Genomic DNA, 57,671 nt, shown 5'->3' on the forward strand with positions numbered 1-57,671 from the left:
AGCGCCTGCCTTGCACGCAGGAGGTCAGCAGTTCGATCCTGCTTAGCTCCACCACTTTCCTACCTCTCTTTAGGCAATCTGCCAAATTTTTAATAAAAACCAATAAATTCTAAATTAAAGCGACTTTATTAGTCTTTCTACCGTCTTCGTTTTATTTTAAACACAAAAAAACCGAGCAAAGCCCGGCTTTTTAAGCAATTACTTTTTAGTGATTATTCACGAATTTGGCCTTCGCCATTCACTAAGTATTTTTCAGTTGTAAGTGACTCTAGACCCATTGGACCATAAGCATGTAGCTTAGTTGTCGCAATACCAATCTCAGCACCTAAACCTAACTGTGAACCATCAGAAAAACGCGATGACGCATTAACCATTACCACAGATGCATCCACACTGCGTTGGAATAACTGCGCTGCAGCTTGGTCTTTAGTACAAATCACTTCAGTGTGGTTTGAACCAAATTTAGCAATATGATCAATGGCACCAGCAAAGTCAGGCACAACCTTAATTGCGATTTCTAAATCTAAGTACTCTTCACCAAACTCGTCGTCAGCAAGTACTGTTGCATTATCAAAGTACTCGGCAGCTTTCGCATCTGCATTTACTTTTACGCCTTCTTGACGAAGAACAACTGCACACAGGTTTAAAAACTCATCAGCGATATCTTGGTGAACCACTAAGCCTTCTAGGGCATTACACACACCAGTTCGCTGAGTTTTACCATTTAATAGTAAATTGATTGCAACGTTTAAATCAGCGTCTTTATCTACATAAAGGTGGCATACACCTTTAAAGTGCTGAATCACTGGAATAGTGCTGTTTTCTGTTACAAAATTAATTAAACCTTCACCACCACGCGGAATGATTAAATCAATTGTTTCACGCTGTTGCATCAGCTCCATGAGTAGACCACGGTCTGGATCTGGGATCACTGAAATCAACGCAGCAGGTAAACCATGCTTTTCAAGTACTTTATGCATTACACTTGCGATTGCTTGCGAGCTACGTAGTGCTTCTTTACCACCACGTAAAATAACACCATTACCCGATTTAAAGCATAACGCACCGGCATCAGCCGTCACATTTGGACGTGCTTCATAAATCATACACACAACACCCAATGGTACGCGCATCTTGCTGATCTTAATACCATTTGGACGCTCTGAAATTTCACGTAATTGACCTACAGGATCATCAAGGCTAACAATTACTTCGATACCTTCGGCCATTGCTTCAATACGCTCATCGTTAAGCGTTAAACGGTCAATCATCGATGCTGCAAGGTTGTTATCACGTGCTGCCGCTAAATCGCTTTCGTTCTCTTTGATGATAAAGGCTTTGCTTTCGCGTAGCGCCTCTGCCATCTCAGTTAACACTTGATTCTTAGTAGCAGTATCAAGTAAAGCTAACTGGGTTGCAGCTTTTGCAGCTTGACTCGAAATATCCGTAATTAAACTCATGACTTCTCCAATAATGCGATATCTTTCTCTGAAACAACTGGGCCGATTGAATCTTGCATTTTTTCGCTAAATTCACTTTGCTCGTTGTCAGCAATAAAATTCAATAAACAGCTACTATAATTCGCTGTTGCTTTTGCCAGGCGCGTACCATCATCACTACGAACTAAAATGGTATCGCCTACGCCAAATTCTCCGTGTACTGCAACGATTTCATCGCTACGAATACAACCGTCTTCATCTTTTAATGATTCATCAAATGAACCTTCAACGACAACCTCACCTTGCTCATTTGCTGTGTGAGTCATCCAATGCACTGCTTCTTGCATTGGTTTTTCATATGGTGTGAAGATAGTACCTGGGTTGTCACCCGCAAGCAGTCGGTTAAATGTCTCTTCTTTAAAACCATTTAAAATAAAGGTTGTAATACCATGTGAAGTGGCTTTTTCAGCCGCTTCAATTTTCGTTTTCATACCACCTGTACCAACGGCACTGGTTGCACAACCGGCCATGGCGTAAATTGATTCATCGATGCTATCAATTTCAGGTAATAGAACTGCATCTTCATGCAAATTCGGGTTTTTGTCATATAGACCATCAACATCCGAAAAAATCATCAATGCATCGGCATCCGCAGCTGCGGCTACCATTGCCGACAAGTTATCATTGTCACCAACTTTTAAATCGTCGGTTGTTACCGTGTCATTCTCATTGATGATAGGTAACACACCATGCTCAAGTAAGGTGAAAACAGTTTCACGAATACTTGTGTAACGCTCACGGTCACGTAGGTCACCATGAGTTAATAAAATCTGTGCTGATGGGAAATCAAAGAAGCGATCCCACATCGCCATCATTTCTGTCTGACCGGCAGCAGCCATTGCTTTTTTCATCGTCACTGAACGCTTTTCTTGTTCAGGGAATAAATGCGAACCAGCAGCTACCGAACCCGATGATACTAAAATAACTTCGATACCTTGCGCTCGACAGCGAACGATGAACTGTGCAATGGTCAGTAAATAACGTGAGCGACACCCGTCTTGTTCGGGTGCGATTAATGCGCTACCTACTTTTAGTACTATACGTCGCCAATTTAACTTTTGCATAACTGTTCAACTTTCCATTTTACTATCTGTTCAGTGCCAATTTGCCACTGATTAAAAGACTCGCGCTTAGCTTTACTAAACGCACTGACTATTATCACTTTGCCAAACCACTTATCTATGCACACGACTACGCCACGCAAGTACTGCGATTAGATATAGCACAACTTTTATTCAGTCAGTAGACCAAACGGTTATAAACCATAAGTTGATAAAAAAAGATAAGTGTTGTTTATGTATCGCTGTAAAAAGCTGTGTGCGGCTTTTATTAATAACAACATACATAGAGCCTATACAATCTGGTACACCAACAGATAGGGTGTAGATTGTATGACCGAGATTTAGCTGCCACGATGGGAGCTAAACATTGACCAGATAATGAACTTATATTCTATTCAACACGTAATAAATATGTACTGAACAACTTAGAGCTCATTTCTATTTAATTAGAAAACAAAGTGTATAAAACACTAATAATGTCGCAAACAAGTATCTTTTCAGAAAGCTAAGCTATAAAGAGTGTCTCTAAAGCTAATAACTATTTAGATATCAAATTGTTTGAACACGAACTATAATACGGGAAATCAGGGGCAAAGATCAAGTGCAAAAAGTAGTCATAACTTTTATACTTACCATAAACATAGAAAATATACATTTATTAACAGTACCTTAGGCGCGCAATTTTATTGTGTAATAATTTTTAACGAGCCTAGCAGGGTTTAATTTCATAAACACACCCAAAAAGTATTAATAACGACTAAAATCGTATTTGAAGCAACGAGTTTGCTTGTATCCATGACGGTGAGTAGGCTTTAATAGGCAAGCATTATTTTAATAATGTCAGCAACTAATGACGCGATTATCTAAGGCGTTGGCATTTTAAATTGTAGTAACTAAAGGATAATTCATTCTATGTCAGCAATTTTTATAGCAGGGATCGCCTTGTGCTCAGTATTAGCACAATGGGTAGCTTGGGCGTTTCGTGTACCGGCTATTTTATTTTTACTACTAACAGGTTTAATTCTCGGGCCTTTTAGTGGCGTACTAGAACCAGATGCATTGTTGGGAGATTTATTATTCCCAGTGGTTTCTTTAAGTGTGGCAGTGATTTTATTCGAAGGTTCACTCACTCTGCACTTTCGAGAACTTAAAGGGATTGGCAAGGTAGTTCGTAACCTTTGTTCAATCGGAATGATCACAACTTGTTTGGTGATAAGTTTAAGTGCCTATTGGATTCTAGAACTTAATTGGCGTGTAGCCGCTGTACTTGGTGCGGTACTTGTTGTAACAGGCCCTACGGTTATTGCACCGTTATTAAACTCTATGAGACCAAACCAAGACATAGACCGCATTTTACGCTGGGAAGGCATAGTAATAGACCCTATTGGTGCCTTGTTTGCTGTATTGGTTTTTGAAGCTGTCATGCTGGTAGGTCAAGGCGAAGTACTAAGTCATACCATTATCGCGTTATTTAAAACTCTCGGTGTAGGTTTAACCATTGGTGTGGTTGCAGGCTGGCTTACAACGCTGCTTATTCGTAGAGAATGGCTGCCGTTTGAGTTACACAAGTTTGGTATTCTTGCCTTAGTACTCATCAGTTTTACGGTTTCAAACCATCTAAGCCATGAATCTGGTCTACTCGCTGTTACCGTGTTTGGTATTTGGCTTGCCAACCAAGACGAACTTGAAATTGACTCTGTACTTGAGTTTAAAGAAGACCTTTCGATGATCTTGATTTCATCGTTATTCATCTTACTTGCAGCCCGCCTACAGCTATCAGATTTAATGATGTTACATAGCGATGTGTTTATTTTCTTAGCCATCGTGCTTTTTGTGGCTCGCCCAGCGTGTATTGCAATATCGACTTTTAAAACCGACTTGCCTATCAAGTCTCGTTTAGTGCTGGCTTGGATTGCTCCGCGAGGTATTGTTGCAGCTGCGGTAGGCTCTGTATTCGCGTTAAGTATGGTGGAAGCTGGCATTGCCGATGCTGAAAAAATGGTACCACTCATATTCACAGTGATCATTGTCACTGTAGTACTACAAAGCTTAACGGCAACACCATTGGCAAAGCTGTTAAAAGTGCGCCAACCTGCACCAAATACAATTTTGATTATTGGTGCCAACCATGTAGCAAGAGCCATCGCACGCGGCTTAAAAGATCAAAACATTCCGGTGCACTTGTCTGATCCTGCATGGGAGAACTGCAAAATGGCACGCATGGATGGCTTACCTTGTTACTATGGTAATCCGCAGTCAGAGCATGCTGAGCGTTATTTACCGTTAACGACGATTCGTAGCGTACTCGCGCTTTCGCCTAACCGTCACCACAACGCATTAGGCGTGCAGTATTTCTCGCATTTACTTGACGAAAAAGATGTATTTTCACTGCGTTCTTCAACCAACCACGCTAAAGCAAATAAAGACAGTGCGACCTTCTTATCGCGACAAATTCTGTTTGGCGACAATGGCGCTTATGCGCGCTTAAGTAGCTTAATTGCCAAAGGCGGCAAGGTCAGTGCAACACGTATTTCTGAAGAGTTTAGTTGGGAGCAATACAAAGACGTTAATAGCGAAGCTATCCCGCTGTTTATTTTAAATGGTGAGAAAACTGATGATGACGATTCACCTATTAAAATTCGCCCGTTCACTACAAATATGGAAAAAACACCGCAAGTAGGTGAGCGTATTGTGGCACTACAGCCACCTAAGTTGTCGGTACTAAAAGACCCGAACAACGGCAAACCAAAAGAAACTAAAGAAGAGAAATAAAAAAAGGCCAGCATTAGCTGGCCTTTTTATTTGCATGTATTTTTATTTGCTTACATAGGTAAACGGGCGCGTGCAACGACGCTGTCTGGCATTTTTTCGGCAAGCTTAGCGAGTAAATTTTCGACTTTCTTGTGAGTTGCTTTATCGGCAACCATTGAATGAAATAACCAACGGTAGGCATCTTCATAATCGCGCGGGCTGCCATAACCTTGATTAAACAGGTTAACCAGTCGCATTTGTGCCTTTAAGTTGCCTTGGGCTGATGCTTCTCGTAAATAGGTTACCGCCATCGCTTTATCTTGCTGCACTAACTGGCCTACATCGTAGTAGCGACCAAGTTGCTCTAATGCCGCGCCTAGCCCTTGTTGAGCAGCCTGACGCATGTAATAGACCCCTAACTCTACATTACGGTCTACACACACAGCATAAGCTAGCATATCGCCATACAAGAACTGATACGATGGCAGTGCCATTTTATTGGCTCGCGCTTCGATATCTTGCACTAACTGGCAATCATCTGCCTTTACACGTGCTAGGTGTGCATTTTTATTGATCAAGCCAATTAACTCGCTCTCTGTGTACAGAGGCACAGCTGTTATAGGCTCTTCAGCCATGCTTAGGCTTGAGAAGAGTAATGTTAAAGGCAATAAAACACGCATCAAAATCACTTAAATAAAGTCAGTCTTAGCAAATAATATACAATTATCATTCCAGAGTGAATTTCGGGCACAAAAAAAGCTGCCGAGGCAGCTTCTTTTTTCAGTCACTATGACGATTATGCAAACGGGCTGCGTAATACCATAGTTTCTACACGGTCTGGGCCAGTAGAGATGATATCAACTGGAACGCCAGTGATTTCTTCAATACGTTTGATGTAATCAAGTGCCGCTTGCGGTAATTGATCAACTGACGTAGCACCTACTGTGTTTTCTGACCAGCCTGGCATCTCTTCGTATACTGGTGTTACTTTCTCATAACCTTCAGCTGCTAATGGTGTAACGTTCGTTACTGTGCCATCTTCTAACTGGTAACCAGTACAGATTTTTAATGTTTCTAAACCGTCTAAAACGTCTAGTTTAGTTAAACAGAAACCTGAGATGCTGTTGATTTGCACTGCGCGGCGCATTGCCACTGCATCTAACCAACCTGTACGGCGTAAACGACCTGTCGTTGCACCGAACTCATGACCTTTGTCACCTAAGTGCTTACCAACTGGATCTTGTTTATCAAGACCGTCGTAAAGCTCTGTAGGGAATGGACCAGAACCTACACGTGTAGTGTAAGCTTTAATAATACCTAGCACGTAATCAAGGTGTAATGGACCAAAACCAGCACCTGTTGCTACACCACCAGCTGTTGTGTTTGATGATGTTACGTACGGGTAAGTACCGTGGTCGATATCAAGTAATGTACCTTGCGCACCTTCAAATAAGATGTTGTCGCCCGCTAAACGCGTTTGATCAAGAAGCTCAGTAACATCAACAACCATTGCTTTTAAGATATCTGCGATAGCCATTGCATCGTCAAATGTCTTTTGGAAGTCAACTGGTTCAGCTTTGTAGTAATGCTCTAATGTGAAGTTATGGTATTCCAATACTTCTTTAAGCTTGCTAGCAAACTGTTCAGGGTTGAATAAGTCACCTACACGTAAACCACGACGTGCTACTTTATCTTCATAAGCTGGACCGATACCACGACCTGTAGTACCAATTGGCTTATCGCCACGTGCTTTTTCACGGGCTAAATCTAATGCAATGTGGAAAGGTAAAATTAATGGACATGCTTCGCTGATTAATAAGCGCTCACGTACTGGTACGCCACGCTCTTCTAGCATGCCGATTTCTTTCATTAATGCTTCTGGTGATAAAACAACACCGTTACCGATCACACACTTAACATTGTCACGTAATACACCCGATGGAATAAGGTGTAAAACCGTCTTTTCACCGTTGATTACCAGAGTATGGCCTGCGTTATGACCACCTTGATAACGAACTACTAAAGATGCTTTGTCTGTAAGGAGGTCAACTACCTTACCCTTACCTTCGTCACCCCATTGGGTGCCTAGTACAACAACGTTTTTACCCATTGCAAATTCACTTAGAAAAAATTAGGACGAGATTTTATCAGAAAACGAGGTGAAAGATCACCCCGTTTAGCTTATTTTTTCTGCGCATGAATTTTTACCTTCTTAATTACTTAAACAACTACATGCAGAACAGGGGTTTATAAAATAGTTAAGGATAAAAATTAATCACACGCAAAAACAAAAAAGCCCTACATAAAGCAGGGCTTTTTATCACACAAATATTAATTACTGTGCTTTTGTACCTTTCATATAATTAAAGAAGTCGCTATCAGGTGAAATCACCATCACGTCTTGCTTATTTTTAAAGGTGTTTTTGTAAGCTTCTAGGCTACGCACAAAACCGAAGAACTCAGCGTCTTTGTTATAAGCGTTAGCATAGATAGCGGCTGCATCGGCATCACCTTGACCACGAACAGTACGCGCATTACGCTCAGCGTCTGCAAGCATTACTGTTACACGGCGGTCGACTTCTGCACGAATTGTTTCAGCTTTCTCTTGACCTTCAGAACGGTGCTCTTTTGCAACCGCAGTACGCTCAGCACGCATACGTTGGAAGATTGAACTACTCACTTCTTGTGGTAAGTTAATTTGCTTAACGCGTACATCAAGTACTTCAATACCTAGCTCTTGTGCACTTTCAGAGGCTTGAACTAATGCTTCTTCCATCAACTCACTACGCTCACCAGAAACGATCTCTCTGATAGTACGAGAACCGAAATTAGTACGTAGACCGTTGTTCACCTTTTGCTTAAGTAGTGTTTCAGCGTATTGCTTATCACCACGGGCACGCAGGTAGAATGCACTAAAGTCATTAATTCGCCACTTAACGTAAGAATCAACGATTAAGTCTTTTTTCTCACTTGTTACGAAACGGTCAGGTGCACCATCTAGCGTTTGAATACGTGCATCTAAACGACGTACTTGGCTAAAGAAAGGCACTTTTAAGTGTAAGCCTGGACCATACACTACAGCCTTATCATCACTGTCTTTTTCAACTTTGCTGAATAACAGTACGATTGCCTTCTCGCCTTCTTGCACAACAAAAATCGCTGAGAAAGACAGCACAACTGCAAGGGCAAGTATTACTAAACTAAAATTTTTCATCTTGCTTATCTCCCCTCATTAAAACGGTCAGTTGCGAAACGGTCATTGCTTGAATTTACCGTGCTGTTACGCGACGTGTTTATTTTATTGCGAAGGTCTTTGATATCACTTGAGCTTGGTAATGCAACACGTGTTGCTGTACCTTGCTTTTCCATGATTTTATCAAGCGGTAAATACATCATGTTATTACCACCTTCAACATCAACTAACACTTTAGAGCTGTTACCTAGCACTTCTTCCATCGCATCGATGTAAAGACGCTTACGAGTTACCTCTTTAGCAGCTTGGTACTCAGGTAATAGCTTTTCAAAACGCGCTACCTCACCTTGTGCTTCTAATGTAATACGTTCACGGTACGCTTCTGCTTCTTGCGTCATACGAGTAACTTGACCACGGGCACGAGGTTCAATTTCACGAGCATAGGCTTCTGCTTCACGGATGAAACGCTCTTCATCTTCTTGTGCAGCAATAGCGTCATCAAACGCGTCTTTTACTTCACCCGGCGGACGTGAATCTTTAAAGTTCACATCGCTTACAATAATACCTAGATTGTATGGCTCGATGATTTTGTTAAGTTCATCCCACGTTTGTTGACGCACTAACTCACGGCCTGTCGTTAGTACTTGGTCCATTTTTACGTGGCCAATTACATAACGTAATGCACTATCAAGTGCTTGTTGTAAGCTGTGGTCGGCATCAGTAACACTGAACTTGTAAAGATGTGGGTCGATAACACGGTACTGTACTTCAAACTCTACATTTACCACGTTTTCGTCTTCGGTAAGCATAAAACCTTTAGCAGATAACGAGCGTACCGCTTCGATATCAACAGGGATCACGCGTTCAATGAAGGTCATTTTCCAACGTAAGCCAGGTTCAGCAATGCGATCGTATTGCCCAAATTGTAAAACAATACCGCGCTCAGCTTCTTTTACCGTGTAAATACCACTTAATGCCCATACAATGATGGCAATAATAAGGATGAAAGAAATGCCTGCGCCACCAAGTCCACCGCCGTTTTTACCTGGCTTATTACCACCAAATAAACCGCCAAACTTGTTGCCGAACTTACGCATTACCTCGTCTAAATCAGGTGGGCCTTGATCTTTTCCGCCTTTATTATTCCACGGATCTTTATCATTGCCATTATTACCCGGTTCATTCCAGGCCATAGCTATACTCCATTGTTATCTAAATGAATTAGGTTAAATCTATCAAATCTACAGCATTTCTCATACTAAAAAAGACAAATGCTGGTGATTTTTAATCAGTCACTACGAAAGAGTCTAGGTCTTGTCCCATCTCTTTTTTCAAGCGATTCCATTCTGCCATTGGCAAGCGTACCGATAATAACCAGTTTCCTTGCTCATCAAAACACTCTTGATGAACTGCATTTAAGTTGAATAATGCTGCGCGAATACGACCATGTTGTGGTGGTAATTTTAGCTCATCAGCAAACATCTTTTTGGCAAGTAACTCATTAATTGCCTCACTTAGCAGTTCACAACCAACGCCTGTGCGCGCCGACAACCAGACTCGTACTGGCTGACCTTCGTCGTTTCTATCTATACGTGGCGCAACGTCATCTAGCGCATCAATTTTGTTATAAACCAATAATTGCGGCACTTCATCTGCTTCGATTTCTTTTAAAACAGACTGTACTTGCTCAATATTTTCTTTTCGACGAGGGTCTGCCACATCGATAACATGTAGCTGTAAATCAGCTTCACGGGTTTCTGTTAAGGTTGCTTTAAATGCTGCAACAAGGTCGTGTGGTAAGTGACGAATAAAACCTACCGTATCAGCTAAAATAATTGGACCTATATCGCCGATATCCAACTTACGTAAGGTTGGATCTAGGGTTGCGAATAACTGATCAGCAGCATACACATCTGAGTCTGTAATACGGTTAAATAACGTTGATTTACCCGCATTGGTGTAACCTACCAGTGACACAGTTGGGATTTCATTTCGCGTACGCGCACGTCGTCCCTGCTCACGTTGAACAGCCACTTTATCTAAACGGGCACGAATGTTTTTAATTCTTGCGCGCAGTAATCGTCTATCGGTTTCGAGCTGGGTTTCACCTGGGCCACGTAAACCTATCCCGCCTTTTTGTCTTTCAAGGTGGGTCCAACCACGGATCAAGCGAGTAGAAATGTGGCGTAACTGAGCTAACTCAACCTGAAGCTTACCTTCGTGAGTACGCGCTCGCTGCGCAAAAATATCTAAGATCAAACTCGTACGATCAAGAACGCGGCACTGGCAAACGCTTTCTAAATTACGTTCCTGTGACGGGCTAAGTTGATGGTTGAAAATGATGACATCTGCATTGTGGATTTTGACAGTTTCAGCGATTTCTTCTGCTTTTCCGGTCCCGACGAAAAGTTTCGGATGTGGTGCTTGACGACTGCCTTGCACAATCGCCAAACTACTAACACCAGCAGAAGATACCAACAACTCTAATTCGTGAAGATCTTCGCGATCCCCCTCTTTAGGTAAGTCGATATGAACTAAAACTGCCTGTTCGCCGGCTTCATAACGGTCAAACAAGCATTACGCTCCTAAGTTTAAAAATTTCCAGATTCTTGCTCTTCTGAATCATCACTTCCTTGAACGCCTTGGAAGTTAACAGAACGCGCTGGAACAACAGTTGAAATAGCGTGTTTATACACCATTTGATTTACGGTGTTTTCAAGTAAAATAACAAATTGGTCAAATGACTGGATTTTACCCTGCAATTTAATGCCATTAACCAAAAAGATTGATACTGGAATGCGCTCACGACGTAACGCATTTAAAAATGGGTCTTGTAACGACTGGCCTTTTGCCATGTTATTTTCCTTCGTTCTAGGTGTTATTATAATTAAGTAGCTGAACTAATTTAACAAAGCTAAAAAACTTCCAGCTACTACTAGCTTAGCGAACTTACTACACGTTGCAAGTTTTCTTCATCACCCGTGGTCAACCAAGTTACTTCAGGCCAACCTCTTAACCAAGTGAGTTGTCGCTTGGCTAACTGCCGTGTGGCTGCAATACCACGAAAGACCATTTCATCATAGTCAATTTCGCCAGCAATGTAATCCCACATTTGTCTATAACCCACACAACGAATCGAAGGCAGGTCTGGGTGTAAATCCTTACGTTTATATAGGGATGAAACTTCATTTTCAAACCCCTGATCGAGCATTATTTTAAACCTTTTCTCAATTCGCTGATGTAATTCACTGCGATCATCAGGTGCAATGGCAAATTGATGGAAAGTATAAGGAAGCTCAGGCTGCTTTTGTTTTTGCAGCTCAGTCATTGTTTTACCTGTTATACGATACACTTCTAATGCACGATTAATTCTTTGCGAATCATTTTCGCTCATTTTTTTTGCTGCATCAGGATCGATTTTCACAAGTTCTTTATGCAAATGTGGCCAGCCAAACTGCTTTGCTTCCTTTTCGAGTTCAGCACGTACTTCTGGTGATGCCTCTGGTAGCGGTGATAAGCCATCAATAAGCGACTTAAAATACATCATTGTACCGCCAACCAATACAGGTACTTTACCTTGCTGATGAAATAGATCAATCTTTTCAATTGCATCACGGCGAAAATCTGCCACTGAATAACTATCTGCTGGGTCGATAATATCAATTAAGTGATGTGGCGCACGAGCAAGCTCTTCGGCATTTGGCTTTGCGGTGCCGATGTCCATATCTTTATAGACTAATGCTGAATCAACACTGATTATTTCTGTGTTTAAATGCTCACACAGCGAAATTGCTAAATCTGTTTTCCCTGCAGCGGTTGGTCCCATTAAAAAAATGACGGGTAAGTTATTCAAGCCTAAATACCTTGCTTAGTTTAAAAACTGAGATAGTTCTATTTTAACTGCTTTTTGACGTAAACGTTGCATAGTTTGTGGATTATTTTCTAACCGAGCCACTTGCTCCAAAAAGGCTTGGCTTGCGTAATAGCGTGCTGGGATTTGCTGAGCTAACCAAGCTAACCATTCATCGAGTGAACTTGGTGAGGCTTTACAGCCAGCAATAAGTCGCTCAATAGCATCACTTACATCAAGTAAATAGACACAAGGCGGAAGCTTTTTCACCATCACAAACTGTTTTTCAATGACTAAATCAAAACCAAGTAAGGTAAACCACGACTGCTGAGCATTTAACGCACTAATATCATCAGCACTTGCATTTACTCGCACAGGTAACAACAAGGCTTTGCCATCAAGGCTACCTGCTTGCTCTACGTGCGCTTGCCAGTCGAGTGCTAATGCATGCTTAAAGTGCGCAGCAAAGAGTTGGTTGTCTTCACTAAATACGCACTCGCCTTCTCGTACATGAATAAGCTTGGCAAGTTTTGCTTGCTCTACAACCGGTGCTGTAACACTTGGTTCAGGGCGTACTTGGTCAAAATGCGCAGCATGTTGCTCGCTGATCCCTTGATAAAATGCATTGACATCTTGGTGCGATGTTTTACTGCGACCTTGGCTGTCACTACTAAAACTACCGCCAGAGCGCCCTGCTCCTGTTGCCCCAGAATAACTCGCTGAACGTGTCGGCTGTAATTCAGATTTAGGGTAATCATACTGCTCTGTTGGCGCTGATTGAGTAAAACTTGGCTGTGTGCTGCTTGAGTGCGCCTCATCAAACGGAGCATGCTGAAAAGCAGTGTCATTATGCTCTGTAAAACCAGCTTCGTGCTGAAGCGGCACCACCACTTGTTTTATTGCCTGCAGGATAAAGTCATGCACTAAACGGCCTTGATGAAAACGCACTTCATGTTTTGCTGGGTGCACGTTTACATCGACCTGACGTGGGTCAATATCAATATAAATGACAAAACCGGGTAGCTCTTCTGAACCTGCAACTTCTTCAAAGGCTTGACGGATTGCATGCAAAATAAGTTTATCGCGCATCATGCGATTATTCACATAGGTATATTGCGTGCTATTCGTTGAGCCCACGGGTAATACCCAACCTCGCAGCATCAAACCGGCCTCACCTGATTGAATATGCAGCCCCTGCTCACTAAACGCTTTACCAGCAACTTGAGCGACACGCGCTATTGCTTGCTCAGGGTTTGGTTTAGCACGGTATTGACGCACAACTTTGCCATTATGAGTCAGGGTGATAGAGACATCAAAACGACTCAGCGCAATACGCTTTATGAGCTCATCAATATGTGAAAACTCGGTTTTCTCGGTGCGAAGGAATTTACGGCGCGCAGGGGTGTTAAAGAATAAGTCTTTCACCTCAATGGTGGTGCCATCAGGGTGTGCGGTTGGCTTAATCTGCACCGCCATATCGCGACCTTCAGCAAACGCTTGCCATGCAGCCTCTTGCTGCTTTGGCTTTGAGCTTAAGGTTAACCGCGACACTGAACTAATTGATGCTAACGCTTCACCACGAAAGCCAAGTGAACAGATGTTCTCTAGGTCATCGAGTGACTTAAGCTTACTCGTAGCATGGCGCGACAAGGCTAATGTTAGCTCATCTTTATTAATGCCAGAGCCATTATCGCGAATGCGAATAAGCTTATGACCGCCACGCTCAATATCTATTTGAATGCGCGTTGCGCCAGCATCTAAACTGTTTTCTACCAGCTCTTTAACAACGGATGCTGGGCGTTCAACCACTTCACCCGCAGCAATTTGGTTAGCCAATCGCGCGGGTAGTATTTCTATACTCATAGTGTTCCTAACACGAAAATTGACTAGCTTTGAGGAATATCAAGCTCTTGACCAATAAATAAGGTATTTGATTTTAAGTTGTTGGCCGTTTTTAGCTTACTCACAGAGGTGTTATATCTGCTTGCTAAAATACTTAACGACTCACCAGGGCGAACTTTGTGTTTAGTCGGAAACTGCGACTTTAACTTAGCGAAAAGCGAGTCATCTGGCGGGTTTTGCATATAGTAATTTTTAATCGAGGTGAAAATTGCTTTAGCTAAGCGCTCCTGATGCTGCGCCGTTTTTAGCATTCGCTCTTCGCGTGGATTCGAGATAAACCCTGTTTCAACCAAAATAGAGGGAATATCAGGTGACTTTAATACTGCAAGGCTCGCCGCTTGTGGGCGTTTCTTATGCATTTTAGCCACTTTTCGTAATTCGCTGACCACTTCTTCCGCGACACTAAAGCCTGTTTTCATAGAGTGATCCATCGACATATCTAGCAGTGCTTGCGCTAAATATTTTTCGCTTGCGGTATCTTTTAATACCCCAGCTGCACCACCTAAAAGCTCCGAGTGTTTTTCTTTATCCTCAATCCATTTACCGATTTCTGAATTTGCACGGCGCAGTGATAACACCCACACAGAAGCACCGTTTGGCTGCGGGCTGGTAAATGCATCCGCATGGATCGACACAAAGAAGTCAGCTTTTTTCTTACGGGCAATGCTAGTACGGGTGTTTAAATTTACAAAGTAGTCACTGCGGCGCACCATGCGCGAAATCATGCCTTTTTCAGCATCAATCATTCGCTCTAAGCGCTTCGCTATTTGAAGCGTAATGTCTTTTTCATAAGTGCCTGACGGACCAATTGAACCTGGGTCTTCACCACCATGACCTGCGTCAATGGCAATAACAATATCGCGCTCTTGATTGAGTTCGCGTTTTTTCACACTGGTATTGGTTACAGCAACAGGCTCTGCCTTCGGTGTTTTATCAACAAGGTCAACCACTAAACGATGCTTGTATGGATCGGTAGGCAGTAAAGCAAATACCACTGGTTTGCTGGCACGGGCTAGCTCAAAAACAAAGCGCACACTTTTGCTGTCTTTAGGTTTTGAGTAACGCAGTTTTGAAACAATCTGATGCTTTTTAGGAATAGCAGGCAAGCTATCTAGTTTGTCGGTGTCTTTTAAATCAATGACTAAACGAGCTGGATTTTTCAGCATGAAATAGCTGAAATCAGGTTTATCGTTTAAATCAAAGACCACACGAGTGCTGTCAGGTGAAGGCCACACACGTACGCTATTAATAGTATTTTGTGCAAGCGCAATTTGGCTCACAACCAATAACATCAAAGTAGTTAATAGTTTAAACGTACAACGACCCATTTTTACTAATACACCTTTATTTTTATATGTTTATTCTTGCGCGCTCTTAAGTTGCTGAACAATTGACTGACCACGTTCGGTTAAGCTGTTAATTGCAATGGCACGCGCCTCGCCTTCATAGCGTAGGGTGATATCAAGATCCGGTGTTGGAATAAATTCGCCGCCTTTTTCAGGCCATTCCACAACACAAATAGCCTGTGGTGAAAAATAGTCACGAATTCCCATATATTCAAGTTCTTCAGGGTCACCTAAGCGATATAAATCAAAGTGATAGACATCAGCTTTAGCTAATTGGTAAGGCTCAACCAGTGTATAAGTTGGACTCTTAACCTTACCTTGATGACCGAAACCTTGCACGATACCACGGGTTAATGTCGTTTTACCGGCACCTAAATCACCATGTAAATAGATGACTGCCCCTTGCTCCATCAAGGTTGCAAGTTGCTTACCCATATTAACCGTTGCTGCTTCATCAGCGAGTGGAAAACCAACACTGTCGGTCATTATTACCTCATGAAAAACTAAAAACACATTACTTTGTTAATCATACCAGAATAATTTTGTAAGGCGAGAGCCGCTCTTATGCCTAGTTTGACAAAAAAAAGCCGGCAAAGTTGCCGGCTTTTTAGCTTAAACAGAATTTTGTTTACAGACCTAGTTTCTTCTCAAGGTAGTGGATGTTTGTACCACCGTTTTGGAAGTTCTCATCTGCCAAGATTTTCTTGTGCAGTGGTGTGTTGGTCTTGATGCCATCAATTACTAATTCGTTTAACGCATTGCGTGAACGAGCAATAGCTACATCACGGTTTTCACCGTAACAGATCAGCTTACCAATCATTGAATCGTAATGAGGTGGTACTGTGTAATCTGCGTAGATGTGGCTGTCCCAACGAATACCTAAACCGCCAGCAGGGTGGAATCGCGTGATTTTACCTGGTGATGGAATAAAGGTGTCAGGGTCTTCCGCATTAATACGGCACTCAATTGCATGACCACGAATAACCACATCTTCTTGTGTGAATGATAGTGGCTGACCAGCTGCAATTTTTAGCTGCTCTTTGATTAAGTCAACGCCAGTAACCATTTCTGTTACTGGGTGCTCAACCTGAATACGGGTATTCATTTCAATGAAATAGAACTCGCCGTTTTCGTATAAGAATTCGAACGTACCTGCACCGCGATAACCAATTTCGATACATGCACGAGTACAACGGTCACCGATAAACTTACGCATTTCAGCTGTGATACCTGGCGCTGGCGCTTCTTCAACAACTTTTTGGTGACGACGTTGCATTGAACAATCACGCTCACCTAAGTGAACTGCGTTGCCTTGACCGTCTGCAAGTACTTGAACTTCGATGTGACGTGGGTTTTCAAGGAATTTTTCCATGTAAACCATACCATTACCGAAGAACTGCTTAGCTTCTTGCTGAGTAAGAGCGATTGAATCAACCAGCTCTTTTTCGCTGCGAACAACACGCATACCACGACCACCGCCGCCGCCTGCTGCTTTAATGATTACAGGGTAACCAATACGCTTAGCGATTTGAATGTTGCGCTCGCTGTCTGCCGTTAATGGGCCATCAGAACCTGGTACACAAGGTACACCGGCTTTACGCATCGCTTCGATTGCAGAAACTTTGTCACCCATTAAACGAATTGTGTCGCCTTTAGGACCGATAAATACAAAGCCGCTTTGCTCAACTTGATCAGCAAAGTCTGCATTTTCAGAAAGGAAACCATAACCTGGGTGGATAGCAACTGCGTCTGTTACTTCTGCCGCTGCAATAATGCGCGGAATATCTAAGTAACTTTCAGTGGCTGCTGGTTTACCAATACAAATTGTTTCGTCTGCCAGTAACACGTGCTTAAGATCACGGTCTGCCGTTGAATGCACAGCAACAGTTTTGATCCCAAGCTCTTTGCAGGCGCGCAGTACGCGAAGTGCAATTTCACCTCGGTTTGCAATGACTACTTTATCTAACATAGAGTTGGCCTTTTGTTGCGCTATTATTCAATGATGAATAAAGGTTGATCGAATTCTACTGGCTCGCCATTTTCAACTAAGATAGCTTTTACTGTGCCTGCTTTATCAGATTCGATTTGGTTCATCATCTTCATTGCTTCAACGATACATAACGTATCGCCAACATTTACTTTAGAACCTACTTCTACGTATGGTGCTGCTTCTGGAGAAGCCGCTGAGTAGAATGAGCCAACCATAGGAGATTTAACTTGATGGCCAGTCGGTGCAGCTGGAGCAGCCGCTTCTGCTGCTGGAGCCTCTGCTACTGGAGCTGGTGCCGCTGCTGGCGCAGGTGCTGCAAACTGTTGTGGTGCATACTGCATTGCAGGTGCTGCAGACATATTGTTACGATTGATGCGTACTGACTCTTCACCTTCAGTGATTTCTAATTCAGCAATACCAGATTCTTCTACTAATTCGATAAGTTTTTTGATCTTGCGAATATCCATTGAACGACCCGCCTGTTAGTTATTTAAAAATTAATGTGTGTTTTGCAACCGGCTAACAGCAGCTTCAAGTGCCACCTTATAACCCATTGCTCCTAATCCAATAATGACGCCTTGTGCCACATCCGAAAAATACGAATGATGACGGAATGCTTCTCGAGCATGCACATTAGTTAAATGCACCTCGTAAAAGGGAATGTTTACACTAAGTAATGCATCCCGTAAGGCTACGCTTGTATGCGTAAATGCAGCAGGGTTGATAATAATTGCATCAACCGTTTGCCATGCATCGTGAATGCGTTCTATTAATGCAGCTTCACTGTTACTTTGGAAATGCGTTAAATCAACATTGAGACCGGCAGCAACCTGACTAAGTTCAGCTATAATCTCATCAAGAGATTGAGTACCGTACTTTTCTGGTTCACGCTTGCCAAGCATGTTTAAATTTGGCCCATTTAGAACTAAAAGTTTGAATTTTGCAGCCATAATACGCGATATATCCTATAAGTAAGCAGTTTAACCATATTCATCATAAACCCACGCTTAACCTAAGCGTGCTGATGTAAAATAGCAACTATTTCTCACGTTAACCACCTATTATAGATATTTCGACGTAAATAGCAGCAAAATACTGGTCTAATCACTCCCTATTCGTGGCAAAGTCAAGCATAGCAAGGCACACAACAGGGTCATTCTAAGCGTTTTCCTGCTGATTAATTGAGCTTCAATCAGTGAATTTGCCATTTTTCACTTAAAATAAGTATTTTTTACGATGCAGATACAAAAACGCCACTCAGATGAGTGGCGTTTTGCTATTTTCTTGCACGTTTGCGTTTATTTAGCGATATTTCGAACTTTTGCTAAATGTTCTGCAAAGTCTTTGGCATTTAAAAAGCCTGTTACACGTTGCTCTAAAAGCTCATTACCTTGGCTATCAAAGAACAAAATGCTCGGCAACCCAAATACCGTGTATTCTTCCATTAGCTCTATGGTTTTTGCATCGCTTTGTGTTAAATCGATTTGAATTAACTCAAAGTGAGCAAATTGCTCTTGCACTTTAGCGTCAGGAAACGTGTAGTGCTCAAACTCTTTACACGCAACGCACCAGTCGGCATATAAGTCGACCATCACTAAGCGCCCCTCGCTACTTGCCTGTGCAATTTCTTCTTTTAATTCACTTAGATTAGCAACTTGTCTAAAACCATGTGTTTGTACAGCAGCTTCAGCAACCACCGCTTTACTAGGCCAAAAATAATTTTTCGTTAAACTCGCCCCAGTCACAACCAATAAGGTTGCAGCAAACCACAATGCTGTTTTTAGCTTGCCTTGTGATTGACCACTTTGCCAATGGTGTAAATAAAGCGCTGTAGCAAGTGCTAATAAACCCGCCATTAACCAAATGATTTCAATATCAACAATACGCTCAAGCAGAATAAGTGGTACAACTAGCATAATGAAACCAAATAGGGTTTTCACTTGCTCCATCCAACCACCGGCTTTTGGTAGTAATTTACCGCCAGAAGTCCCCAGTAATAATAACGGTAAGCCCATGCCTAAACTGAGCACATAAAGTGTTAAACCACCGACAAGATAGTCACCACTTTGCGCCACATAAAGTAAAGCAGCTGACAATGGTGCTGTTGTACACGGTGAGGCAATCAAACCAGACAATACACCCATCATAAATACGCCAACATAGTTGCCGCCTTTTTGCTGGTTACTAACCTGAGTGAGCTTATTCATCATGCCGCTAGGTAATTTGATTTCGTACCAGCCAAACATCGACATTGCCAATAATACAAATAAGATACTAAAGCTAATTAGTACAGTAGGATGCTGTAAATACCCTTGTACTTGCCCACCTAATGATGCAACCACTAAGCCCAGTGCTGCGTAAGTAACGGCCATACCTTGTACATATACAAACGACAGCGAGAACGCTTTTTTAGTCGATAAATTCTGCTGACCCGCTATAAGGCTCGACAAAATCGGAAACATTGGGAATACGCATGGCGTAAAGGCAAGACCAACACCAACTAAAAAGAAGATTACTAGGTTAGTCAGTAAACCTTGCGATGCCAGCTTATCGGTATATGACTGCTCACCAGCTGGTTTTGAAACTTCTTGAGAAGGGGCTGATGACGCTTCATTAGTATCGGCTGCTTGTGTTAATGCAGCCAATGCATTCCCCGCATCTGCAGCCTGTGATACTTGCTCACCTGCAATCACAGATAAAGGAATGGTTCTAACTTCTGGCGGATAACATAACCCCGCCTCAGCACAGCCTTGAAAACGCACTTTAACAACCGCACCTTCTGTGACGTTACTAAGCTTAGAAACCACACTTAACGAATCAAAGAATACCTCGGTCTTACCAAAAAATTCATCTTCAATAATCACGCCCTTGCCAAGATCAGGAATTTCAATATCTGCGCCTTTGGCAATAATTTCGACTTTCTTTTTATAAAGGTAATAATCAGGCGCTATATCCCAGCCAATAAATAAGGTTTTGCCTTGCTGGTCAAAATCGAAAACAAAAGCCTGATCAACTGGGAGAAATGTTTGCTCCGCAGGTTGTAGTAGATTTCCAAGTAAATTGTTATTACTCGCGGTTGCTGGCATTAGCCACAATGCACAAAGTAATAAAAGGAACGATCGCATTAATTAAGTACCTCATCCATCCAATTAAAATAGGCTAAATTGCCTGTAGCCACATCAACGACCTGAATTTCAGGCACCTCATAACTATGCAATTTCTTGATAGTTTGGATCACCTCATTCATTTTTTCTGACTTAGTTTTGATCAGTAACTTACTCTCAATAGCTTGAGTCACCTCGCCTTCCCACATGTAAATAGATTCAATAGTAGGCAAAATGTTCACACAAGCAGCTAGCTTTTCTTTAACTAGATGTTGTGCCAACTGACGGGCTTCAGCCTCATTTGCACAAGTAGTAAAAATAAGTCGAAAATGCGTAGTCATAAGGAACCTTTATTTGATTACGTGAGTCGCACCATAGTATCCGATAGTAACTATAATGTGTAGCGAGCAAGGTGATCCTAGGTTCCGTCTTGAAAAATGACCTGCTCACCCCAATTTATATTTCACTGACTCGAAAGAGAATGACATTTTTTAGAGAGCGTTATGTTTAGATTTTTGTTTTTGTTATTTATTTTAGTGCCGATTGTGGAGATCGCGTTACTCATCCAAGTGAGTGAAGTGATCGGCGGCTTTGCCACCATAGCGCTTGTAATTGTGACCGCGATTGTCGGTGCGAAATTAGTGAAGCAGCAAGGTATGGGCGCGATTCAAAACGTGCAATTACAAATGGCACAAGGGCAAATGCCTGCAAAAGAATTATTTACTGGATTATGTGTCATTATCGCCGGTGTTTTATTAATGACACCAGGCATCATGACTGACTTTTTTGGCTTTTTACTACTTACGCCAGCAATCCGCAACAAACTGGCTGCAGGCCTTGCCAGCCAAGCGACTGTACGTATGAGTTCGCAGGCAAATCAAGGCTCTGCACACTTCCAATATCATAGTAAAACAACCACTCATGAAGAGCCAAACCATCAACCTACAACTATTGATGGTGAATTTGAGCGAAAAGATTAAAATTTTTTAATTTTTGTACTTGGATTTTTTTAAGCCACCCCCATTAATGAATGCAATGAAACGCAACGGGTGGCTTAGCACTCCCCTGCAATAACACAAGATTTTTTCTGTACTGTTCAGAAACTGTTAGGAGAACTAAATAAATGAACATTCGTCCTTTACATGATCGCGTCATCGTTAAGCGTCTAGAAGAAGAAACTAAGTCTGCTGGCGGTATTGTATTAACTGGCTCTGCAGCTGAAAAATCAACTCGCGGAGAAGTTATCGCTGTTGGTAATGGCCGTGTTTTAGACAACGGTGAAGTAAGAGCATTAGAAGTTAAAGCCGGTGACACTGTGCTGTTCGGCTCTTATGTTGAAAAAGCTGAAAAGATCGAAGGTCAAGAGTACCTGATCATGCGTGAAGATAACATTCTAGGCATTGTAGGCTAATCCTACTTTTCGTTTAGCAACCCGTTTACAGAATTTAAGAGGAATTTAATCATGGCAGCAAAAGAAGTACTTTTTGCAGGTGACGCACGTGGCAAAATGCTAACTGGCGTAAATATTTTAGCAAACGCAGTAAGAGTAACTTTAGGTCCTAAAGGCCGTAACGTTGTATTAGACAAATCATTCGGCGCTCCAGTGATCACTAAAGATGGTGTATCTGTAGCAAAAGAGATCGAGCTTGAAGACAAGTTCGAAAACATGGGCGCACAAATGGTTAAAGAAGTAGCGTCTAAAGCGAATGACGCTGCTGGTGACGGTACAACAACTGCAACAGTATTAGCGCAAGCTATCGTAAACGAAGGCTTAAAAGCAGTTGCAGCGGGTATGAACCCAATGGACCTTAAGCGCGGTATCGACAAAGCAGTTACTGCGGCAGTTGAAGAGCTTAAAGCACTTTCTGTTCCATGTGCAGACACTAAAGCAATTGCACAAGTAGGTACTATTTCTGCTAACTCTGATAAAGAAATCGGTGACATCATTGCCGAAGCAATGGAAAAAGTAGGCCGTGATTCAGGCGTTATCACTGTTGAAGAAGGTCAGTCGTTAGAAAACGAACTAGACGTAGTTGAAGGTATGCAGTTTGACCGCGGTTACCTTTCTCCATACTTCATCAACAACGCTGAAAAAGGCGCTGTAGAGCTAGACAACCCATTCATTCTACTTGTAGACAAAAAAGTATCTAACATCCGTGAGCTACTACCTACATTAGAAGCTGTTGCTAAAGCTAGCAAGCCACTACTTATCATTGCTGAAGACCTTGAAGGTGAAGCACTTGCAACACTTGTTGTGAACAACATGCGCGGTATCGTTAAAGTATCTGCGGTTAAAGCTCCTGGTTTTGGCGACCGTCGTAAAGCAATGCTGCAAGACATCGCAGTATTAACAGGTGGTACTGTTATTTCTGAAGAAATCGGTTTAGAGCTAGAAAAAGCGACAATCGAAGACCTAGGTACAGCGAAGCGCGTTGTGATCACTAAAGATGATACAACAATCATCGACGGTGCAGGCGAAGAAGACGGCATCAATGGTCGTGTTGCACAAATCAAAGCACAAATCGAAGAAGCGACGTCTGACTACGATAAAGAGAAACTACAAGAGCGTATGGCTAAACTAGCTGGCGGTGTTGCAGTAATCAAAGTTGGCGCAGCAACTGAAATCGAAATGAAAGAGAAGAAAGACCGCGTTGAAGATGCACTACACGCAACTCGCGCAGCGGTTGAAGAAGGTGTTGTACCTGGTGGTGGTGTTGCACTAGTTCGCGTAGCAAGCAAACTTGTTGAACTTGCTGGCGACAACGAAGACCAAAGCCACGGTATTAAAGTTGCACTACGTGCGATGGAAGCACCACTTCGTCAAATCGTAACTAACGCAGGTGACGAAGCATCTGTTGTTGTTAACTCAGTAAAAGGCGGTGAAGGTAACTACGGTTACAACGCAGCATCAGGCGAGTACAACGACATGATCGAAATGGGTATCTTAGACCCAACTAAAGTAACGCGTTCTGCACTACAGTACGCAGCTTCAATCGCGGGTCTTATGATCACAACTGAAGCTATGGTTGCTGAAATCCCGAAAGATGAGCCAGCTGCTCCAGATATGGGCGGCATGGGCGGCATGGGTGGTATGGGCGGCATGATGTAATCATCCCCCCGGTAAAAATCTTTATTTAAAGATATTACCCGAAGGTACCTCCCCTTCAAAAGAAAGCCCCTATTAACACATGTTTTTAGGGGCTTTTTTACGATTATAGAAACTTAGTCTGATTTATAAATTATTTGATAAGAGCTATTCTAAGCTCCTTACTTTTTTGATTTACTTTGCTTAGGTTTACCTTTATCTGATTTAGCAGCTTCACTGACAATCGCGTCTTTTTGCTCTTCGGTAATTAAAGCTTGATCTAAAAGCTGTTCAGCCGCTTTTGCAACACAACTGACGTATTTACCATGGTTAGCAAACTCTGACGATTCACCACATTGTGCAGCCATATGTTGTTCAACTGAACATCCTTCATAGGTTACCGCCTCTAGAGCAGGAGTGTCTGGGCAGTAATCAAAATCATTATTTACTCCATCGCCGTCAACATCGGCATCACACTCATCACCTTGACCATCCTGATCAAAGTCTAGCTGATCAGGGTTTGCAACTTCAGGGCAATTATCGACAGCATCAGGTATACCGTCTTGATCCATATCTTCATCAACGATACCTATCGGGTCACTGATAGTTGAAACAAGGCAATAATCATCACATGAATAAGTTAATGATGCCGGCATATCATCCCATACAGCCAAAACAGTGCCGTACGTTGCATCATTTGTGTAAATTAACCAAGTTAACCCTCCCCAAGGAACATCATATAATGCACTACCATCATTAATGATTGTATAACTGGTTGGTCTTGGACGAATATCAAATGCCCCTATGCCTGAGCCATAGTTGAACATTTGCATCGCAAATTTTCCATCTTCAGTACGAAAACCATCTTCATACATTTGCTGCGTAGTGTAAGTTCCAAACGATCCACCCGACATAACCTGCTCAGAGGATATTGAGATTGTCGAACCGTTAATACTGCCATTTGTGGGTTGTAAGTGAATAGTTCCAGTCATAGCTGTCACATCTGCAAATGCCACTGCAGACACAAAACACGAGGCCACTCCTGAAATAAGTAAGTGCTTATTCATATTTATATCCTTAAATTTGGTAGGGTTGGAATGTGCATTCCAAACATCACCCAGAAGTTTAGTGAAGCAGTATGAGGCAATTTTATAAGGTGTATAAAACATTCCCGAGACATGGCGAAACGAGCTTTTCTGAAACTGCGGCTTAATATTTGTAGACAATCCCAAAAAAGTCAATTTACAACCAATAATAATTTACAAAAAATTTACTGGTGTTACCGCGAAGATTTAAATTTAAAACCAAAAAACAGGATAGAAATAAAAGCAATGAAAATCAACACTTTAATAATCGACAGGATTCGAGAAGTAAGAATTTAAGATAGCATGCGAGTCCAAGTTACTTTGCCTAGATTGTTTGTACCATTTAACAGAACAATAAACTAATAGCTAAGTTCACAAGCGCCCCCAACATCTAAGGCTCTAGGCTCTAGGCTCTAGGCTCTAGGCTCTAGGCTCTATTCAATTATGCTTAGGTTGGAAAATATTACAATTTACAAGGTGGTTCTTAAAGTAGCCGTGCTTTGCTCAACTATAGCTTCAACATCAAACTTCCTGAGTAACATTTCTGTACTCTTTACCTTGCTTTCAATATGAGAATCAGACCTGACTATAATCTTCTTGATAGCATTTAGGTCTATCGGCACAGGTTGATATGGTATGAATGCCCCATTGGTTGAGATTCTAAAATTTAATTCTGGGAATTCCGAAGAATCATACTCTTCAATTATTTGGCCATTATTTTTTATACGATCTAACCTGGAAACAAGTAATCTAATTTCTAATTCGTTTTTATAAGAAACTTGTTTATACATTGCCAATAAATTGTTCATTTTCAAAAACGAGTGAGCCCTATGAATTGCAGCCTCATTATCTAGACTATAACCTTGCTTCTCAGATAGTTTTGCTATTTGATAAAAATATACAAGCTCTTCGTATATTATTTTAGCAACTTTATTCAAAATTTCGTCTGGTGTTTCCCCGTAGTAAACACTTTCAAATTCTATATTCACCCCCTCAATTACATTTTCAATCAACTCCTTTTTATCAAAAACAATACAATACCCAGTGATATTATGGGCGTAAGATAGCCAATGTGTATTGCTATCTATCCCTTCATAATTAGCAAATGAAGTAACATATATGTTTTCACTCATATTCTGATCTGCTTCAGATATTAGCTTTCTGACTTGCTCTCTTACGAAGCTCACTTCTTCTTCACTCTTTATAAAATCAAGCGGCCCTTTCTTGCCTTGAGATAATTGTTGATCTGAGTAATAGCTTCCAAATAAATCTTCTACTATCCTTTGAATTTTATCTTTGTCCCTAAGAATATAATTAAAAGCCGCGTTAAACTCCCCAGTATCATTCAAGTACCTAGGATGTGTTGCCCATAATTGCTTACTATTAAGTATTCCCATCAAGCCTTCAGCTGATGTGTAATGGCAGATATGATTTTTATTTTCTTGCATTCTTTTTCTTAATATAAATTTTTCGATTTATGATGTATTTCACTTAGTCTTATCGCTTAAAACTTACAGCTTAAAGCTGCCATTAACCAACTCCCTCACTATCGCAAACAAGTCACTCGCTAACATGCCTCTTTCACCTTCACGTTCTGCGGCAATATCACCGGCTTTTGCATGTAAGGTTACACCTAAACACGCTGCTTGCTGAGGAGTAAGCCCCTGTGCGATCAATGCCGCTATGATACCTGTTAATACATCGCCACTGCCGCCAACCGCAAGTGCAGGGTTACCGTCGGTACACACCCATGTTTGGTTATTATCAGCAATTAAACTGCCAGCACCTTTGAGTACACAAGTAGTGGTATAGCTACGTGCGAGCTGCTTTACTGCATGAAAGCGATTTTCTTCAATATCGCTAGCGCGACAATTAAGTAACCTGGCAGCCTCACCGGGGTGTGGTGTAATAACGGTATTAGCAAATGGAAATGACGAAGCATGCTGAGCCATTAAATTAAGTGCATCAGCATCAATAACCAGAGGCTTGTTATTAGTAAAGCAATACTGCATTACTGCTTCAAAGGTTGTTTCCGACCAAGTGTCTTGGCCAAGCCCTGGGCCAATAGCAACACAGGTTGCCCACTCTAGGGCGCTAATCAGGTTTGTATCTGTCACCATTAGCTCTGGCCGGCCAATACTCACAGGTAGAATAGAGCTACTATGGGTATACACTTTGACCATGCCCGCACCGCTGCGAAGCGCAGCCTCTGCGGTTAAACGAATAGCGCCTGCAGTGCCAGCATTACCACCAACACACAGCAATTTACCATGGCTGGCTTTATGGCTGTTGTTATCGCGCTTAGGAAGCCTAGCTTGGCTCTGATAATTGATAAGCTCAGCCGTGGGTGATGTCTGTTTTAAAAAGGCATCTTCAATACCTAAATCATTAAACTCTAATGTCCCTGCATGCGCTCTACCTTGCCCTGTCACTAAACCTTGTTTAATCCCCACAAAAGTCACAGTAAGCGCGGCTTTTATTGCGACTCCTTGTATGACACCTGTGTCGGCATGAATACCTGAGGGTAGATCAATAGCAACTATCGGCACTTGGCTTTCGTTGGCAGCTTTAATCAGCTGTGAAAAAGGCTCGCGCACCGCGCTTTGAATTCCTGTGCCAAGCAGGCCATCAATAATGATATCTGCACGCTCAATAGCACTGGCATCAGCGGTTATTGCCCCTCCGGCGTCAAGCCAAGCTTGCTGAGCACTGAGCGCATCACCTTTAAAAGGTTTATCAGATATTGCTGTAATAACCGTAACCTGTTTGCCCGCTTGTTTAGCTAAGCGAGCAACAACATAACCATCACCGGCATTGTTACCAACGCCCGCTAACACTACGAATGTACTTGCTTTAGGAAAATAGCTGATAGCTTGCTGATAAGTCGCCAGCCCTGCTCGCTCCATAAGCTCATACAAGGTAACGCCAGAGCGCTTAGCTGCGGGTCCTTCATGGTCACGAACTTGCTCTGCTAAAAATACTGACTGCGAGAGAACAACTGACATATCTATCCTTAAATTGGCCTTTTAATCAGCATATAAGTACAGATGAGTGCAGTCAATGAGGCATAAAAAAACGGCGCGTAACTTACATTACGCGCCGTTTCTTTAAAGCTATAGTGACTTACTCAGTGTCTGGTAAGTTGCGACCGTAGAAGATTTCTTGCATCTCGCGGGTCAGCTTAGAGTAGATAACTTCTTCTTCTTCTTCCGAAAGATCTGCTGTAGAAACACCGAATAGGTAAGTATTCAAGTCAGTTTCTTTTAACATCATCTTCGTGTGGAACAAGTTCTCTTGATACACGTTCACGTCCATCATTTGGTACGCTTCTTTGGTATCTTCAGTCATATAGTTCTGAATTGAGTTAATCGCGTGATCGATATAGTGTTTTACACCATCAACGTCACGAGTAAAACCACGTACGCGGTAGTCAATTGTTACAACATCAGACTCAAGGCTGTGAATTAAGAAGTTTAACGCTTTTAATGGCGAAATAATGCCACACGTTGATACTTCGATATCAGCACGGAACGTACAAATACCATCATCAGGGTGTGCTTCTGGGTATGTGTGAACACAAATGTGGCTCTTGTCTAAGTGTGCTACCACTGTTTCAGGAAGAGGACCCGGCGCTTCATCAACGTCATACGTTGTTTGTTGCTCAATTGGCTCTTCAGAGATCAAGATTGTTACGCTGGCGCCTTGCGGATCATAATCTTGGCGAGAAACATTTAGAATGTTTGCGCCAATAATATCCACAACTTCACCTAAAATATCGGTAAGGCGATCAGCACTGTACTGTTCGTCGATATATTCAATATATTCTTTACGCTGTTGTTCCGTCTTTGCGTAACAAATATCGTAAATACTAAAACTTAAGCTCTTAGTTAAGTTATTAAAGCCATGAAGCTTAATTTTATCGAAGGGTTTATTCATGCTAAACCAACCTTAAAACGAGTGAAACCTGCACCAGCAGAAATAAAAGTTCGCGGATTTTATACGAATTTCCTGCTCGGAAAAAGCGTTATTTTACCTGTTCTTGCACAACTTCATGACTATGCGTAATTTCTACTGTCTTATCAAGCATTAAGGCTACAGAACAATACTTTTCAGCAGATAATTGTACCGCTCTTGCAAGGTGCTTTTCAGAGACATTATCACCGGTAACCACAAAGTGTAGATTAATCTTGGTAAACACGCGAGGTGCTGACTCAGCACGCTCTGCAGATAGCTTAACTTGCACATCAGAAAATGACTGTTTTGCTTTTTTTAAAATACTAACAACATCAACAGATGAACAACAACCCGCTGACATTAAAACCATTTCCATTGGGCTTGGCGCAGCGCTATCGCTACCTGCATCAAAAACTACATTGTGACCTGAATTTGAAAGGCCAATAAACGTATCGCCTTCTACCCATTTTACATTCGCTTGCATGTGCTTTATCTCTTAAAGTTATTTTGCTTGATTGTAAGCAAGTCACACACAGATGCAAGGGATAAGAGGTGAGCTTTAAAGGAAAGCGAGTTGCTAACTTTGAGCTGCTCGCTTAAAGACTAGAAATTGTGTTGTGCTTTATAAGTTAGGCACTTTCTACAACAGCACTATCGAATAAGTTTTTTACTAATCCAGCAAACTCATCAATAAACGCGTGTTGTTCAACGGTTACTGTGTGATTTGTAACGCTGCTCAGCACTTCTTGTAAGTCATATACGATACCGTCGACTTCGCGAACAATTTGGCTGCGTTGTTCAGTATTAAGCTCTGTGTGTTGCTCGCAAAGTAACATGACATTTTCTGCTATCACGTCTTCAATCAGCTCTAACACTGTTGGAGCTCCTGGTTTAATTTGACCCGGCTTCTCAAAAAGCGCTAAATTTTGAGTGAGATACATGACAAGATCATCGTACCCTTGCCTATCTAAAACCATACGACTGCACACCTAATAAAAAACTATCTCTTTAGATTTAAGCAGAAAGCGCTTTTAATTGCTACCTTTGCCAAGCATCTCATACAAAAAAAGCAGCCGAAGCTGCTTTTTATAATAATTTACGATTATTAATCGATTTTTAAGCCTGGGCTTAATGTCGCTGGCATTGCTACTTTTTCAAGCTCTACCGAAGCGACAGGGTATGCACAATAGTCAGCAGCATAATATGCGCTTGCTCTGTGGTTACCTGATGCACCAATACCACCAAATGGTGCTGCACTTGATGCACCTGTGATAGGACGGTTCCAGTTTACGATACCTGCGCGAATACGACGAAGGAAATGGTCGTAATCTGCTGCGCTGTCGCTTAATAAACCAGCTGATAAACCAAAGCTTGTGTCATTCGCTTTATCAATAGCGGCATCAAAATCAGTGAAGCGGAATACTTTAAGCAGTGGTCCAAAGTGCTCTTCGTCTGGGAAGTTAGCGACATTTGTACACTCTAAAATACCCGGTGTCACAAAGCCGGTATTTTCTTTGTGCGTTAGCTCAACTAACACTTCAGCGCCAAGCTCAACAAGTTGCTGTTGTGCTGTGACCATACCAGCTGCTGCTGCTGAAGAAATCATTGACCCGATGAAAGGTTGCTCTTCTGCGTCGTAGTCACCTACTTTAATAGCTTTAGTTGCTTTAATAAGACCCGCTAAGATGGCATCACCTTGCTCGCCTGCAGGTAAGAATAACTTACGCGCACACGTACAACGTTGACCTGTAGAGATAAACGCTGATTGAATAATATCGTGGATAGCCGCTTTAGTGTCAGCAACATCAGTAACGATAAGCGGGTTATTACCACCCATTTCTAAAGCTAAGATTTTACCCGGTTGACCAGCAAACTGCTCATGTAAAATATGACCAGTGCGCGAAGAGCCAGTAAAGAATAAACCGTCGATCCCTTTATGAGATGCAAGCGCTTTACCCGTTTCTACTTCACCTTGCACAAGGTTGATAACACCTGCAGGGAGACCCGCCTTTTGCCATAACTTTAACGTTAACTCAGCAACTGCTGGCGTTAGCTCAGACGGTTTAAATACCACGGTATTGCCTGCTAATAGTGCAGGTACAATGTGACCATTTGGTAAGTGACCAGGAAAGTTATAAGGGCCAAACACAGCTACAACACCATGCGGCTTGTGACGGATCATCGCACGACCTTGTGGCATTGGGTTTTCAACATCGCCTGTACGCTCTAAAAATGCTTTTTCAGAGATAGCAATTTTACCCACCATCGCACCTGCTTCAGTACGTGTTTCCCATAGTGGTTTACCGGTTTCTTGTGCGATAGCAATCGCTAATTCTTCGCTGTGCTCTTTCAGTGTTTCTGCGAATGTTTTTACAATCGCTAAACGCTCTGCAAATGTTTTATCAGCCCAGCTGTAAAACGCTTCACGTGCAGCAGCGACTGCGCCGTCTACTTGTTCTGCGGTGGCAGTGTTTGCTTGCCAAATTACATCGTTATTTGCTGGGTTTACAGATTGAAAAGTATGACCTAGGCCTGCTTGCCATTGACCATTAATAAATTGCGCTGCATGAGTCATTAATATGTCTCCTGAATTCTATAGTTCTGCAAGTGATACTGAATCACCCGCTTCTAAGTGAAGTGCTTTTGCTAGTTCACTTGAGATTACGATGCTATCGGCATCGCATGATAGGCTAACTTGAGTCACGGTTGCTCTAAAATCAGCAATTTTATCATTTGCTAACAATACCGTGGTGTCGCCTTGGCTTTCACCAATTTCAACTTTAACTGTGTGGGCATTTCTGACTGTAGCAATGTTATCTACTTTTGCTTCAACAGTTGGGCCTGCATCAAAAATGTCTACATAACCATTAAAGGTGAAACCTTCGCTCTTTAATAGTTCAATCGCAGGGCGTGTGTTGTCATGTACTTGACCAATCACAGCTTGTGCATCTTTGCTCAGTAAGTTGACGTAAATTGGGTATTTAGGCATTAACTCAGCAATAAATACTTTCTGGCCAATACCCGTTAAGTAATCTGCCGTTGGAAAGTCCATTGAGAAAAAGTGCTCTTCTAGCCATTGCCAGAATGGGCTTTCGCCGCTTTCGTCAGACACACCACGCATTTCAGCAATGACGGTGTCAGCAAAACGTTCTCTATGTTGATTAATAAACATAAAACGCGCTTTTGAAAGCAATTTACCGTTATTATTTTTACGGTAGCCATCTTTTAAGAATAATGTACATAGCTCAGTTGCACCGGTGTAATCATTACACAGAGTTAAAATATCAACGGCTTTATACACGTCTAGCGTACGAGAAGAATGAATTACTTTGCTTAAATGATAATGATAAAAAGCATCATCTAAACCAACAGCAGCTTCAATACCCGAAGTCCCTACAACTTCACCCGTTTCGCTATCTTCAAGAACAAACAAGTAACCTTCATCACCTGGCTGCTGTGCTGCTTTTGCAAATGAGCTGACAGAATGATCAATTTTCTTTTGTAATAACTCTTCATTATTAGGCAAAGACGTAAAGCCATGGCCTGACTCAACAGCAATCTTTACTAACGCTTGGTAATCGCTTTGCTGGATTGGGCGAAGGATCATCATAAGTCCGCTTGCTCCCTTATAAATAACGGTAAATTAAGAAATGTGGGCAAGCTTAACTTGCCCTGAAATGACAGTTTCGTTTAGCCGTTAACGACTTTTGCAACTGCTTTTTCGAAACGAGCCATACCTTCGCGGATATCAGCTTCTGGAATTACAAGTGACGGAGTGAAACGAACAACATCAGCGCCAGCCACTAAAGACATAACGCCTTCTGCTGTACCAGCCACTAAAAACTCTTTTGCACGACCTTTGAATTGCTCTGTTACTACAGCACCAATTAATAGGCCTTCGCCACGGATTTCAGTGAATACATTGTACTTTTCGTTAATCGCAGTTAATAACTCGCGGAATAACGCTGACTTTTCTTTAACACCATTAAGTACGTCAGGAGTATTTACTGTGTCGAATGCAGCTTCTGCTACTGCACACGCAAGTGGGTTACCACCGTAAGTAGAACCATGAGTACCTACTTTTAAGTGCTTAGCAATATCAGTTGTGGTGATCATTGCACCGATAGGGAAACCACCACCTAACGCTTTTGCAGTCGTTAAGATATCAGGAGTTACATTTAGACCTTGATAAGCATAAAGCTCGCCCGTACGACCAACACCTGTTTGTACTTCATCAAAGATAAGTAGTGCATTGTGCTTTGTACATAACTCACGAACACCTTCAACAAACTCAGCAGTTGGCGAAATGATACCGCCTTCACCTTGCAGAGGCTCCATCATTACTGCACAAGTGCTGTCTGAGATAAGCGCTTCAAATGCTGCTAAATCGTTGTAGTCACAGTGAACGATATCACCAGGTTTTGGACCAAAACCATCAGAGTATGCAGCTTGACCACCTACTGTTACTGTGAAGAAGGTACGGCCGTGGAAACCTTTGTTGAATGAGATAATTTGTGACTTTTGCTCACCAAAGTTATCAAGTGCAAAACGGCGTGCAAGTTTAAGTGCCGCTTCGTTAGCTTCTGCACCAGAGTTAGCAAAATATACTTTTTCAGCGAACGTTGCGTCAGTTAGCTTTTTAGCTAAGCGAAGCGCTGGCTCATTAGTCATTACATTTGATAAGTGCCAAATTTTTTCGCCTTGCTCTTTTAATGCACTTACAAGAGCTGGGTGACAATGGCCAAGACAGTTAACAGCAATACCACCAGCAAAATCGATAAATTCGCGACCTTCTTGGTCCCATACGCGAGAGCCTTCGCCTCGAACTGGAATAACACTTGATGGTGCATAGTTAGGAACCATTACTTGATCAAATAATTCGCGATTGACTGTCATTTTATATCCTCATAATTGTAAGCACACTCAGAGTAAGGTGGCGCTCTAAAGCTAAACTAAGCCATTTTACTTAGTCGATTGAGCTTAGCGCAAAATCACCAAAATTACTCTTTGGTTCAATTTTCATTCATCCATTATTCCAGAAAATTTTCGTCCTGTCTCTTAGAAAACTTTCATGTAGCCCTTGAAAATAAAGGGCTTGAGATATTTTTTCATGGATAGTGAATAACTATTTGAAGGCTATTTTTTGCTCTAAATACTATAAAAAGGCGTACGGCTAGTGAGCCAAGCAGAGGCTAAAGAGAAAAAATTTGTCACTGCGGATTGATAAACAATGAATGAATAGTCGCAAAAAAATTAACAATTTTTTTAATTAATTTGAATATGAAAGCGATCAAAATTGCATTTTGCTAGCTGATCAAGCTCTTCTTTAGTGAAATCGAAGTGTGCAAACCAACGCTCAGTTTCGTCATTTTCGACTAGTTGATGCTCATTTAAACTTAAATATTGAGCGTAACAACGTGCTTTTAAAATCACCTTGGTAAGCGGCAAATACTCATCGTTTTTAGCTAAAGGTGTAGTTAACTGCTGCATTACCGCATTAAATGGCAAATACCTAAAAGCCATTTTCTCAATTACGGTGGCTGTTACCTTCATCGACTGCTTATTTAGCAAGGTGCTTAAAAATAAAGGATCCGGTTTTAGCTCTAATAAAGCTGTGTGTAGATCTTTCTTTTGCTCATCACGGGCTTTCGTTACTTGGCGCTGCCAAACTAACTCAAAAATACGAAGGTATATACGTACTAGCGCTATCTTACCCACGTCGAGTAGCATACCTAAGGTAAACGCGTGCACCTCATTTACACCATTTAATTTAGCAAGTTCTTGAGCAGCAATGGCACACGCCATTGAGTTATCACGAAGTCGACGCTTTAGTAGTGGAAATGGCTCTGTACTGTGTGGCATCCAATGACGTACCGCAAAGGTTGGCACGACAAACTTTAAGTTATCTAAACCAATGTAGCGAAGCGCTAACAGTGGGTTATCGACTTGAACTGAAGTGTGTTTATTACGTTGTTTTCGATAGAAAGGTAAATTCACAAACGCAACTAGCTCACGACCTAACCAACTCAAATCTTTAACTAACGGCTCTAGTCGACCTACTGAGGCCGAACGCACAGCTAAAATATCTAAAATAGCAGGTACGCTATCTTGAATCCCTATAGTTTCATGAATTACTGAATCAATGTCTTCAAGCTGCTTATGCATGGCAGCCTCAATCACTTGGTGTAATTGCTTGCTCGCCTGTGCACGGTATTTATGGTGAGCAGTGCTACTCTTTTGACGTTTTTTCTCGGCAGCAACTTCTACTTCTAATAGAGTTCGCTGCTCCATTGATTCGCCATAATCAATTTCAAGGGTATGAATAAAGCCAATTTGACGCTGTGCAAAACTGTGACCAAGCAAAAGATCGTGCGCGCGCTCATTAAGCACCATCGCAGTCCTTTGTTGTCGGGTTTCTTCGGTCATTTGCACAGGCGTATTGTCGGTCATATTTGTTAATTCACTAGCCTAAGGTTAGAAGCGAGTTAAAAAGTTAGCAAGTAATTCAAGCCCTTGTTGGGTCAAAATTGCTTCGGGGTGAAATTGCACTCCTTCAAGTGCTAAATCATTATGCATGATCCCCATAATTTCATCAAAATCAGAATTTTGTTCTGTCCATGCGGTAATAGTGAAGTCACTAGGCAGGCTTTGTTTATCCACCACTAAAGAATGGTAGCGGCATACCGTCAGCGGATTTGCCAAACCATTAAACACACCTTGATTGGTATGCTTAACTAACGAGGTTTTACCATGCATCACTTGCTTTGCACGAATAACATCAGCACCTAGAGCCTGAGCAATAGTTTGGTGTCCCAAGCAAATACCAAGAATTGGCAACTGCCCTTTTAATTGTTCGACCACTTGCAAGGAAATCCCCGCTTCGTTTGGTGAACATGGCCCAGGCGATAGTACGATGTGCTCAGGGTTAAGCTGTTTAATCTCAGCAATGCTGATCTCATCATTTCGTTTAACTAATACATCTTGGTCTAAGCGCTGAAAATATTGCACTAGGTTGTATGTAAACGAATCATAATTGTCGATCATTAACAGCATTGCGTGTAACCCAAAATTACTCAGTCAAAATAATGAAGGCGCATTTTACCCCAAGCGTTCATAAATGTCGGCAAAAAATGGGGTATTACTCAGCGATTAAATGCGCTGTAAGGTCAGCCCTTTCTTGCTCATTAAGTTTTTGCGAACATTTATTGGCAAAGTCATAACGTACTAGTACAGTTTTACCAACGGCACAGCAGTTATCTTGCTGCCAAGCCTCTTGGCGCAGTACAAATGAACTAGAGCCGATGTGCTCAACACTGGTTTTCACTGTGACATCGTGACCATAAAACAACTCACCCACAAAGCTTACTTCAACCTTAGCAATGATCAGTTTCCACTCATAAGGGTTTAAATCGGGCGTAAAAAACCTGAAAATAGGCGCTCGGGCGGCTTCAAACCATACAGGGAGTACGGTATTGTTGATGTGCCCTAGCACATCTGTTTCGCTAAAGCGTGGTGTGATAGTTTCAGTAAACATAGTAACCCTATAAAAAATATAAACTAAAGGTAGCTCATGACGGACTTTATTCGCGTATACGAAAACGCCCTCAGCAAAGAATTTTGCGACAACTTTATCACGGTATTTGAACAAAGCCCGCATTTAAAACAAGGCATTACCTCAGGCGGAGTAGATTTAGCGAAAAAAGACAGCCGCGATTTATACCTTAATAACCACCCCGAATACGCTGAGCAACTAAAGCATATTCAACAAACGACTGCGGGTTACGTCTTCAAATACCTTGAAGAGCATATTTTTATGATGATTGGTGCCTTTGGTTTAAAGGTTTACCATCCGCAAACGGGCAAACCTGTTGACTTAACACAGGATAACTTTGAAGAAGTCGGCAAACCACAATTGCCATTACTCGTGCAGCAAATTTTCCGCATGGGTCCAATTCAAGCACAGAAATACGATATCAATAAAGGTGGTTACCCTTATTGGCATAGCGAGGTATATCCGCAAGCAGGCCACAACGAGGCACTGCACCGCGTGCTGTTATTTATGTTTTATTTAAATGATGTAGAAGAAGGTGGCGAAACAGAGTTTTACTATCAACAACGAAAAATATCGCCTAAACAGGGTTCTATGGTCGTAGCACCGGGCTATTTTACCCACACGCACCGTGGTAATAAGCCAATTTCAAATGATAAGTATATTTTAACCTCGTGGGTCTTATTCAACCGCGCGGAACAAATTTATGGCCAACCACAATCCTAGCGGTAATAAGCAGCCCACTCGGGCTGCTTATAGCTTAATTAAAGCTCAGCTTTAATCTGCTAGTAATTGATCAAATAAATCAAAAACCTTATCAAGCTCTTCAATTGTGTTGTAATGCATACAACCAATGCGTACTACGCCGCCTGATTCTAATACACCTAGCTGCTTACATAAGCCTTGGGCGTAGAAGTTACCATCCCACACACAAATATGTTGCTTACCTAAAAATTCAGACACAACACGTGGCTCGATGCCTTCAAAAGTTAAAGCAAAAGTCGGTGTGCGATAAGCTATACGCTCTAGATCATCAATACCAAATAACTTGATGCGTGGGTAATCTGCTAAACGAGATAAAAAGTGCTTACTTAATGTCATTTCGTGCTGTTTAGTCATAGCAAATGCAGCCGCGAGTTTTTCTCGGCGTGAATGACTATCATCTAGCTCACTAATTGCAGCAATGTAATCAACAGCAGCAATTAATCCAGCTAGCGCTTCAAAGCTTTGTGTACCCGTTTCCCAGCGACCTGGCGCAACATCTTTTGCAGGTTCAACTTTATATGGTGTGAAACCTTCAAGGTGCTCACGTTTACCATAGACGATACCAAGATGAGGACCAAAGAACTTATATGCAGAGCAGGCTAAGAAGTCACAATCAAGTGCTTGTACATCTACAAGTTCATGAGGTGCGTAATGTACGGCATCAACATAAACTAGCGCACCAACAGCATGTGCAAGCTCAACGATGCGTTTAATGTCATTAATTGAACCTGTGGTGTTTGATGCATACGTCACTGCAACAAGCTTTGTTTTGCTAGATAAAAGGCTTTCAAAGTGTGCCATATCTAGGCTGCAATCAGCTTCGTTGATAAGGGTAGTTTTTACTGTCGCGCCTTTATCTTCAGCAGCTTGCTGCCAAGATGATACGTTTGAGAAGTGATCGGCATTGGTGACGATAATTTCATCATCAGCAGTCCAATCACGCGAGATGGCACGGCTAAAGCTAAACGTTAAGCTTGTCATGTTTGCACCAAACACGATTTGCTCTTTAGATGGCGCATTTAATAAATCGGCTGCAGCTTGGCGCGCATTTGCCATTAACTCTACCGTTTTATCACTTGAGAAAAATGCGCCGCCTAAGTTTGAGTTGAAGTAACCCAAATATGCACTCATAGCGCTTAGCACTGACTGTGGTACTTGCGAGCCACCCGGACCATCAAGGAAAATCGGTGACTGACCTGCAACTTGTTGCATAAGTGCAGGGAACTGGCGACGTAATTGCGTTAAGTTCATGATTTACCCTTACGCAGTTAGTACGAAGCAATCAAGGTAACCTTCTTTGCTTGCATCTAATTTATTCATTGGTGTAGCGTTGTGCCATACTTCACGGTCATTAATCAGTGCGAACATGCCGTCTTTAATTTCCATTTTGAAACATGGCTCAGCTTGTTGGTGTTCATAAACAAGCAGCTCACCACCCTCTAGATTTTCGTGTGATACACCACATACGCATACGTGATCAAAACCATCTTGGTGAACACCTTCTGGCGCAGCGGGTGTGTCACTGTCGATCGCAAGCATTCTGAATTGGTGAATTTCAATAACGCGATCATCGCTGATACCCGTCATATCGCGGAACTGATTCACGATTTGCTTCATACCATCAGTCGCTAATAAGCTATCTTCTAGATTTTCATAGGTACGCTCAACATTACCTTGGAAGGTATTGATTGAGTCATCTTGCACGAATGCTTTTGTTGGTTGTAGTTTTAATTCACCATCAACAACTTTGATTACTGAATAACGACGCTTACGAAATTCACCATCTGCGTATGGGTTAGCAGGTAGGTTAGCAAAAGAAGGCTTAACTGCGTCAATGTGCGCTTGGCTTACAAAACGAAGTTGTAGAAGGTTCTGGTTGTTTAATGTAGTCATTTCGATCTCGCCTTAATACGTTGAGAATATTGGCGAGGATTTTAATCCAATTAGCTGGGAATATTTGCGTTTTTATGTAAACCAGCAAGATATATTGGATAATTTTAAGATCGTTATAGACATTTTTTAGAATATTTAATCTAAAAAATAAAAACAGCCACAAATGTGGCTGTTTTAGGTTGCACAATTTACGACAAGTTTAATTGCTCATAGAAAGGGAAACTTGATCTTGTGACTGACAACTATTGCCTGCTAAATACTTACAGAAAACGAGTTCGGTGCGATTGTTACTGATAAGCTCAAGCAGCGTGTCTTGGCCATTTTCAATAAATGACAATTTACCATCAACCAATTGAACCCCCGTGATACTTTGATCTCCAATCGTCAGTGAGTATTCATAAGACTGACTATCTTCATTATAATCCTGCTCACTTAATGACCATGTTGTGCCATCGCTCTCATATAAAGTGAAGCTATATAAGTCGTAGTCGTAGAATTTATCAACTGCTGTTGAACTAGCATAATCATGTACATATAGATGTGCAGATGATTTTTCTAGCATCCCAGTACCATTATCATCAAACGCCACAGTACGCTCGACAAAATAACGGGCTTCATCAATAGCAATTAGCTTGTAAACAAACTCACCATAAAGGAAACATGTATCCAAGCTAGTATCACAGAAATCAGTTGTTTCCCAACTTCCTGAGCTAGTATCTACATAAAGCCTTCTAATATAGCGGTTATTAATAAAGCTTCCTTGATATGAACTTGTTCCAAAGGTAAAGAAGATTTCACCATCGTCATAAATTTGGATTTCAGCCCAATGCGAATCAATATCATGACCCTCTCTAAATTGATGACGACCAGAAAAATTACTTGCATTAATGGCTACTTCATTACGTTTAACAAACATGCCTGCATCAACATAGTCCCCCTCGTTATCATTACCCTTATCTAAAAATTGGTAACCAACGTTGATGTTTTTAGTAAAATAGAGTGTATCTGTTGAATTATCACTGCTGTGATTAAGTACTAAATTGCTATCAATGATCTGCCAACTAAACGTATCTTGCTCATCACTCAAAATATCTATGTAAGAGCCTGTTCCATCAGCATTGATCTGCATATTTAATAGCACTCCTCCTTGTTCAGCGCTTACAGCCCATTGCCCTACGACATCATCACTAACAACGGCAATTTCATCGCCATCAGAAAATGCATAAACATTGGAACTTTCAGTGCTGGTATTCACTAAAACGTCATTCTCATAATAGCTATATTCAACTGTTAGCCAATGCCAATTAAGCCCTTTTTCTGCCATTGGCATTAATTCAGCGTAACTAATCTCCGTGCGATACTGAACCTCAGTCATGCCATCAGGGAAAGAGGTATATTCTTCCACGACAATACTATCGATAGGTGATAACTCAATGTGATCATCAACTTCATACCAGTTGATATTTGAACTACCGTTGAGAGTTACAGCGCCAGTGTTATCCGCATTTAGTAATAAGCCCAAGGCTGGTGCATTATATAAATCACTATTATTTAGAATATACTCGCCAGCGGCTAATAATGCAGGTTTAAATGTTGCTGTAATTTCGCAATCAGCACCTGTGGTATAGACAAGGTAATAATCTCCTTCAATATATCCTTCGCATCCTGTAATTTCGTCAACAACATACCCTTCATCTGGGCTAATTACGAAAGACGCGTATTGGTACCAATACGAAGTTTGACTGCTAGGTGAGAGACTACCATTCTGAGATGGGTTTACTGTTAACGTTACTTTAGGGCGCTTAGGTAAGTAGCTAATCTGCGTATCAGCTGAACAACTGCTTCCTTGCTGATATCGGCAAATAGTAACAGCATTTTCATCCGCAGAAACCAGCTCAACAAACCACGTATTGCCATCAACTTGATAGCTTAATACGCCATCATTGAACGTTGCTATATGCTCAACACCATCAAAACGGACAACATACCCTACTTCGCCTAAATCATTGTATTGAATGTAAATAGCATCTGTAGAGCTATCATCTTTGTAAAGAGAAATCGCACCATCTAATAGCTCTTCAGTAAAAGCTGAGTATGACAAGTCTTTACTATATTCATAAATGAATACCGATTTAACTTCATCATATGCCTCACCAGCCATAGTGTAATAAGTTAGCGTTCTAATTATGTAGTAGGTGCTACCAACGATATTAATGAATTCATGTTGCATTTCACTTTCAAGGTAACAGTCATCAGCAAAGCCATCACAACTTGAAACAAGACCATATGTTTCTGAATAAAAACGTTTTCTAGAGAAGTTGCCATCTTCAATATGACCTTGGAAACTTGAATTACCTAAACCAATAGCGACACTACCATCAGGATAAATATTCAAATCATAAGATTGAGACGTACCAACAAAACCATGCCAACGACCAATAATATCCTCATCGGTTGTTGTCACATTCGCTTTTTTAACCATTAAGCCTGTTAATGTATTACTTGGCTCATCAAAACTAGTGTCTAATGCAACCACTTGGTAGCCCGCAGAGAGAGCTTTTGTAAACCAGAACTCAATTAACCCAGTTTCACCGTTTTCATCATAACTAATAGATAACTTAGTATCATTGAGCTCCCAACTAAATACCTCAGTACTCTCACCCGTTACATCCCCTGTACCATCGGCATAAAAGCGCAAAGTTTCAGGTTCATCATCAGATGACGCAGAATCATAATCATTGTCTCTTAGGTCTAAAACCCATGTGTTTTCGGTTAACTCTGTAGTATTTAGTGCTATTGTTTTAGCTTTATCAATCAGGTTAGTTGTATAGGTTCGAGTAATTGAAGGTTCCACAACGGGTTCACTACCATTTTGGTAGTCCAATGTTCTTTGTGTGGTTTGAGTCACTTCAATCGTTCTGAAAACCTCATTTTCTGCTAAAACTTGAAAACTAATATCTGTTAATTTTGTTTGCCCAATATAAGATTCATTGCCATCGTTATATTCATCAGTGTAAGTCACTACACTATTTGCTAGTGCTAAGGTATACACCCCTGATTCTTTACTCATTGTCAGTGTTGAGCTTGTATTTGCATTAAGTTCACCCGTACCGTCACTTGCCAGAACAAGGTGATATGCATCATTGTTATAATAACGAGGTGAGTTAACTATAAAATCACCGACAATAGGCTCATCGCTATCAGAAACTAAGTTTTCATCTTTTTTAATTTCTTCTTTCGTCTCTTCAATGAGATCTGGATCTTTCTCATTTACTTCATCTTCAAAATTCTTAGCGATATCTTCGTCACTGACAAGATCGAGTGTGCTCTCGACGCCTTCAGGGAGAACATAATCTGCATTATCCACGATGATTTTGATGAGAGTTGCCAATAAGATCTTTTCGTCAGCATCAACATTTAGCAGTGCTGCGTTTAGCTCTTCGACTGATTGAGGTTCTTCATTATTACGTGTTAAAAGCGCATATTCTGCGGTCGTTACATTCGTGATGTTGACGCCAAAGTTGTCTTCACTATCAAGCGTATTATCCTCACCAGCCTGTTCCAATAACGCTTGAATTGAGCTTAGCTGTGAAACAAAAACAACCCCAGGGTTGGTGCTATCAAGACCTTTTGCTTTAACCAGCACAAGCTTATCACTTGCAGATTCGTCCACAACAAGCTCTATCGTATAGCGACCGGTTTGATCTGCATTGACCGAAAAGACGTCACTACCAACATTAATCTCTAACTCTGCATTAGCAATTGGCTGATCCGTTACTATCCCGGTAATTGTCACTGTTGAAACATTTCGTTTAAATATAACGCTATGCTTTGCTGAAGCTGTTGCCCCGTCGTTATCGGTTACAGTGACAGTGAAATTAACCGTTGTATCAGCGTCTATATCAGGTGTTTGAAAAGTAGCTTCAGCACTCGTTAATCCATCACTTTGTACAAAGTCAAAACTAGCATCAGATGTCCAACTGTAAGAGGCAATGCTACCGTCACTATCTGTGGCAGCGGCACTTAATTTAAAAGAAGTCTGCTCTGCACCTTCTGATTCGGCACTAATAGTAACTGTTGGACTTTGATTAACGGGGTCTACAGGATCTGGTTTAGTTTCAGAGTCACTACCTCCACCTCCCCCACACCCAACTAAAAATAAGGTACCAATAACTGCAGCCAACAGCCGCTTATGAATTAACATACATACTCCATTATATTCACTTATAGCAGGGAAATTCTTAGCCATATAAACGCTAAATCCCTTAACGTTGATAAAAAGCCACAGCGAACTGTGGCTCTTGGTTTACTCAATTAATTGCTTTTCTTACTTGTTGAAGCTGTTCCTGAAAAGAGAGGCCTCTCAGATCACCCAAACCAGCAGCCATGGTCAATGCATAAATTTCACTTTCTAGACTCAGCATGTGCGCTTCAACAGTGTCTTTATCAATAGCCGATTTTTGGGCTAAGTACTCAGCATAGAGACTATTAATACGATCGATTTGTAATGACAATAAAGCAGCTTGTTGTTTAATTTGCTCGTACTCACGATAGTTAGCTTTACTAAATGTTTCACCTTGCTCTAATTGTTTTCGAACGTCCTGATAAACTGTCGGAAATATATCGACTTTTTTTGAGTTAGCTAGCCCATAAATTTTTTCGATATACTGAGAGAAATAAAACTGTACAACGGCGTCTTTTTCTAAATCAATGAGTTGCTCTAATAGCTTAGGTACATACTCAGCAACTTGCTGCTCTTGCCCGTCAATGAGCATCTCCTTTAATTGTTGATGTTGCTTATCGAGCTCTCGATAACGCTTTTCATAAGATGTTTCAGCATCCAATTGATCTAAAATGGCAAACTCATCTCTAATTGGCTGTAAAACCGATGTGATCCTTTGCTTGGCAAGCTGCGCTTCAGTAACCAAGGAAATGACCTCCTGACTTTGAGACATGACTTCATCTGCAACCGTGTCAGATGAGAACAGTGACGCACTTTTTAAAGCATGTTCAGGAGCTAAACGCAGTTCATTAAACTCAGGCTCAAGCACCGCCCAAACTTTACGAGCCTTAGCTACACGCTCCTCATCAAATTGCGCTAAGTTCTCCGTATCTATTTGGTTATAAGCTGTAAGTGCTTCTTGGAAAACACTTTGGGCTTTTTCATAGGCTGCCTGTATTTGTTCGGGGGTCGCCTGTTCTTCTCCTGTAATACTACTCGCAAGAGAACCTAAATCTTGCTGAACAGAATCAATGGTTTTACACCCTGATAAAGAGAATAAAAGTAATGAGCTAATTATGGCGAACTTGTTCATTAATAGCTCCACTGCAAACCAACTGCAAAAGACACATTACTATATTCGACTTCAGGTACGCGCAGACGTTGACCATTTTCAAGATTCTTAGTCACTATATCGCGAGATTTGTATTGCGCATCAATACCGCCCATTAACGCAATATGTGACATTATTTGATAACGTAGCCCGACTCGTCCTAACACACCCCAGCCATTAAAACTGTCGGTTAATGTAGTTGTTTCAAATTGAGTATTTTGAATTTCAGAGTACATGGGTGTACTCAATTCAGCTTCTGCATACCAGCTGTACTTATTAAAACTGTCTTTTAAACGACTATCGTAACGGGCACCTAAAGTAAGCAATATACCCATTTGATCTTCTGACACAGAGACCACGGGGCGTAGCTGGGAGTTATAATCTTGTTGGTCGCCCACATTGTTCGCGTTATTCATACCCGGTAAGGTAAAACGAGCGGGGTTATCTGGATCATCTGAGATAGCAATCAGTGCCTCATCAAATGCAGCCGCACCTGGTTGCACAAAAGCAAAATTTGAGCGTGTAAAACTAGAAGTAAAAAACTTAGTGCCTAAAGTAAACTGTATGGCTTTTGAAAAATTATAAGCACCTTTAAAACCGATCTCATTCGCTTTTGTTTTAAATGCATTTTCTTGAATATCGCCAAACTCTGCCAAATGCCAAGTTTCAGTTTCAATTTCAGTAGAAATTGTTGCAGCACTTTCAATATAGAATCCCCAATCATCATCAATCCCTGTGTATGATATCTGTCGTATTGCGGGATTGGTCACATCAATTGACTGGCTCAACTTGCCAAACCCTGCTACATCATTAAGAGTTTCACTATAGCTAATCGTTTCAAAACCGAGTCGGACTTCACTAAAAGAGGGGTTAACAGCAAGAGCCGAACCACTGAGGGGGAGTAAAAGAAGAAGTGCTTTCATTGTTCAATTCCTTGATTTGCAAAATCTATGCAGCCAAGAAATGATGCCCGCCTTCCTTGGTTACAACATTAAACACAAAGTTACAACTGTTAACTTTTAACAATAATCAGTGTAGACAAATGTATTAATTTTACAAACCAAACTGAACAAAAACTTAATAAAAAAGCCCGCTAGGTGCGGGCTTTTATACTAGTAAATTTAATTATTACTAATTATACAGCTTGCTGAACGATCACTTGGTCTGCCTTTTTAGTGTATTGAGGCATACGGTGGAAGTTCAGGTAACGATAAGTATCAGCTGCAGTTGCATTGATCTTATCTGCATACTCTTGGTACTCAGCAGGTGTAGGTAATTTACCTAAGATTGCCGCTACTGCTGCAAGCTCTGCTGATGCTAAGAATACGTTAGCGCCAGTACCTAGACGGTTAGGGAAGTTACGCGTAGAGGTAGAAACAACAGTTGCTTTATCAGCAACACGTGCTTGGTTACCCATACATAGTGAACACCCTGGAGTTTCGATACGTGCACCTACGCGACCAAAGATACCGTAGTAACCTTCATCAGTAAGCTGGTCTTTATCCATCTTCGTTGGTGGTGCAACCCAAAGTTGAGTTGGGATACGACCACTGAAACCATCTAGTAGTTTACCTGCAGCACGGAAGTGACCGATGTTAGTCATACAAGAACCGATGAATACTTCATCGATTTTCTCGCCTGTTACGTCAGAAAGAAGACGTGCATCATCTGGGTCATTTGGAGCACAAAGGATTGGCTCTTTGATATCAGCTAGGTCGATTTCAAGTACGTGTTTGTACTCTGCATCAGCATCAGCTTCCATAAGTTCAGGGTTAGCTAACCACTCTTGCATTGCATTGATACGACGCTCAATAGTACGAACATCACCGTAACCTTCAGAGATCATCCATTTAAGCATTACGATGTTTGACTCTAGGTATTCAGCGATAGACTCTTTAGAAAGTTTAACTGTACAACCTGCCGCTGAACGCTCAGCTGACGCATCAGAAAGCTCGAAAGCTTGCTCAACTGTTAGGTGCTCAACACCTTCGATTTCTAGTACACGACCAGAGAATTCGTTGATCTTACCTTTCTTCTCAACAGTAAGAAGACCTTCTTTAATACCGTAGTAAGGGATAGCATGTACTAGATCACGTAATGTGATACCTGGCTGCATTTCACCTTTGAAACGTACTAAGATTGACTCAGGCATATCAAGAGGCATTACACCAGTTGCTGCTGCGAATGCTACCGCACCTGAACCCGCTGGGAATGAAATACCTAGAGGGAAACGAGTATGCGAGTCACCACCAGTACCTACTGTATCTGGTAATAACATACGGTTTAACCATGAGTGGATTACACCGTCACCTGGACGAAGTGATACACCGCCACGATTCATGATGAAATCAGGAAGTGTGTGGTGAGTGTTTACGTCGATTGGCTTAGGATAAGCTGATGTATGACAGAAAGACTGCATTGTTAAATCTGCAGAGAAGCCTAAACATGCTAGATCTTTAAGTTCGTCACGCGTCATAGGACCTGTTGTATCTTGAGAACCAACAGTTGTCATTTTCGGCTCACAGTATTGGCCAGGACGTACGCCAGGCATGTTACATGCTTTACCAACCATCTTCTGAGCTAATGTGAAGCCTTTACCAGAATCTGTTACAAGAGCAGGCTTGCGGAAGATATCTTCAGCTTCCATACCTAGTGATGCACGCGCTTTATCAGTTAAACCACGACCGATGATTAGTGGAATACGACCACCAGCACGCACTTCATCAAGAATTACGTCTGATTTAAGAGAGAAAGTAGAGATTACTTCATCAGTACCGTGACGCTTAACAACACCTTCGTATGGGAAGATATCGATTTGGTCACCCATGTTTAGCTCATCAACAGGAAGTTCGATTGGTAATGCACCAGAGTCTTCCATTGTGTTGAAGAAGATAGGAGCGATTTTACCGCCTAAACATACACCACCAACGCGTTTGTTTGGTACGTGAGGAATATCATCACCCATGAACCAAAGTACTGAGTTAGTTGCAGATTTACGAGAAGAACCCGTACCAACTACATCACCAACGTATGCAAGAGGTAAACCTTTCGTTTTAAGCTCTTCTAGTTGTGAGATTGGACCAACTTCACCTGGTTTTTCAGGATTGATACCATCACGTTCGTTCTTCAGCATTGCTAAAGCGTGCAGTGGAATATCAGGGCGAGACCATGCATCTGGTGCAGGAGAAAGGTCATCTGTATTTGTTTCGCCAGTTACTTTGAATACGGTAACTGAGATTTTTTCAGCAACTGCAGGCTTGTTTACAAACCATTCTGCATTTGCCCAAGATTCGATTACTTGCTTAGCAAATTCGTTACCTGCTTTCGCTTTTTCTTCTACATCATAGAAAGCATCGAACATTAATAATGTGTTTGATAAACCTTTAACAACGATCGGCGCTAACGCTTCGTCATCTAGAAGATCAATCATAGGTGCGATGTTGTAACCACCTAGCATAGTACCAAGTAGCTCAGCTGCTTTTTCTTTTGATACAAGTGGAGAGCTCGCTTCACCTTTTGCAACTGCAGCTAAGAAACCTGCTTTGATGTAAGCAGCATCATCAACACCCGGTGGTACGCGGTTAACTAGAAGATCAACAATAAACTCTTCTTCGCCTGCCGGTGGGTTTTTGATTAATTCAATAAGATCAGCCGTTTGCTGAGCATCTAATGGCGCTGGTACGATACCTAACGCGGCACGTTCTTCTACGTGTTTACGATATTCTTGTAGCACAATATTGCCCTCTTGGTGACGTGAAAGTACTCGGTAGTATTAAGCTAAATACCAATTAAGACCCAGTACTTATAGTATTCTGACGGTTAATTATAAAGCTTTTAAGTATAGATGAAAATCCATGCTGTAAGTAAGGAGTTTAATATTCACTATAAATACCATGAATAGTACTAGAAAAAAACGCTATTCAAATGAATATTTATTAAGAATCATTCCTATCTACTTACTTTATAGGTGTTAGAAATGAAAAAACCCAGCACTAGGCTGGGTTTTCAAATTTGCGTAAAGGGTTAGATTAACGCTCTACTTTTACACGCTCAATTACAGTTACTTTCGCTTCAACACGACGGTTTTCAGCATGAGCTTCTGGCGTATTTGCTGGGTTTTTAAGGCGCTCTTCACCTAAACCAACAGTAGTAAGACGCATTGGGTCAATACCGTCTTCGATTAGTTTCTTAGCAACAGCATCAGCACGTTTCTTAGATAACCACTTGTTGTAGTCAGCTTTACCTACTGATGAAGTGTGACCTTCAAGTACTACGTCAGTACCTGGGTGCTCTTTTAAGAACTTAGCAGCGCGGTCAATGTCATCTAAGTATTGTTGAGATACTTTAGACGTGTTGTTAGGGAACGTGATTAGTAAGCTCTTAGTTACTTCACGATCTTCATATAATGTACAGCCAGTACCATCAACAGCGTCAGTCATTGGCGTGTTTGCACATTGGTCATCAGCATCAGGAATGTTATCGCCATCGCTATCAACTGGCTCAACCGCAACAGGAACAACTGTTGGAGCAGGTTCAACTGGCTCAGAAGCTGAGCTTTGCGCACCAAAGATATAGCTTAGGCCTAATTTAGCGCCAACATCTGTGTAACCACGGTCAAGACCTTGGTATAAAGATGTTTCAGCGTTAAACGCGAAGTTATCTGTGAAGTAGTGTTGGTAACCAGCACCTACGTTTGCGAACATTAGATCTTCGTCAACCGCATCAAGATTTTTTAGACCGAAAATACCGTAGAATGGACCACCACCTAAGTGATATAAAGCGTCAATACCGTAACGTTTGCCACTTTCAGTACCGCTAACAGAAGTACCGTCATTTAGATCAGCTTTCCAATCGAAGTCCATGTCAGCATATTCTAAACGAGCGCTCCAGTAATCACTAAAACGGTAACCTAGCTCTAAACCCCAACCTGTAGAGTCATCAACATCAAGGCCACCTGGAGTGTAGTCGCGGACATTTTCCCAAGAATTATCATAGTAGTCGCCAAATGCGCCGATGTAGAAACCTTGCTTTTCGGCAGCGAAGCTTGAAGCACTAGTTGCAGCAAGTGCTAAAGCAATAGTAAGTGATTTTAATTTCATTGTTTCCTTCCCATTTTCACAATTAAAATTGTAGCTAAGTCAAACCAGCTCAATCAGTTTAAACAGAGTAGTCGACTAATAGTTAATCAAAACTTAACGAACTCGGTACAGAACAAAAATCTTGCCGAGTAATTTCAGTCAATTACCCAAATAATAGGTTATCTAAATAACTTTGCGTAACAATGCCTTTAGATCGCTTTGTTATGATTAGGTGAAAGTCGATTCAGCCTAATCTACTGACTTCAAAACCGATAAAAGTCCATTCCCAATTACATTATTATATTGGTTATTTTTAAATCAACAAGTTGAAAGCAACTTTATTTGTAAATTTTCGTTAAAAAGCAAAACTTTAGTGCTATTTTATTGATATAAATCATAACACTGGCAGCTAACTTGCTCAATCAACGAACACTCAGATTTAAAAAAATGAGCATTTACAATTGTTATCAACCATAAAGATTAACCCTTAAGTACCACAAAAAGTTTGGTAATTACAATCCCCTTCCTTCGGAGGTTGATACCATGCCGCAAATTCTTCCTCATACTCATATGGTTTTTGAATGACTTTTAAAAACTCATTGATTGATGAACTAGATCCTGTCTTTTCATACTCAGCCAAGATCATTTCAATATTATGATTACGCGGAATGACTGCAGGATTAACGGCTCGCATTGTGTTGTAACTTTCAGCTGATGTTCTGAGCCTCCATTTTGAAACCCATCCTTTTAAATTAGAATCTATAACAAACTCTTTCACTAAAGATTCAGTAAGTGCATTGAAAGTGTTGGTGTAATCAAGTTGGTGTTGCTTCATTAACCCCAGTAACTCTGAAACTAAAGCGTGATCGCCTTCTTGCTGACCTGCTAATCCTAATTTCTGCTGCCACATAGTATTAAATGCATCATTAAATTTAGCAGCAAAACCATTCACAACCGGTGAGAGTTGCTCAACGGCAGCATCTTGATCAGTAAATAAAGGAATTAAGCTTTCAGCTAAACGCGCAATATTCCAATTGGCAATATTGGGTTGATTACCAAACGCGTAGCGCCCTTGATGGTCAATCGAACTAAACACCGTGTCTAAGTCAAACTGATTCATCATCGCGCAGGGGCCATAGTCAATGGTTTCACCACTAATCAAAGTATTATCTGTATTCATAACGCCATGTATAAAGCCAATTCGCATCCAGCTGATAACCAGCTCAATTTGCTTATCTAGCACGGCGGTTAAAAATTCAATATAACGCTGCTCACCATTACTGCTGATGTCAGGAAAGTGACAATCAACTGCGTAATCGACTAGCTTTTCTAGCCCTTCTATATCACCTTGTGTAGCTAAGTATTGAAATGAGCCAACACGGATATGACTCTTAGCTAAGCGAGTGACAACTGCACCCGGGCGAGGTGGCTGGCGATATACCGTTTCGCCAGTTGTAACCACAGCTAAACAACGCGTAGTAGCGATACCTAAAGCATGAAGTGCCTCACTCATAATGTACTCTCGTACAGCTGGACCAATAGCACAGCGACCATCACCACCACGTGAGAATACCGTTGCTCCTGCACCTTTTAACTGTAAGTCCCACTGCGTGCCATTTTGATCTGTAATAGCACCAAGCAAATGTGCTCTGCCATCACCAAGACGCGGTGAAAAATGACCAAATTGGTGACCTGAGTAACCAAGTGCAACTGGCGCAACATCTTTATCTATTGCTGACCCAGATAGCAATTTAGCTAAAAATTCGCTGTCGTGATTAATCGCAAAATTATCAGCGAGTTTGTCATTGAATAGCAGTAATTGCGGCTTAGCAACGGCGCTAGGCATATCTTTAATAGCAAGCAGTTCACTAATATCTGTGTATCGGGTTTGCAGTTTCATAACTGTCCTTAACGTGTTGCTACACCTACACGATTATCGCCTACACCATAGGCCACTAGTTGGCTTAGTGCCTGCAGGCTGTAACCGCTTTGCTGTTGTAATTCATTGAAAAAATTTTGTGCTGCTTGTAACGATTTTTTAGTTTGTAAGCCGCCATCAATTAACTCATGGGCACGCAAGTAGGCTTCTACATCGCGAGAAAGTAAAAAGGTATCTTTACCAAGCGCTCGCAAAGCGTATGGGCCAGTATTTCCTCCTAAACGCGCACCATGCTTTTTAAGATAGGCCCACAAACCAATAATATTGTTAGTTGGCCAATCTGCAATAAATTGGCTAAAACTACCATGTTTTTCGGCAACTTCGTGGATCATGTACGCATTTTCTGGGATCGTTTGTACTTTTTTAAAATTACGAACAATTCGCTCATCACTGGCTTTTTGCTCAAGCATATCTGGCGGCATCATCAACAACTTTTCTACGCTGAAATCCCAAAACACATCACGAAAACCAGCCCATTTATTATTGATAACAGACCAATAAAAACCGCTTTGAAAGACTTTACGCGTAAACTCTTCTAACCATAAATCGTCATGCATTTTGGCAATATCAGTATCATCGAGCGGGTTTGATAACAATGCATGCAGCATTTCTTCGCTGCCTTTTCGAGATACGGCTCGCTGATAAATATCGTTAAATTTTTCCATCATTTTTCCAATTTATTTGGTTAACGCTAAGTGTACGTAAAAACACGCTTATACGTAACCATGTTGCAAAATCGGTCACTAAAAAACAAATCCTTCGCCTTGACACCTAGATGGCTAAAATGCTTTAATCGCCGCCAATACCCTATTTAACTATGTTGGCTTTAACCTTTAAAGCGAGCATAAAGGGCTGGAAGAGGTGCGTTATTCAGGTAGCGTATGGGAAGAGCACAGACTCTGTTGATCATACGTGAGGGGAATTAACGCCGAGAAGTAACACCGTTTGTGAGGTGCTTATTTCGGGCGACTGGGCTGAATCCCAGCGACTGTCACCAACAATAGCAAAGCGCTATTGATTAGTTTGGTGGAGAGCTTCTGGTCTTAGTATAATAAGGCCTTCGCGTCTTTATTATTTTAAGCCCATTCGCTCTTCGAATTATACCTTGTTCGAACGACGACATGCGGCTCCATTCAAATGTTCCCGCATAAACTCTTCGAATACCTTATAAGTTCGTGAGAGATGATCAACAATTTTGATTTAAACGACTATCCATTGTGGACAGCGCTTGTCACGCCATTTTCTGAATCTGGCGAGGTCGATTACACGGCCCTTGAACAACTGGTCGCTGAGCAGCAAGATGCAAATAACGGCATTTTATTGCTTGGCAGTACCGGTGAAGGACTGGCGCTTTCACTCAAAGAGCAACAAGCCATTGTTGAACATGTTTGTCAATTAGCACCAAGTGTCCCACTCATGGTTGCTGTGGGCGGCATGAACCTTAAGCAACAAATTGCTTGGGTTGAATACTGCAACCAACTACCTATTCATGGCTACCTGTTAGGTTCACCTCTGTATGCAAAACCTGGGGTTGTTGGCCAAACACATTGGTTTAAAAGCCTACTAGACGCAAGTAACCACCCTTGTATGTTGTATAACGTACCAGGACGCAGCGCAGTTGAGATTTCACCACAGGTGATCAAAAACCTTGCTGAGCACAAAAATCTTTGGGCCTTAAAAGAAGCCAGTGGCGACATTAGCAAATTTGAAGGCTTTAGAACGGCATCACCAACACTGGCTATTTTCAGTGGCGATGATGCACTTATGCCATATTTTGCTCAAGCGGGTGCAAAAGGTTTAGTTTCGGTTGCCGCGAATGCTTGGCCGAGTCAAACCCATGAGTTTGTTAAACGCAGTTTAAGTGGTCAATACCCAAATCTATTCACCGATTGGTCGCAAGCAATCCAAAGTTTATTCGCTGTGGCAAACCCAATCCCCGTAAAAGTACTGATGCACCTGCAAGGTAAAATAAATACCCCGCATTTACGTCCACCGCTTACGCATTTAGAGCTTGAGCAAACAGACAGCATCACCCACGCAAACAACACAATTTTATCTTGGAACTAAAAACAGGTTTTATCATGAGCTGGTTAGAATTATTAAACAACTTAGAATCAGGCGCAGTTCGCGCAGCAACACAAGACGAGAACGGCAACTGGCACGCCAATGTTGAAGTTAAACAAGGCATTTTAGAAGCCTTTAAAAATGGTACAAATACCGAGTTCCCGGGTGGTTTTGTTGATAAGCACAACTTAGCACCACAAGGCTTTGCAGCCGATGCTGGCGTGCGTATGGTACCAGGTGGTAGCAGTGTTCGTCGTGGCGCACACGTTGCCAAAGGCACCATTATCATGCCACCAGCATATGTGAATATTGGCGCGTTCATCGACGAAGGCACTATGGTCGACAGCCACGCATTAGTGGGTTCATGCGCACAAGTGGGTAAAAATGTTCACCTAAGTGCTGCAGTACAATTAGGTGGTGTACTTGAGCCAATTGGTGCTAGCCCTGTGGTTATTGAAGATGACGCATTCATCGGCGCAGGCTGCGTTATTGTTGAAGGTGTGGTTGTGAAAAAAGGTGCTGTACTTGCGCCAGGTGTTCGTTTATCGGCAACTATTCCTGTTTACGATTGCGTTAACGAACGCCAGCTAGACAAAGGTGAAGCCATCCCAGAAAACGCGATTGTGATCCCAGGCTCTCGCCCTGCTTCAAATGCATGGGCTCGCGAGAAAGGTCTAAGCATGTCTTGTGCATTGATCGTGAAATACCGTGATGAACAAAGCGATGCATCATTACTGTTAGAAGAGGTTTTACGTTAATGAGCTTTTTGAGCACGCCCATCAAGCAAGCTGTTGAACAAGTTTCAACACATCTTGATACGCCATTTTTTATCTATGATTTAGATAAATTAACTGCACATTTAAATCAACTGACTGCGCAAACCGATGTGAAGCTTTGGTATGCCGTAAAGGCCAACCCACTGTCTCGCATTATTCAATGTTTAGACAGCGCAGGGTTTAACTTTGATGTTGCAAGTAAAGGTGAACTTGAGCAAGTACTTGCTCAAGGCATCGATAGCGAGCGCGTGCTCAACACAGGGCCTGCAAAGAGCCCTAAACAAATTTCACATTTCATTGCTCGCGGCGTACGTACTTTTGTGGCCGAGAGCGTTAACCAAGTTCGCTGGTTAAACGAACAAGCAACAAAAGCAAATTGTCAGCTGCAAGTTCTATTGCGCGTACAACTTCGTTGGCCAGACAGCGAAAAGAACCCTCTTGGTGGCGATAGCCTTACTCCTTTTGGTTTGGGCTGTGATGAGTGGCAAGCACTCACTGTAAGTGATTACCCAGCTCTTAGCTTTGATGGCCTGCATATTTTCCAATGGGGCAATATGCTAAGTACTGACAAGCTCGCCGAGCTATGGCGTGCGATGATTGCGCCATTACAACAGCTAGCAAGCTCAATAAATATTAACCTTAATATTCTCGATTTAGGGGGTGGCTTAGGTATTCCTTATACGCAAGATGCTAACCGACTCGATTGGTCTGCACTTATCGAGACTCTGGCGGCTATTAAAGCAGATGCTGGTGTCAAAGAGCTTTGGATGGAACTTGGCCGCTATGCGGTGGGCGAATGCGGCCATTACGCAACGCCGGTTGTTGAGCGCAAAGAGAATTACAATCAACAACAAGTGATTTTATCAGGCGGTATTAACCATTTACTTCGCCCTGCTGTAACAAGCCAAGATTTTCCTGCGGCATTACTACGCGAGTCAACGGCTGAGCCTGCGGCAATGACTTTATACGGCCCTCTTTGCACCGCCCTTGATTGCTTAGGTGAGCACCAATTAGCGAGCGATTTAAATGAGCAAGACTGGTTGGTATTCAGCCAATGTGGTGCATACGGCTTTACCGAAAGCATGCCGTACTTTTTATGCCACGAATTAGCGGCTGAATACATCCTTGAACAAGGCAATATTGAGTGTATCCGTAGCGCTGAAGATGCCAGCTATTATTTAAGGTAATCACCATGAGTAAAGAGTTAATCAGCCAAGAGAATATTGTGGTTGGCGAGATTGCCAACGGCCTACCACTGACAATTCCTGTGTATCGCTTAAAAGGCGATGGCACGGGACCAAACGTGTATATACAAGCAAATATGCACGGCGCTGAAGTACAAGGTAATGCAGTAATTTATCAATTGCTTGAGCAGCTAAAATCACTCAAGCTGCGCGGCGATATTACCCTAGTGCCTTATGCCAACCCTATTGGTTGCAACCAAAAATCAGGTGAGTTTACTTTAGGTCGCTTCGACCCAATCACGGGCACCAACTGGAACCGCATGTACCGCTTTAATAAAGCGTTACCGTCACAGATTGCTGAACAGCATAAAGACAGTGATGATGCGACCCTTAAAGCTGCATTTAAACAGGCACTCGTTGCTGACATCGACAGTCAATTAACGGGTCCTGATTACAGCCTAACAACGGGTAAGCGCATTGCTCTTAACTTGCAAAAGCTTGCCCACCAGGCTGATATCGTTTTAGACCTTCACACTGGGCCTATCTCAAGTAAGCACTTATATTGCCCTGAATACGCCAAAGACAGCGCAAGCTACTTCAACATCGAACATGTGTTATTGATCCCAAGTGATTTTGATGGCGCAATGGATGAAGCGAGTTTCTGCCCATGGTGGTCGTTATCTCAAGAGCTTGCCAAACAAGGCCGTGAATTTGCAGTTCAAGTCGAAGCATTTACCGTTGAACTTGGTAGCCAAGAAAAAATCGATTTAAGTGCGGCACTTGAAGATGCAAATAGCATTTTAAGTTACCTCAATCAAAAAGAGGTATTAGTTGATGCTGCGTATCATCCAAAAGCGATGACACGTTATGCCTGCATGCTTGAAGATTATGTAGCTTACTACGCACCTATGGGTGGCATGGTCGAGTATCTTGCCCCACTGGGTGGCCATATTAAAGCTGGTGAGCCTATCGCCCGCATTTTAAGAATGGAGCGCTACCTTTCTGAGCAGCCGCTACAAACATTAAGTTTTGATAAAGACGCCATTGCTATTTTGCATTTTGCTTCAGCAAGCGTGAATCAAGGTACCGAACTTTATAAGTTTTTTACCAACGTATTTGAGCTATAAGCTCATCCCTTCTCATTGCGTGAGAGTCAACGGCTTATGCCCTTAGGCCGTTACAGCAGGGCTCCAAGCTTAGCTTGGGGCTCTCTATTTACCTAAAATTTCAACAATTCAGTACAAGTTCACGGTTACTTATGTAAAAATCGTTATAATTATACCTACTTACAAGTCTACTGAAAGGGAACTGCAATGGGATGGCGCATTTGGCTGGCAGCCGCTGGCTTATTTTCTGTACCTGTATTTGCTCAAACTGAACAACCACAAACTAACGAACAAGATGACGCGCTAGAACTCGTAAAGCAGTGTATTTTGAACGAAGCGATTGGCGGTGACGGTAAACAAACACTCGAAGAACTTCGTAAAAAATGCTCAGACTTAGACGAGAGTAAAAAGCTCACCGCTTTAGACAAGCGTAAAGCCCGTGAAGAAGTGAGCAAGAAAAACCGTAATGTGATCACCCCACATAAGCGTAACTACATATTACCGCTTTCATACGTATCTAACCCGAATGAACGTCCTTTTGATGGTTTAAAAGATCTTGCTGAGCAAACTGATGGCGAGCCACTTGATAATCTTGAAGTGAAATATCAACTTTCAATTAAAGTGCCTATTTTCGAAGGCTTTTCAGATAAAGATCAGGGCGTATTCTTTGCGTTTACCATGCAATCGTTTTGGCAGTTCTACAACAAAAATATTTCATCACCGTTTCGTGAAACAAATTACGAACCAGAGATCTTCTGGGTGAACTACCTTGATCCTGAGCATGTGCTTTGGGGCGATGAAATGGCAATTGCAATTGGTGCCTCACATCAATCGAATGGCCGCAGCCAGCCTAATTCACGTTCATGGAACCGTATCTATGCCGATTTCCTATGGGAAAAAGATGGCTTTGTTTTTAGCTTTAAGCCTTGGTATCGCATTCCTGAAGATAAAAAGGACGATGAGCTAGAAGCCCGTGGCGATGATAATCCAGATATCTACAAATACATGGGTTACTTTGAGTTCTCGGGTGCATATCGTTACAACGAGCATGAATTTAGCTTTATGACCCGTAATAACTTAAATTCAGATAACCGTGGTGCAATCCAATTAGATTGGTCTTTTCCTCTTTGGGGCCGATTACGTGGCTACGCACAATATTTTAAT

The 57,671-nt window shown here is 41.8% G+C and carries 48 protein-coding genes and 1 riboswitch (1 of these 49 only partly in view); of the genes, 10 read left to right on the forward strand and 38 right to left on the reverse strand.

From position 1 onward, the window contains the following. Positions 1-212: 212 nt before the first annotated feature. Positions 213-1,460, reverse strand: coding sequence for a glutamate-5-semialdehyde dehydrogenase (locus PASHI_RS18465; RefSeq protein WP_062566637.1), 1,248 nt, complete (start codon positions 1,458-1,460; stop codon positions 213-215). Beyond that, positions 1,457-2,563 (reverse strand): glutamate 5-kinase, encoded by a 1,107-nt coding sequence (proB, locus tag PASHI_RS18470; RefSeq protein ID WP_054552442.1) that lies wholly within the window; start codon positions 2,561-2,563, stop codon positions 1,457-1,459. Before proB ends, PASHI_RS18465 begins: the two co-directional genes overlap by 4 nt. Positions 2,564-3,472: 909 nt before the next feature. Between proB and PASHI_RS18475 the strand changes: the two genes are divergently transcribed. Next, positions 3,473-5,332, forward strand: a complete 1,860-nt coding sequence (locus PASHI_RS18475; protein WP_062566638.1) for a cation:proton antiporter — start codon at positions 3,473-3,475, stop codon at positions 5,330-5,332. 50 nt (positions 5,333-5,382) lie between these two features. Here the strand turns inward: PASHI_RS18475 and PASHI_RS18480 are convergent, their stop codons facing one another. From PASHI_RS18480 to cutA, 15 genes are all read right to left on the reverse strand, one after another. Next, positions 5,383-5,991: a tetratricopeptide repeat protein gene (locus PASHI_RS18480; protein WP_054563494.1), complete on the reverse strand. Its 609-nt coding sequence runs from the start codon at positions 5,989-5,991 to the stop codon at positions 5,383-5,385. A 116-nt stretch (positions 5,992-6,107) separates the two neighbouring features. Next, the gene (locus PASHI_RS18485) at positions 6,108-7,421 is read right to left on the reverse strand and encodes an adenylosuccinate synthase (protein ID WP_054552439.1); all 1,314 of its coding nucleotides are present in this window, start codon (positions 7,419-7,421) and stop codon (positions 6,108-6,110) included. Positions 7,422-7,646: 225 nt separating this feature from the next. Further along, positions 7,647-8,525, reverse strand: coding sequence for a protease modulator HflC (gene hflC / locus PASHI_RS18490; RefSeq protein WP_062566639.1), 879 nt, complete (start codon positions 8,523-8,525; stop codon positions 7,647-7,649). A 5-nt stretch (positions 8,526-8,530) separates the two neighbouring features. Further along, positions 8,531-9,697: an FtsH protease activity modulator HflK gene (hflK, locus tag PASHI_RS18495; protein ID WP_054563492.1), complete on the reverse strand. Its 1,167-nt coding sequence runs from the start codon at positions 9,695-9,697 to the stop codon at positions 8,531-8,533. A gap of 91 nt (positions 9,698-9,788) precedes the next feature. After that, positions 9,789-11,078: a ribosome rescue GTPase HflX gene (gene hflX, locus PASHI_RS18500; RefSeq protein WP_054563491.1), complete on the reverse strand. Its 1,290-nt coding sequence runs from the start codon at positions 11,076-11,078 to the stop codon at positions 9,789-9,791. Positions 11,079-11,095: 17 nt separating this feature from the next. After that, a complete protein-coding gene (gene hfq / locus PASHI_RS18505; protein ID WP_054552435.1) occupies positions 11,096-11,359 on the reverse strand; it encodes an RNA chaperone Hfq in 264 nt (87 codons plus the stop codon). Positions 11,360-11,439: 80 nt separating this feature from the next. Then, complete coding sequence (gene miaA / locus PASHI_RS18510) at positions 11,440-12,357, reverse strand: tRNA (adenosine(37)-N6)-dimethylallyltransferase MiaA (RefSeq protein WP_082710980.1); 918 nt, start codon at positions 12,355-12,357, stop codon at positions 11,440-11,442. A gap of 15 nt (positions 12,358-12,372) precedes the next feature. Further along, a complete protein-coding gene (gene mutL / locus PASHI_RS18515; protein WP_062566641.1) occupies positions 12,373-14,217 on the reverse strand; it encodes a DNA mismatch repair endonuclease MutL in 1,845 nt (614 codons plus the stop codon). Between the two features lie 23 nt (positions 14,218-14,240). Beyond that, positions 14,241-15,548, reverse strand: coding sequence for an N-acetylmuramoyl-L-alanine amidase (locus PASHI_RS18520; RefSeq protein ID WP_244269414.1), 1,308 nt, complete (start codon positions 15,546-15,548; stop codon positions 14,241-14,243). 66 nt (positions 15,549-15,614) lie between these two features. Continuing rightward, complete coding sequence (gene tsaE / locus PASHI_RS18525; RefSeq protein ID WP_062566643.1) at positions 15,615-16,088, reverse strand: tRNA (adenosine(37)-N6)-threonylcarbamoyltransferase complex ATPase subunit type 1 TsaE; 474 nt, start codon at positions 16,086-16,088, stop codon at positions 15,615-15,617. A 142-nt stretch (positions 16,089-16,230) separates the two neighbouring features. After that, entirely contained in the window at positions 16,231-17,571 is a 1,341-nt protein-coding gene (gene accC, locus PASHI_RS18530; RefSeq protein ID WP_062566644.1) for an acetyl-CoA carboxylase biotin carboxylase subunit, read from the reverse strand. Between the two features lie 23 nt (positions 17,572-17,594). Further along, entirely contained in the window at positions 17,595-18,059 is a 465-nt protein-coding gene (gene accB, locus PASHI_RS18535; protein WP_054552429.1) for an acetyl-CoA carboxylase biotin carboxyl carrier protein, read from the reverse strand. Between the two features lie 30 nt (positions 18,060-18,089). Then, the gene (gene aroQ / locus PASHI_RS18540) at positions 18,090-18,542 is read right to left on the reverse strand and encodes a type II 3-dehydroquinate dehydratase (RefSeq protein ID WP_062566645.1); all 453 of its coding nucleotides are present in this window, start codon (positions 18,540-18,542) and stop codon (positions 18,090-18,092) included. Positions 18,543-18,890: 348 nt separating this feature from the next. Next, positions 18,891-20,717: a protein-disulfide reductase DsbD gene (locus tag PASHI_RS18545; RefSeq protein WP_062566646.1), complete on the reverse strand. Its 1,827-nt coding sequence runs from the start codon at positions 20,715-20,717 to the stop codon at positions 18,891-18,893. Beyond that, positions 20,717-21,037, reverse strand: a complete 321-nt coding sequence (gene cutA, locus PASHI_RS18550) for a divalent-cation tolerance protein CutA (protein ID WP_054552426.1) — start codon at positions 21,035-21,037, stop codon at positions 20,717-20,719. The genes PASHI_RS18545 and cutA overlap by 1 nt, the downstream gene beginning before the upstream one ends. 162 nt (positions 21,038-21,199) lie before the next feature. On the opposite strand from cutA, the gene PASHI_RS18555 reads away from it, so the two are divergent. The 3 genes from PASHI_RS18555 (at position 21,200) to groL (ending at position 23,805) form a co-directional block, all read left to right on the forward strand. Further along, a complete protein-coding gene (locus PASHI_RS18555) occupies positions 21,200-21,676 on the forward strand; it encodes an FxsA family protein (protein WP_054552425.1) in 477 nt (158 codons plus the stop codon). 143 nt (positions 21,677-21,819) lie between these two features. Next, the gene (locus PASHI_RS18560; RefSeq protein ID WP_036973362.1) at positions 21,820-22,107 is read left to right on the forward strand and encodes a co-chaperone GroES; all 288 of its coding nucleotides are present in this window, start codon (positions 21,820-21,822) and stop codon (positions 22,105-22,107) included. A gap of 51 nt (positions 22,108-22,158) precedes the next feature. After that, a complete protein-coding gene (groL, locus tag PASHI_RS18565; protein WP_062566647.1) occupies positions 22,159-23,805 on the forward strand; it encodes a chaperonin GroEL in 1,647 nt (548 codons plus the stop codon). Positions 23,806-23,963: 158 nt separating this feature from the next. Here the strand turns inward: groL and PASHI_RS18570 are convergent, their stop codons facing one another. The 12 genes from PASHI_RS18570 to PASHI_RS18625 form a co-directional block, all read right to left on the reverse strand. After that, positions 23,964-24,848 (reverse strand): thrombospondin type 3 repeat-containing protein, encoded by an 885-nt coding sequence (locus PASHI_RS18570; protein ID WP_062566648.1) that lies wholly within the window; start codon positions 24,846-24,848, stop codon positions 23,964-23,966. A gap of 488 nt (positions 24,849-25,336) precedes the next feature. Beyond that, the gene (locus tag PASHI_RS18575) at positions 25,337-26,314 is read right to left on the reverse strand and encodes a DUF2971 domain-containing protein (RefSeq protein WP_062566649.1); all 978 of its coding nucleotides are present in this window, start codon (positions 26,312-26,314) and stop codon (positions 25,337-25,339) included. 63 nt (positions 26,315-26,377) lie between these two features. Further along, positions 26,378-27,871, reverse strand: a complete 1,494-nt coding sequence (locus tag PASHI_RS18580; protein WP_062566650.1) for a bifunctional ADP-dependent NAD(P)H-hydrate dehydratase/NAD(P)H-hydrate epimerase — start codon at positions 27,869-27,871, stop codon at positions 26,378-26,380. A 118-nt stretch (positions 27,872-27,989) separates the two neighbouring features. Continuing rightward, on the reverse strand, positions 27,990-28,802 hold the full coding sequence (speD, locus tag PASHI_RS18585) for an adenosylmethionine decarboxylase (protein WP_054552422.1): 813 nt from the start codon (positions 28,800-28,802) through the stop codon (positions 27,990-27,992). Between the two features lie 88 nt (positions 28,803-28,890). After that, the gene (locus tag PASHI_RS18590; RefSeq protein WP_055020887.1) at positions 28,891-29,304 is read right to left on the reverse strand and encodes an OsmC family protein; all 414 of its coding nucleotides are present in this window, start codon (positions 29,302-29,304) and stop codon (positions 28,891-28,893) included. 145 nt (positions 29,305-29,449) lie between these two features. After that, a complete protein-coding gene (locus tag PASHI_RS18595) occupies positions 29,450-29,797 on the reverse strand; it encodes a DUF3802 family protein (RefSeq protein WP_054563480.1) in 348 nt (115 codons plus the stop codon). Between the two features lie 128 nt (positions 29,798-29,925). Further along, positions 29,926-31,395: a succinylglutamate-semialdehyde dehydrogenase gene (gene astD, locus PASHI_RS18600; RefSeq protein ID WP_062566651.1), complete on the reverse strand. Its 1,470-nt coding sequence runs from the start codon at positions 31,393-31,395 to the stop codon at positions 29,926-29,928. Between the two features lie 18 nt (positions 31,396-31,413). Beyond that, on the reverse strand, positions 31,414-32,430 hold the full coding sequence (gene astA, locus PASHI_RS18605) for an arginine N-succinyltransferase (RefSeq protein ID WP_054563478.1): 1,017 nt from the start codon (positions 32,428-32,430) through the stop codon (positions 31,414-31,416). A gap of 80 nt (positions 32,431-32,510) precedes the next feature. Next, the gene (locus PASHI_RS18610) at positions 32,511-33,716 is read right to left on the reverse strand and encodes an aspartate aminotransferase family protein (protein ID WP_054563477.1); all 1,206 of its coding nucleotides are present in this window, start codon (positions 33,714-33,716) and stop codon (positions 32,511-32,513) included. Between the two features lie 369 nt (positions 33,717-34,085). Next, entirely contained in the window at positions 34,086-35,246 is a 1,161-nt protein-coding gene (locus PASHI_RS18615) for an HDOD domain-containing protein (RefSeq protein ID WP_062566687.1), read from the reverse strand. A 48-nt stretch (positions 35,247-35,294) separates the two neighbouring features. Then, positions 35,295-35,873 (reverse strand): anthranilate synthase component II, encoded by a 579-nt coding sequence (locus PASHI_RS18620; protein WP_054552416.1) that lies wholly within the window; start codon positions 35,871-35,873, stop codon positions 35,295-35,297. An 85-nt stretch (positions 35,874-35,958) separates the two neighbouring features. Then, complete coding sequence (locus PASHI_RS18625; protein WP_054563476.1) at positions 35,959-36,354, reverse strand: acyl-CoA thioesterase; 396 nt, start codon at positions 36,352-36,354, stop codon at positions 35,959-35,961. A gap of 36 nt (positions 36,355-36,390) precedes the next feature. Between PASHI_RS18625 and PASHI_RS18630 the strand changes: the two genes are divergently transcribed. Beyond that, positions 36,391-37,095 carry a 2OG-Fe(II) oxygenase gene (locus PASHI_RS18630; RefSeq protein WP_054563475.1) on the forward strand — a complete coding sequence of 235 codons (705 nt, stop codon included), beginning with the start codon at positions 36,391-36,393 and terminating at the stop codon, positions 37,093-37,095. A gap of 51 nt (positions 37,096-37,146) precedes the next feature. Here PASHI_RS18630 and PASHI_RS18635 read toward each other — a convergent pair whose 3' ends face one another. The 9 genes from PASHI_RS18635 to PASHI_RS18675 form a co-directional block, all read right to left on the reverse strand. Continuing rightward, positions 37,147-38,385 carry a cysteine desulfurase-like protein gene (locus tag PASHI_RS18635; RefSeq protein WP_062566652.1) on the reverse strand — a complete coding sequence of 413 codons (1,239 nt, stop codon included), beginning with the start codon at positions 38,383-38,385 and terminating at the stop codon, positions 37,147-37,149. A 9-nt stretch (positions 38,386-38,394) separates the two neighbouring features. Then, the gene (locus tag PASHI_RS18640; RefSeq protein WP_054552412.1) at positions 38,395-39,027 is read right to left on the reverse strand and encodes a 2OG-Fe dioxygenase family protein; all 633 of its coding nucleotides are present in this window, start codon (positions 39,025-39,027) and stop codon (positions 38,395-38,397) included. Between the two features lie 199 nt (positions 39,028-39,226). Beyond that, a complete protein-coding gene (locus PASHI_RS18645) occupies positions 39,227-43,231 on the reverse strand; it encodes a PKD domain-containing protein (RefSeq protein WP_062566653.1) in 4,005 nt (1,334 codons plus the stop codon). Between the two features lie 106 nt (positions 43,232-43,337). After that, a complete protein-coding gene (locus PASHI_RS18650) occupies positions 43,338-44,342 on the reverse strand; it encodes a hypothetical protein (RefSeq protein WP_055020885.1) in 1,005 nt (334 codons plus the stop codon). Continuing rightward, on the reverse strand, positions 44,342-45,283 hold the full coding sequence (locus tag PASHI_RS18655; protein ID WP_054563470.1) for a hypothetical protein: 942 nt from the start codon (positions 45,281-45,283) through the stop codon (positions 44,342-44,344). The genes PASHI_RS18650 and PASHI_RS18655 overlap by 1 nt, the downstream gene beginning before the upstream one ends. A gap of 212 nt (positions 45,284-45,495) precedes the next feature. Next, the gene (gene acnB, locus PASHI_RS18660; RefSeq protein ID WP_062566654.1) at positions 45,496-48,093 is read right to left on the reverse strand and encodes a bifunctional aconitate hydratase 2/2-methylisocitrate dehydratase; all 2,598 of its coding nucleotides are present in this window, start codon (positions 48,091-48,093) and stop codon (positions 45,496-45,498) included. 295 nt (positions 48,094-48,388) lie between these two features. Beyond that, a complete protein-coding gene (locus PASHI_RS18665; RefSeq protein WP_054563468.1) occupies positions 48,389-49,459 on the reverse strand; it encodes an OmpA family protein in 1,071 nt (356 codons plus the stop codon). Between the two features lie 466 nt (positions 49,460-49,925). Then, positions 49,926-51,338: a protein adenylyltransferase SelO gene (locus tag PASHI_RS18670; RefSeq protein WP_062566655.1), complete on the reverse strand. Its 1,413-nt coding sequence runs from the start codon at positions 51,336-51,338 to the stop codon at positions 49,926-49,928. 8 nt (positions 51,339-51,346) lie between these two features. Beyond that, complete coding sequence (locus PASHI_RS18675; RefSeq protein WP_062566656.1) at positions 51,347-52,042, reverse strand: DNA-3-methyladenine glycosylase I; 696 nt, start codon at positions 52,040-52,042, stop codon at positions 51,347-51,349. 183 nt (positions 52,043-52,225) lie between these two features. Next, positions 52,226-52,422, forward strand: a riboswitch (Lysine riboswitch). 137 nt (positions 52,423-52,559) lie between these two features. Between PASHI_RS18675 and dapA the strand changes: the two genes are divergently transcribed. From dapA to PASHI_RS18700, 5 genes are all read left to right on the forward strand, one after another. Next, positions 52,560-53,444 (forward strand): 4-hydroxy-tetrahydrodipicolinate synthase, encoded by an 885-nt coding sequence (gene dapA / locus PASHI_RS18680; protein WP_062566657.1) that lies wholly within the window; start codon positions 52,560-52,562, stop codon positions 53,442-53,444. A 14-nt stretch (positions 53,445-53,458) separates the two neighbouring features. After that, positions 53,459-54,199, forward strand: a complete 741-nt coding sequence (locus tag PASHI_RS18685; protein WP_062566658.1) for a 2,3,4,5-tetrahydropyridine-2,6-dicarboxylate N-succinyltransferase — start codon at positions 53,459-53,461, stop codon at positions 54,197-54,199. Further along, positions 54,199-55,404: a PLP-dependent decarboxylase gene (locus tag PASHI_RS18690; protein WP_062566659.1), complete on the forward strand. Its 1,206-nt coding sequence runs from the start codon at positions 54,199-54,201 to the stop codon at positions 55,402-55,404. Before PASHI_RS18685 ends, PASHI_RS18690 begins: the two co-directional genes overlap by 1 nt. A 5-nt stretch (positions 55,405-55,409) precedes the next feature. Further along, positions 55,410-56,528, forward strand: a complete 1,119-nt coding sequence (locus PASHI_RS18695) for a succinylglutamate desuccinylase/aspartoacylase family protein (RefSeq protein WP_062566660.1) — start codon at positions 55,410-55,412, stop codon at positions 56,526-56,528. A 186-nt stretch (positions 56,529-56,714) separates the two neighbouring features. After that, positions 56,715-57,671, forward strand: the 5' portion of a protein-coding gene (locus tag PASHI_RS18700; protein ID WP_062566661.1) for a phospholipase A. It continues 81 nt past the right edge of the window; the window shows 957 of its 1,038 coding nt (coding positions 1-957); it begins with the start codon at positions 56,715-56,717; its stop codon lies off the right edge, out of view.

This window comes from Pseudoalteromonas shioyasakiensis (assembly GCF_001550135.1).
Lineage (GTDB): Bacteria > Pseudomonadota > Gammaproteobacteria > Enterobacterales > Alteromonadaceae > Pseudoalteromonas > Pseudoalteromonas shioyasakiensis.

Coding starts and splice junctions, on each gene's coding strand:
- PASHI_RS18465 (WP_062566637.1), bottom strand. CDS start 1,460: ATGAGTTTAATTACGGATATTTCGAGTCAAGCTGCAAAAGCTGCAACC.
- proB (WP_054552442.1), bottom strand. CDS start 2,563: ATGCAAAAGTTAAATTGGCGACGTATAGTACTAAAAGTAGGTAGCGCA.
- PASHI_RS18475 (WP_062566638.1), top strand. CDS start 3,473: ATGTCAGCAATTTTTATAGCAGGGATCGCCTTGTGCTCAGTATTAGCA.
- PASHI_RS18480 (WP_054563494.1), bottom strand. CDS start 5,991: ATGCGTGTTTTATTGCCTTTAACATTACTCTTCTCAAGCCTAAGCATG.
- PASHI_RS18485 (WP_054552439.1), bottom strand. CDS start 7,421: ATGGGTAAAAACGTTGTTGTACTAGGCACCCAATGGGGTGACGAAGGT.
- hflC (WP_062566639.1), bottom strand. CDS start 8,525: ATGAAAAATTTTAGTTTAGTAATACTTGCCCTTGCAGTTGTGCTGTCT.
- hflK (WP_054563492.1), bottom strand. CDS start 9,697: ATGGCCTGGAATGAACCGGGTAATAATGGCAATGATAAAGATCCGTGG.
- hfq (WP_054552435.1), bottom strand. CDS start 11,359: ATGGCAAAAGGCCAGTCGTTACAAGACCCATTTTTAAATGCGTTACGT.
- mutL (WP_062566641.1), bottom strand. CDS start 14,217: ATGAGTATAGAAATACTACCCGCGCGATTGGCTAACCAAATTGCTGCG.
- PASHI_RS18520 (WP_244269414.1), bottom strand. CDS start 15,548: ATGTTATTGGTTGTGAGCCAAATTGCGCTTGCACAAAATACTATTAAT.
- tsaE (WP_062566643.1), bottom strand. CDS start 16,088: ATGACCGACAGTGTTGGTTTTCCACTCGCTGATGAAGCAGCAACGGTT.
- accC (WP_062566644.1), bottom strand. CDS start 17,571: ATGTTAGATAAAGTAGTCATTGCAAACCGAGGTGAAATTGCACTTCGC.
- accB (WP_054552429.1), bottom strand. CDS start 18,059: ATGGATATTCGCAAGATCAAAAAACTTATCGAATTAGTAGAAGAATCT.
- aroQ (WP_062566645.1), bottom strand. CDS start 18,542: ATGGCTGCAAAATTCAAACTTTTAGTTCTAAATGGGCCAAATTTAAAC.
- PASHI_RS18545 (WP_062566646.1), bottom strand. CDS start 20,717: ATGCGATCGTTCCTTTTATTACTTTGTGCATTGTGGCTAATGCCAGCA.
- cutA (WP_054552426.1), bottom strand. CDS start 21,037: ATGACTACGCATTTTCGACTTATTTTTACTACTTGTGCAAATGAGGCT.
- PASHI_RS18555 (WP_054552425.1), top strand. CDS start 21,200: ATGTTTAGATTTTTGTTTTTGTTATTTATTTTAGTGCCGATTGTGGAG.
- PASHI_RS18560 (WP_036973362.1), top strand. CDS start 21,820: ATGAACATTCGTCCTTTACATGATCGCGTCATCGTTAAGCGTCTAGAA.
- groL (WP_062566647.1), top strand. CDS start 22,159: ATGGCAGCAAAAGAAGTACTTTTTGCAGGTGACGCACGTGGCAAAATG.
- PASHI_RS18570 (WP_062566648.1), bottom strand. CDS start 24,848: ATGAATAAGCACTTACTTATTTCAGGAGTGGCCTCGTGTTTTGTGTCT.
- PASHI_RS18575 (WP_062566649.1), bottom strand. CDS start 26,314: ATGCAAGAAAATAAAAATCATATCTGCCATTACACATCAGCTGAAGGC.
- PASHI_RS18580 (WP_062566650.1), bottom strand. CDS start 27,871: ATGTCAGTTGTTCTCTCGCAGTCAGTATTTTTAGCAGAGCAAGTTCGT.
- speD (WP_054552422.1), bottom strand. CDS start 28,802: ATGAATAAACCCTTCGATAAAATTAAGCTTCATGGCTTTAATAACTTA.
- PASHI_RS18590 (WP_055020887.1), bottom strand. CDS start 29,304: ATGCAAGCGAATGTAAAATGGGTAGAAGGCGATACGTTTATTGGCCTT.
- PASHI_RS18595 (WP_054563480.1), bottom strand. CDS start 29,797: ATGGTTTTAGATAGGCAAGGGTACGATGATCTTGTCATGTATCTCACT.
- astD (WP_062566651.1), bottom strand. CDS start 31,395: ATGACTCATGCAGCGCAATTTATTAATGGTCAATGGCAAGCAGGCCTA.
- astA (WP_054563478.1), bottom strand. CDS start 32,430: ATGATGATCCTTCGCCCAATCCAGCAAAGCGATTACCAAGCGTTAGTA.
- PASHI_RS18610 (WP_054563477.1), bottom strand. CDS start 33,716: ATGACAGTCAATCGCGAATTATTTGATCAAGTAATGGTTCCTAACTAT.
- PASHI_RS18615 (WP_062566687.1), bottom strand. CDS start 35,246: ATGACCGAAGAAACCCGACAACAAAGGACTGCGATGGTGCTTAATGAG.
- PASHI_RS18620 (WP_054552416.1), bottom strand. CDS start 35,873: ATGCTGTTAATGATCGACAATTATGATTCGTTTACATACAACCTAGTG.
- PASHI_RS18625 (WP_054563476.1), bottom strand. CDS start 36,354: ATGTTTACTGAAACTATCACACCACGCTTTAGCGAAACAGATGTGCTA.
- PASHI_RS18630 (WP_054563475.1), top strand. CDS start 36,391: ATGACGGACTTTATTCGCGTATACGAAAACGCCCTCAGCAAAGAATTT.
- PASHI_RS18635 (WP_062566652.1), bottom strand. CDS start 38,385: ATGAACTTAACGCAATTACGTCGCCAGTTCCCTGCACTTATGCAACAA.
- PASHI_RS18640 (WP_054552412.1), bottom strand. CDS start 39,027: ATGACTACATTAAACAACCAGAACCTTCTACAACTTCGTTTTGTAAGC.
- PASHI_RS18645 (WP_062566653.1), bottom strand. CDS start 43,231: ATGTTAATTCATAAGCGGCTGTTGGCTGCAGTTATTGGTACCTTATTT.
- PASHI_RS18650 (WP_055020885.1), bottom strand. CDS start 44,342: ATGAACAAGTTCGCCATAATTAGCTCATTACTTTTATTCTCTTTATCA.
- PASHI_RS18655 (WP_054563470.1), bottom strand. CDS start 45,283: ATGAAAGCACTTCTTCTTTTACTCCCCCTCAGTGGTTCGGCTCTTGCT.
- PASHI_RS18665 (WP_054563468.1), bottom strand. CDS start 49,459: ATGAAATTAAAATCACTTACTATTGCTTTAGCACTTGCTGCAACTAGT.
- PASHI_RS18670 (WP_062566655.1), bottom strand. CDS start 51,338: ATGAAACTGCAAACCCGATACACAGATATTAGTGAACTGCTTGCTATT.
- PASHI_RS18675 (WP_062566656.1), bottom strand. CDS start 52,042: ATGGAAAAATTTAACGATATTTATCAGCGAGCCGTATCTCGAAAAGGC.
- dapA (WP_062566657.1), top strand. CDS start 52,560: ATGATCAACAATTTTGATTTAAACGACTATCCATTGTGGACAGCGCTT.
- PASHI_RS18685 (WP_062566658.1), top strand. CDS start 53,459: ATGAGCTGGTTAGAATTATTAAACAACTTAGAATCAGGCGCAGTTCGC.
- PASHI_RS18690 (WP_062566659.1), top strand. CDS start 54,199: ATGAGCTTTTTGAGCACGCCCATCAAGCAAGCTGTTGAACAAGTTTCA.
- PASHI_RS18695 (WP_062566660.1), top strand. CDS start 55,410: ATGAGTAAAGAGTTAATCAGCCAAGAGAATATTGTGGTTGGCGAGATT.